The sequence below is a fragment of the Roseateles sp. FW305-36 genome, assembly GCF_058787015.1.
Map to the genome: position 1 here is coordinate 1 of NZ_JBYSZK010000024.1, position 43,836 is coordinate 43,836.

A 43,836-nucleotide genomic window follows, 5' to 3' on the forward strand; every position below is an offset into this window, starting at 1 on the left:
AGCGACCGCGACATCGCAGACTCTCAGCAACACCGGCTGAGCGTCCAATTGGGAAGATACAAGGGGACGGCGATGCTAGCGGCATCGAGCCGCAAGCACATCGCCAGCGCGGGCCGGCTCGGGAACGGCCCAGCGCTCGGCCCGCAGCCGGCAAAGCGCGGTCCAGCAACCGGGATGACGCATCCGGCACGGACAGGGCCGCGTAAAGGCGGTTATCCCAACCCGGAGACCGCCATGACGACCAGCCCCACCGCCGTAGTCCAGTCCATGTACGCCGCCTTCGGCCGCGGCGATGTCGAAGGCCTGCTCGGCCTGTGCAAGGACGATGTCGACTGGTCCATGCTGGGCAGCATAGACCTGCCCTACATCGGTCAGTTCAAGGGCAAGGCCGAGTTGCTGCGCTGGTTCGGCCTCGTCGCCGAGTTCGACGACATCCAGGCCTTCGAGCCGCGCGAGTTCTTCGCCGGCGTCGACCACGTCACCGTGCTGGGCTGGGAACGCACCCGCGCCAAGCCCGGGCAAGGTGTTTTCGAGACGCCCTGGGTGCATCTGTTCACGCTGCGCGACGGCAAGGTCGCGCGCTTCGTCGGCATGTATGACACGGCCGCCGTCGAGGTGGCGCGCCGCCAGGCTTAGGCGGCGCCGCGCACCTGCTGGCTGCTGAAGTAGGCCACCTTGCGGGCCCGCATGACCTCGCCCAGAGGCCGGTGCGCGACCAGCGATTGCCAGGGGTCGAAGACGCCGGACTCGACGCGGGCGATGAAGTCGGCGTCGGTCGACGGCGCCTCCAGCACCAGCTCGGCCACGTCGACAAAGGGCGCGACGGACTCGGGCCATTCGACGGAGGCGTCTTCCAGCGGCGTGCGCGCCTCGTCGACGAAGAACTGCAGTTGCAGCCGGTACTTCAGCGGTCCGGCAGCGGCTTGCGCGGCGAGGTCGCCGGCCCAGTCGCCATCGACGTTGGCGCGCGGCTTCAGGCCGGCCGGCGGCAGCAGGCGAATCTTGACGGCCGCAGGCCCGCAGCTGATGGGCAGGGTGCTGGCGAAGGCCTCGGTCGCGAAGCCCGTGAAAGGCTTGCCGGCCGTCGCAGCCAGCTTCTTGATCTGCTTGACGCCACCGATGAGGCCGAAGGTCTTGAACATCCAGCCGATGACGGCGCCCGGGCTGCGGCCGGCGGCTTCCACCAGGCCGAAGAAGTGCCGGCTGTCCGGGAAGGCAAAGGCCGTCTGGTTGATCAGCGAGAGGTCCTGGTGATCGGTGCGGCCGCCCAGGGCCGCTTCGCCGTCGACCCCGAAGACGCGCATCGCGAAGCCGCGGATGTCGGGGCGGCGGTTGCTCTGCCTGTCCATGGCACCGTTGGACAGGCGCACCCAGACTTCATGCTCGCCGGGTGCGGCAAAGAGACCGTGGCGGGCGTGGTCGGGCAGGCCGTCCAGCACGCGCAGCTTGCCGCGCACAGCGGCCAGGGCCTTGCGGTGCAGGGCACGGCCGCTGCCGAAGCGCTCGTCCTTGCGCTTTTGCATCGCGGCCATCATGCGCGCCGCCTCGGCATGACGAGCCGCCTCGTCGGCGCCGATGATCTCTTCCCAACCGGTGCCGACGCTGCTCATGGCGCTGTCCTCAGTGTTGAAGGATCTTGGCCAGGAAGTCCTTGGCGCGCGGCGAGCGCTCGTCGGGCTTGTTGAAGAAGTCCGAGCTGCTGCAGTCCTCGATGATCTTGCCGGCGTCCATGAAAATGACGCGGTTGCTGACGCGCTTGGCGAAGCCCATCTCGTGGGTCACGCACATCATGGTCATGCCCTCGTTGGCGAGTTGCACCATCACGTCCAGCACTTCGCCGACCATCTCGGGGTCCAGCGCCGAGGTGGGTTCGTCGAACAGCATGACGATGGGGTCCATGGACAGCGCACGGGCGATGGCCACGCGCTGCTGCTGGCCGCCGGACAGCTGGCCGGGGAACTTGTCCTTGTGAGCCGACAGGCCGACACGGTCCAGCATCTTCAGGCCGCGGGTCTTGGCGTCGTCCGCCGAGCGGCCCAGCACCTTGGTCTGGGCGATGGTCAGGTTCTCGGTCACCGACAGATGGGGAAACAGCTCGAAGTGCTGGAACACCATGCCGACGCGCGAGCGCAGCTTGGGCAGGTTGGTCTTGGGGTCGGCGATGGAGGTGCCGTCGACGACGATGTCACCCTTCTGGAAGGGCTCCAGCGCATTGACGGTCTTGATCAGCGTCGACTTGCCCGAGCCCGAGGGCCCGCAGACGACGACGACCTCGCCCTTCTTGATGGACGTCGTGCAGTCGGTCAGCACCTGGAAGCTGCCGTACCACTTGGAGATGTTCTTGATGTCAATCACAACTTGACCCTCAGCGAATGATGGCGATCTTCTTCTGCAGGCGGCGCACGAGCTGCGACAGCGCAAAGCAGATGACGAAATAGACGACGGCGGCGACGAGGTAGGTTTCGACCGGGCGGTTGAAGTTCTTGCCCGCGACCTCGAAGCCCTTCAGCAGGTCATAGGCACCGACGGCATAGACCAGCGAGGTGTCCTGGAACAGGATGATGGTCTGGGTCAGCAGCACCGGCAGCATGTTGCGGAAGGCCTGGGGCAGCACCACGAGCTGCATGGTCTGGCCGTAGGTCATGCCCATGGCATAGCCGGCGTTGACCTGGCCGCGCGACACCGACTGGATGCCGGCCCGCATGATCTCGGAGTAGTAGGTGGCCTCGAACAGCGTGAAGGTGATCAGCGCCGAGGTCTCGCCGCCCAGCGGCCCGAGCAGCTTGGGGATGAGCAGGAAGAACCACAGGATCACCATCACCAGCGGGATGGAGCGCAGCGTGTCGACATACAGGGCCGCCGGCGCCGACAGCCATTTGTGGCTGGACAGGCGCATCATGGCCAGCAGCGTGCCGAGGATGATGCCGCCGATCATGGCGACCAGCGTCAACTGGATGGAGAACCAGAAGCCCTTGGCGACAAAGCTCTGGATGACCGCCCAGTTCAGGAAGGAATAGTCGAGATTCAGCATCACTTGCCTCCCGACTGGCCGGGGATGCGCACCCGCGCCTCGACGAACTTGGCGACACGGTTGATCGCAAAGGCGGAGACGAAGTACAGCAGCGTGACGGGGATGAAGATCTCCTCGAAATGGGAGGTCTCTTCAGAGGCCTGCTGGGCGAACTGCGCCAGCTCGGGAATGCTGACCGCGAAGGCCACGGCCGAGTTCTTGACGATGTTCATGCTCTCGCTGGTCAGCGGCGGGATGACGATGCGAAACGCCATCGGCAGCAGCACGAAGCGATAGGTCTGCGGCAGGGTCATGCCGACGGCCAGGCCCGCATAGCGCTGGCCGCGCGGCAGGGTCTGGATGCCGGCCTTGACCTGCTCGCCGATACGCGCACTGGTGAAGAAGCCCAGGGCAAAGACGATGAGGACCGACGGCGGCAGGGCCTCACGCAGCACCGGGAACAGCGCCGGGATGACGTGGTACCAGAGGAAGACCTGCACCAGCAGCGGGATGTTGCGGAACAGCTCCGTCCATGCCTCGCCGAAGCGCGCCAGCCATTTGTTGGGCGCCGTGCGGATGATGCCGATCAGCGAGCCGACGACCAGCGCCAGCAGCAGGGCCAGCAGCGAAACCGTCAGCGTCCAGCCCCAGGCGCTCAACATCCACTGCAGATAGGTCTGCTCCTTGCCGCCCGGGCCGAAGCAGCCGGCGACGGCCTCCCCGGTGGCGGTGTCATTGCAGTAGAACTGCCAATCCCAACTCATGGGCCTCTCCTCAAGCCTCTTGTCTAAAGCAAAGCGGGTGCCAGGCACCCGCTTTGCGGCCTTTCAGATCACTGCGCGAATCACTTCTTCGCGTAGTCTTCCATCGGCTTGTCGTTCGGGTTGGCCCAGGCGTCCTTGGTCGCGGCGGACAGCGGCAGGCCGATCTTGGTGTTGGTCGGCGGGATGGGCTGCATGAACCACTTGTCGTAGATCTTGGCCATCTCGCCCGACTTCATCAGGCCCTTGATGCTGTCGTCCACGGCCTTCTTGAAGGCCGGGTCGTCCTTGCGCATCATGATGGCGATGGGCTCGACGGACAGCACCTCGCCGACGATCTTGAAATCGGCCGGATTCTTGGAGGTGGCGATGTTCTTGGCCAGGATGGAGCCGTCCATGACGAAGGCGTCGGCGCGGCCGGAGTCCAGCAGCAGGAAGCTGTCGGCGTGGTCCTTGCCGAAGACTTCCTTGAAGTCCACGCCGGTCGAACGCTCGTGCTTGCGCAGGGTCTGCACCGAGGTCGTGCCCGTCGTCGTGGCGACGGTCTTGCCGTTGAGCTGGGCGATGTTGGTGATGCCGGAATTGGCCTTCACGGCGATGCGCACTTCCTCGACATAGGTCGTCACGGCGAAGGCGACGTCCTTCTGGCGCGCCATGTTGTTGGTCGTCGAGCCGCACTCGAGATCGATGGTGCCGTTGACCGTCAGCGGGATGCGGTTGGCCGAGGTGACGGGCTGGTGCTTGACTTCCAGCTTGCCCCCGACCTGCTTGCGCAGGTCCGCGATGACGCGGTCGCAGACGTCGATGTGGTAGCCGACGTATTTGCCGTCACCGATGGTGTAGGCGAGGCCCGAGGACTCACGCACGCCCATGGTGATGACGCCGCTGTCCTTGATCTTCTTCAGCGTGTCTTCGGCATGGACGGCCGAAACGCCGGCGAACAGGGCTGCGACGAGCAGAACTTTCTTCATGGAGGCTCCAACAACAGGAAGTGGATATCGATAACAGGCGTGAGCAGACCACGCCCCAGGTTCAGCCCGAATACGGGTTTACACGATGCATGCCGAACCGGGATGAGCTCATGCCTGGGACGACAGATAGTCCCACAAAGCCAAGGAGGCAGGTTTGCTCCGGCGCGAAAGCTCGGGCTTCTCGCGGTAGATGCGCAGCTCCATGCTGACGCTGAAAGTCCCCGGCGCCGCGGCCGGCACGAGGCGGCCGCTGGCGATCTCCTTCTGCACCGAGCTGGCGGGCAGGAAGGCGAAGCCATGGCCCTCGAGCGCCATCGCCTTCAGGCCTTCGGCCATGTCGGTTTCATAAATGGCGTCGAGGTTGAGCGCGCAGTCGGCCTCCTTGACGATGAGCTCGACGAGGCGCCCCAGATAGGCACCGGAGGCATAGCTGAGGAAGGGGATCTTCTGGCCCGGCCGGCCGGGCAGGCGGAACTGCGGCTCACCCTGGCTGTCTGCCTTGGCATAGGGCGACAAGGTCTCATGACCCAGCGACACCATCTGATAGCGCTCGGGGTCCAGCTGCAGCGGCTGGCTGGCATGGTGATAGACCAGCAGCAGGTCGCAATTGCCTTCGCTGAGCTGCAGCATGGCGTCGTGCACATTGGCCGCATTGAGCCGGCACTTGATGGCGCCGAAGCCGCGGCGCAGGCCCATCAGCCAGTGCGGGAAGAAGGAGAAGGCCAGCGAGTGCGGCACGGCGAACTCGATCATGTCCTGGTCGGCCGCCTGGTGGCTGCGCAGCATGTTCCGCGTCGCCTGCAGATTGCCCAGCAGTTCGACGGCCTGGGCCAGCAGCGTGGCGCCCGCGGCCGTCAAGCGCGTCGGATAGGACGATCGGTCCACGAGGTCGACCCCAGCCCAGGCCTCCAGCGCCTGGATGCGGCGCGAGAACGCCGGCTGGGTCACGTGGCGCAGCTGGGCGGAGCGGGAAAAGCTGCGCGTCTCGGCCAAGCTGACGAAGTCTTCAAGCCATTTGGTTTCCACCGCCGGCAGTGTAGCCAAGGCATTCATTCCGGCCGTGCGTGCAGAACGACTCAGATCTGCGTGCGCGTGAGGCGCCCGATCCCCCCTAAGCGAGGCCCCCAGGTACTTGACTCCCCCCCAACTGAAGGGGAGACAGCCAGCCCGTCATGTGGGGCCTTGTTTACAGTTCGTGCCAGAACCCAACTCGAACAAACCCTGGACGGAGAACGCCATGCGTGCGATGAGCAAACTTCTGGCACTCGCCTTGACGGCCACCATGCAATCGGCGATGGCCGGCGCGGTCACCCTGAACTTCGAGGACGTGACGACCTCGGAGCTGCTGACCAACCAGTACGCATCCAAGGGCGTCACCGTGACCGGCACTGCCTGGACGGGCGTCTCCGAAGCAGGCAATTGCGGCGGCGATTTCAGCTTCCAGCGCGACAACAGCTGTGGCGCCGTGCTGATGGGCAGTTCGATGACGCTGAATGCCGTTGCCGGCCTCGGTTTCTCCGACGCCATCTCCTTCTTCTATTCGGGCAGCACGGAAACCATCAACCTGGCGGTGCATGCCTTCGACGAAAATGGCGTCGAGTTGGGCAAGCCCGGCCTGTCGGGACTGGCCGGCAAATCCTGCGGCGCCTTCTCCTTCTGCAACTGGTCTCAGGCCACCCTGACCTTCAGCGGCGTGGCCCGCACCGTCGTTTTCTCAGGCGTCGATCAATCCATCCTGATCGACGACCTCAGCTTCAAGACTGTCAACGTCGCCCCTCCCGGCCGCCTGCCCGAGCCCGCCAGCGTCGCCCTGACCCTGGCTGCCCTTGGTGGCCTCGGCTGGGTTCGCCGCCGCGCCGCGCGCTGAGCGACCCGCACCGAAAGCAAAGACCGCCCCGGCGGTCTTTTTTCATGGGGCCGCCGGCGCGTGCAGCCATCGCCGACAGGCGCAGGCGGGGCCGGCGCTTTGAAACGGTCGGGCGACGGGCCATTCCCATGATGCAGCTCTTGAATCGCCATCCTCCGTCCCTATAATGCCTCTCTGCTAGCACTCAACGCATTCGAGTGCTAACGAGATCGGGCTGACCGGTGTTGAGCTGGTGGCCCCATTTTTTCAGCGTGCCGCGACGTCACGGCCGCTCCAGTTCCAACTCTCAAGGAGATTCCATGAAGCTGCGCCCCCTGCACGATCGCGTGATCGTTCGCCGTCTGGAGCAAGAAACCAAGACCGCCTCGGGCATCGTCATCCCCGACAACGCCGCCGAGAAGCCCGATCAAGGTGAAGTCCTGGCCGTCGGCCCGGGCAAGCGCAACGACAAGGGTGAGTTCGTGGCCCTGAACATCGCCGTCGGCGACCGCGTCCTGTTCGGCAAGTACTCCGGCCAGACCGTCAAGGTCGACGGCGAAGAGCTGCTGGTCATGCGCGAAGAGGACCTCTTCGCTGTGGTGCAGAAGTAATGGCTTGCGGGACAGACCGAAGCGCGCAGCGCGAGCTCTGTCCCCAACTGATTCAGAGAATTCGACTCTGACCCCAATTTGGATATCCGGAGAATCAAATGGCAGCAAAAGACGTGATCTTTGGCGGCGAGGCTCGTGCCCGCATGGTTGAAGGCGTGAACATCCTGGCCAACGCGGTCAAGGTGACCCTGGGCCCCAAGGGCCGCAACGTGGTGCTCGAGCGCTCCTTCGGCGCCCCGACCGTGACCAAGGACGGCGTGTCCGTGGCCAAGGAAATCGAGCTCAAGGACAAGCTCCAGAACATGGGCGCCCAGATGGTCAAGGAAGTCGCTTCCAAGACCAGCGACAACGCCGGTGACGGCACCACCACCGCCACCGTGCTGGCCCAGGCCATCGTCCGCGAAGGCATGAAGTACGTGGCCGCCGGCATGAACCCGATGGACCTGAAGCGCGGCATCGACAAGGCTGTGCAAGCCCTCGTCGCCCAGCTGAAGGCGGCCTCCAAGGCCACCACGACCTCCAAGGAAATCGCCCAGGTCGGCACCATCTCCGCCAACAGCGATGCCGACGTCGGCCAGATCATCGCCAACGCGATGGACAAGGTTGGCAAGGAAGGCGTCATCACCGTTGAAGACGGCAAGAGCCTGAACAACGAGCTGGACGTCGTCGAAGGCATGCAGTTCGACCGCGGCTACCTGTCGCCCTACTTCATCAACAACCCGGAAAAGCAATCCGCCATCCTGGACAACCCCTTCGTGCTGCTGTACGACAAGAAGGTGTCCAACATCCGCGACCTGCTGCCCACGCTGGAAGCCGTCGCCAAGGCCGGCCGTCCGCTGCTGATCATTGCCGAGGAAGTCGAAGGCGAAGCCCTCGCGACCCTGGTGGTCAACACCATCCGCGGCATCCTGAAGGTTGTCGCCGTCAAGGCTCCTGGCTTCGGCGACCGCCGCAAGGCCATGCTGGAAGACATCGCCATCCTGACGGGCGGCAAGGTCATCGCCGAAGAAGTCGGCCTGTCGCTCGAGAAGGTCACGCTGGCTGACCTGGGCCAGGCCAAGCGCGTCGAAGTGGGCAAGGAAAACACCACCATCATCGATGGCGCCGGTGCTGCTGCCGACATCGAAGCCCGCGTCAAGCAAGTGCGCATCCAGATCGAGGAAGCCACCAGCGACTACGACCGCGAGAAGCTGCAAGAGCGCGTGGCCAAGCTGGCCGGCGGCGTCGCCGTCATCAAGGTCGGTGCTGCCACCGAAGTCGAGATGAAGGAAAAGAAGGCCCGCGTGGAAGACGCGCTGCACGCCACCCGTGCCGCCGTTGAAGAAGGCATCGTCGCCGGTGGCGGCGTGGCCCTGCTGCGTGCCAAGCAATCCGCTGGCGAGATCAAGGGCGACAACGCTGATCAAGACGCCGGCATCAAGCTGGTCCTGAAGGCCATCGAAGCCCCGCTGCGCGAGATCGTCTACAACGCCGGTGGCGAAGCCTCCGTCGTCGTGAACGCCGTGCTGGCCGGCAAGGGCAACTACGGCTTCAACGCCGCCAACGACACCTATGGCGACATGATCGAAATGGGCATCCTGGACCCGACCAAGGTGACGCGCACTGCCCTGCAGAACGCCGCCTCCGTCGCGTCGCTGATGCTGACGACCGAGTGCATGGTTGCCGAGGCCCCCAAGGAAGAAGCCGCCGGCGGCGGCATGCCTGGTGGCATGGGCGGCATGGGTGGCATGGGCGGCATGGACATGTAAGACATTGGGGACAGACCTGACGGGCGTACCCGCCCGGCTGCTCTGTCCCCAACTGATCGAGCATTCAAGAAAAAGGGGCTGCGCGAGCAGCCCCTTTTTTCTTGTCAGTCGCTCGTGGCCCGCGCCGCCGAGCGGGTCAGCGTGTAGGTCAGGCCGATGCCAAGGGTGGCACCGGTGGTCTGACGCACCAGCGGGCTGGCGCGGTTGGCCGCGCCAGCCACGCTGTCGACGCGGCCGATGGCGAACAGGCGCAGATCGGGCGTCAGCTGATGCGACACGCCGCCCTTGAGCCGCCACGCGATCAAGCCCGAGCGGGCCGCATAGGCCGGCCGATCCGGCAGGGCCTCGCCGGGCTCGACGGTGTAGTACATCGACCCGAGGCGGCGATCGCCAAACAGCAGGCCGGCGCTGACGCCATAGCTCCAGCCCGCCAGCTGCCGCCGCTCCAGCGACAGCTCGGGCTCCAGGCTCATGCCGCGATGGTGACGCAGGTCGCTGGCCTCGAACACGCCGCGCACCGGCACCTCGAAGCTCAGGCGGTTGGCCGCGTCGCGGCCATTCAGATACCAGCGCGCCACCGGCCCGAATTCCACCAGCGAGGGCAGGCGCGCCATGCCTTCGCGCGCCCGCAGCGACTTGCCGCCGGCGCTCAGCGAGCCCGCGAACGACACGTCCAGCTCGAAGCTCTCGGTGCGGATCGCACGCAGCCCCGCGCCCTCGTTGTCGGCCCTCAGCACCTTGCCGCGGTAGACCACATAGGGCAGCACCAGCGTGCGGCTGACCTGCTGGTCGGCGCCCGGATAGGCCTGCTGTGACAGCGTGCCCGCAGCCAGGCCGAGCTCCCACAGCGGCAGATCGGGCTTTTTCGGCGTCTGCGCATCCTGCGCATGCACAAGGGTCGCGACGCAGGCCAGGCCGAAACCGAGAACACGCTTCATGACGCGGGGACGAGTGGTGACGGCGCGCATCATGCCTGCACCAGGGTCAGCCAGTCCCGGGCAAAGCGCTCGGCATCGCACAAGGGGCTGGCGGCCATGCGCTCGCGCAGGCCGGCCCGCAGTGCCGCCAGACCGGCACGGTCACCCGCCCCTCGCACGGCGCGACGCACGAAGTCCTCCTCGTCGACCGCCACCCAGTCCTGCGCCAGACCCAGGGTCTGCAGAAAGCTCAGGCCCTGGCGCGAGATCGGCGCGGGACCCGGCAGGGTCAGCACCGGCACGCCCATCCAGAGCCCGTCCAACGTCGTCATGCCGCCGCTGTAGGGATGGGGATCGAGGGCGATGTCGACGCGTCCGAAGGCATCGAGATAGTCGGCCAGCGGCCCCGGCCCCTGCAGCTCCAGGCGGGCCGGATCGCCCGGCCAGCGCCCGAGCAGGGCCGCGCGCGCCGCCTCGTGCTGCAGGCCCGGCGCCTTCAGCAGCAGGCGGCTGCCCGGCGTCGCCGCCAGCACGCGCGCCCACAGCCCCAGCACCGCGTCGTTGAGCTTGTGCACGGCGTTGAAGCTGCCAAAGCAGACCGGCCCATCGCGCACGGTGACACCGGGCGCCTCGGCGGGCGGCGCATAGACCGTGAAGCTGTCCGGCAGGCGCAGCAGGGGCTCGACGAAGCCGGCCTCGCTGCCCGGCGGCAGCAGCCAGCGGTCGCCGATGAAGCCGTCCATCGCTTCCAGGCCGGTACTGCCGGCATAGCCGAGCCAGCTGAACTGGCGCGGTGCGGGCCGGCGCGCGAACGCGCCCAGCCGATGGCCGCCGGTGTGACCATTCAGGTCGACCAGCACGTGGATGCCGTCGGCGGCAATACGCGCGGCCAGTGTCGCGTCGTCCAACCCGCCTACGGCCGCCCAGTTCGGGACCGCGGCCCGCAACCGGGCCGCCAGCACATCGTCGACGCGCGCATTTGAATACACAAACAGTTCGCAGCGGGCCGCCAGGGCCGGCAGCCAAGCCTCGGCCAGCCGCCCGACCGGATGGCTGCGCAGATCGGCGCTGACCAGGCCGACGCGAAAGCCTCGCGACGGCATGGCCTGGCGCTGCACGCGCGACCCTCCTGCAGCACGGCCGAAATCCGCGGCCTCGGCTCGCAAGGCCACGTTCTCGTCGGTCGTGCGCTGGCGGTAGTTGCGCAACAACAGCCGGTCGCTGCGCGCGCTCAGCAGCGCTGGCTCGAGCTCGATGAGTCGTCCCAGCAAGGCATCGGCTTCGTCAAGGCGGCCGGCATGCTTCAAGGCATGGGCCAGGTTGCTCAGGGCAGGCGGTGACGAAGGCGTCGCGTCCAGCGCCTGACGGTAGGCGGTCACGGCCTCCGCCTGCCGCCCCTGCTCGGCCATCAGCCCGCCGAGATTGGCCAGCACGGCGGCGCGGCGCTCGCCGGCGAGACCCGTGGCCAGCGCCGCCACCAGCACCGCCTCGCCCCGCTGAGGCCGCAGCAGGGCGAAATTGCAGGCGGCCTCCGCATGGCCGGCATCCTGCGCCAGCACGTCCTCCCAGGCCGCCGCCGCGCCTGCCGCATCACCGCTGTCGCGCAGCAGCTGGCCCAGGGCGAAGCGCTGGCCGCCATCGGCCGGCGCGCGGGCCACGGCCTCGCGCTGCATCGCCACGGCGGCGCCCATTTCCCCCGCCGCCGTCCAGGCCGTTGCGGCATGGGCACACAAGCCGGCGTCCGTCGGCCGCGCCGCGGCGGCCTGCTCGAAGGCTCGCGCGGCGTCCGCGGCCCGACCCAGGGCCAGCAGCGCCCGGCCACGATTGCCCAAGGCCGCAATCAGGTCCGGCTGCAACCCCAGGGCCGTGTCGAAAGCAGCCAGGGCCTCGGCCGGCTGGCCCAGGGCCAGCAGTGCATTGCCCAGGTTGTTGTGGGCGCCCGACAGACGCGGCTGCAGCTTCAGCGCGCGTTCGCAGGCCGCCCGGGCTTCGGGCCAGCGCGCCCGCGACGCCAGCAGTGTACCGAGGTTGGCCGCCAACTCGGCATCGCCCGGCAGCAGGGCCAGCGCGCGCTCCAGGGCCGGCAACGCGTCCTCGCCCAGCATCTGCTGGGCCACTGACAGCGCTTTCCACAGCTGACCGTCCTGGGGCTGGACCGCCAGCAGGGTGCGAGCCCGGGCCGCCATCTCGGCGTGGCGCCCGGCCTGGAAAAGCGTGAAAAGGTCTTGAAGTGCGGCGTTTGCCATGTGATCGGGGGGTCAGTAAGAAGGGGCAACACGCCGGAACGCACCAGCCTGGCGCCGGATAATCTCATCACGCACCTCGATAGCGTCCATGCCCTTCAGCCCGCACTCCCACAATCTGCTCGACCATGCGTTGACCGAAGCCGGCCCGCTGGCCCGCGAACTGCTCAACACCGTGCAGGACGAGCTCGACGCCCAGCCCCAGCACTTCCCGCTGCGTGAGGCCTGGCGCAAGGTGCGCCCGCATTTCGCGACCGACTTCGAAGGCAAGCTCATCCAGTTGCTGCAGGCGGGCCGCCGCGGCGACGACCCTCTGCATCGCACGCCCTCCCAGCTGGGCGGACTCGAAAGCCTCAGCCTCGTCGACGAACAGCAGGCTTTGCAGGACGTCGCCATCGCCCACGTCGCCCACACGGCCGAGGAATTGAGCCGGGCCGAACTGCACCAGATCGGCAATTTCTTCGCCGCCCTGCGCGGCATTGCCCGGGCCCGCGAGCGCGACAACCCGCTGCGCCCGGCCCTGTTCGCCCATGCGCTGCACCACGCCCTGGCCTGCAGCCCCCTGGGTGCCCAGGCCCAGTACGAGTTGATGCGCGTCGCAGCCACGCCGCTGGCGCGGGCCCTGAACCGCCTCTATGTGCAGTCCTGCGCCATGCTGCACGCCGCCGACATCAGCGCCATGGTGTCGTCCCACGGTCACGCCCAGTCCGACCCGCTGGCCCACCAGCGCCTGGCCGCCGCGCGCGGCGTCAGCACGCGGGCCAGCGCGCATGCCACCTTCGACGGCCTGTCGCGCCGCGTCGACGCCGTGAACTCCCGGCCCCAGGGGCTGAGCACCCAGGGCCCGCTCACGCAGCGCGACCCGCTGGCGCCCCAGCCTTTCGTGCGCTCGACCGGGCCGGACATGCTGAGCCGGCTCTACGACCAGATCCTGGCCGATCCGCGCCTGCTGCCGCCGCTGAAGGCGCTGCTGGCGCGCCTGCAGATCGCCGTCGTGCGCCTGGCACGCAGCGACTCCATGCTGCTGCGCCGCCAGGACCACCCCACCTGGGCCCTGCTGAACCGCGTCGCCGCCCACGGCATGGCCTTCGGGCGCGCCGACGACCCGCGCCTGGTCGACTTCCTGCGCTTCATGGAAGCCGAAGCCCAGCTGCTGGTGGATGCGCCGACACCCACCGCCCTGCTCTTCCAGCAGGTGCTGGCCCGCGTGGATGCCCAGATCGACCAGCAGGCCCGCCAGAGCAGTGAGCGCAATGCCGTCGCGCTGGCCGCCCTGGAGCGCGAGCAGCAGCGCAGCGAATGGCGCGAGCTGATCCGCGAGCAGATCGATCACCAGATCATCGGCGCACCGCTGGGCCCACGCATGCTGCGCTTCCTGCAGACGGCCTGGGTCGAGGTCATCGTCGACGCCATGGTGCGCCACGGCCGCGACTCGCGCGAGGCCCATGGCCAGATGGAGCTGGTCGATGCAGTGCTGGACAGCCTCGTCACGCCGCGCGACCTCGCCGACCGCGAAGCCCTGCGCATGCGCCTGCCCGTGCTCATCGAGAGCCTGGTCGCCGGCTGCGAAAGCATCCAGCTGGCCGAGCCCAAGCGCGAAGCGGCCCTGGCAGAGCTGATGGCCCAGCATGCCCGCCTGCTGCGCGGCCTGCCGGCCCTGGACCCGGCCGAGCGCCGCCCTGCCGTGCCGCCGCCCGCCGCGTCAGCAGCCAGCAGCGCACCGGCCTCGGCCGACGAGATCGTCAAGCGCCTGATGGAGGAGCGGGACTCCCAGATCCCCTCGCTCTGGCTCAGTGCCGACGTCGACCGCGGCGAGCTGCCGACCGTGCCGGTGCAGCTCTACAACGAGAACGACTCGCCCGACGCCCGCGCTGCCCTTCAGCGCTGGATCGACAGCATCCAGATCGGCCGCTGGTTCCACCTCTTCATCCAGGGTGACTGGCATACCGCCCAGATCGCCTGGATCAGCGAAGGCCGCCAGTTCCTGCTCTTCGTCGGCCGCGACGCCGAGGTGCGCCTGCCGCTGACGCGCCGCGCGCTGGAGGCGCTGCTGGCCAACGGCCTCATCACCGCGCTGGAAGACGACAACGTCGTGCAGCGCGCCGTCGACACGCTGATGAGCGATCTGGACGGGGGCTGAAGCTCAGTCTTGCGGCTCGGCCGGCGGCGCGGCGGCCAGCACCGCGTCGGGCACCTCGCCCGGGCTCCGATGCGCCAGCACCCATTCGCGCAGCGCCATGGCGACGTCGCCGACGCCGCTCTTCTTCAGGGCCGAGAACAGCGTCACCGCGACGTCGGAGTCTTCCGTCGTCATGCCGGCCAGGAACTCGGTCGTCGTGCGCAGGGCGGCATCCGCCTCCTTGCGGTTGAGCTTGTCGGACTTGGTCAGCAGCACCAGCAACCGGATCTCGCCGGTGGCGACGCGGGCCGCGACGAATTCCAGCAGTTGCCGGTCCAGGTCGGTCAGGCCCAGGCGCGAATCCACCATCAGCACGACGCCCGACAGGCTGCGCCTGACCTCCAGATAATCGGCCATCACCTTCTGCCAGCGCAGCTTGGCCGACTTGTTGACGGCGGCATAGCCATAGCCCGGCAGGTCGGCGAACAGGGCGTCGGCCGCATCCTTCGGGCCGAGCTCGAACAGGTTGATGTGCTGGGTGCGGCCCGGCGTCTTGGAGGCGAAGGCCAGCCGTTTCTGCTGGGCCAGGGTGTTGATGGCCGTGGATTTGCCGGCGTTGGAGCGGCCCACGAAGGCGATCTCGGGCAGCTCGGTAGCGGGCAGATGCACCAGCTGGCTGGCGGTGGTCAGGAAGCGCGTGGTGTGCGTCCAGGCCAGGGCCTGCTTCTCGGTCAGGGCCTCCGCGGAAGCGGCCTCAGGGATTTCGTTGGTCATGGCAGGGTCGGACGCTGTGATTGAGCATTGTAAAATTCGAAAGTTGCGCCCAACGAAGCCCCATAAATCCATGAAGACTGTCGCTCTCCTCCTGTCGAGTCTGCTGCTGGCCGCCACGGCTCATGCGAACGAGCCCGCCGCTGCAGCGGCCAAGCCCGATTCGGCCAAGGGCGGCGCCATTTCCTCCCAGGTCTGCGCCGCCTGCCACACGGCCGACGGCTCGCGCGGCAGCCCCGCCAACCCCATCCTGCAGGGCCAGCACGCCGAATACCTGGTCAAGCAGCTGACCGAGTTCAAGAGCGGCAAGCGCAAGAACGCCGTCATGAGCGGCATGGCAGCTCCGCTGTCGGAAGAAGACATCCGCAACGTCGCCGCCTTCTACGCCGCCAAGACCGCCAAGCCCGGCTTCGCCAAGAACAAGGACACGGTCGCCATCGGCGAGAAGATCTACCGCGGCGGCATCGCCGAGCGCAATGTGCCGGCCTGCGCCGGCTGCCACGGCCCGACCGGTGCCGGCCTGCCGGCCCAGTACCCGCGTCTGGGTGGTCAGCATGGCGACTATGTCGAAGCCCAGATGACGGCCTTCCGCAGCGGCGCCCGTACCAACAACCCGGTCATGACGACCGTCGCCGCCAAGATGAACGACAAGGAAATCAAGGCGGTGTCCGACTACATTGCCGGCCTGCGCTGAACCTTTCGCAAGCCTCGAGGAACGAAGGCCGGTGCCCTCCACCGGCCTTTTTTGTTTCTGCCCAGCACCAGCACCCGTCTAGCGCCTGATGTCCCAAGCCGCTGCCCCCCGCCCCTCCACCGCCCGCGAACTGCTGGACCTGCTGTCGTCCATGCGCTTCGCCATCACGCTGCTCAGCGTGATCTGCATCGCCTCGGTCATCGGCACCGTGCTGCGCCAGAGCGAGCCCATGGGCAACTACGTCAACCAGTTCGGCCCCTTCTGGGCCGAGGTGTTCGCCAAGCTGGGTCTCTACACGGTCTACAGCGCGTCCTGGTTCCTGGTCATCCTGACCTTCCTGGTCATCTCGACCAGCCTGTGCATCGCCCGCAACACGCCCAAGATCCTGGTCGACCTGAAGAGCTTCAAGGAAGGCGTGCGCGAGCAATCCCTGCAGGCCCACCACCACAAGGCCATCGCCGAGCTGCACAGCAACCCGCAGATGGCGCTGGCCGAGATCGGCAGCACGCTGACCCAGCTGGGCTGGAAGGCCCGCGTCCAGCAGCGCGAGAACGGCACCATGATCGCGGCGCGGCGCGGTGCGGCCAACAAGATCGGCTATCTCTGCGCCCATTCGGCCATCGTGCTCATCCTCATCGGCGGCGTGCTGGACGGCAACGCCATGGTCAAGCTGGCCATGTGGGCCCAGGGCAAGCAGCTCTATACCGGCTCGGGCTTCGTGTCCGACATCAAGCCCGAACACCGCCTGTCCACCGGCAACCCGAGCTTTCGCGGCAACGTGTCGGTGCCCGAGAAGCAGCGCCAGGGCATCGCCGTGCTCAGCCTGCCCAATGGCGTCGTGCTGCAGGACCTGCCCTTCGACATCGAGCTGAAGAAGTTCAAGGTCGACTACTACCCCACGGGCATGCCCAAGAGCTTCGCCAGCGACATCGTCATCCACGACGGCGCGACGACCCGCGAGGCCACCGTCAAGGTCAACGAGCCCGTCATCCACCAGGGCCTGGCCATCTACCAGAGCAGCTTCGAGGACGGCGGCAGCAAGCTGGAGCTCAAGGGCTTCCCGCTGGCCGGCGGCAGCACGCCCATCCCGATCTCCGGCCGCGTCGGCACCAAGATGGCGTTCGGCGACCAGTCGCTGGAACTGGACGGCCTGCGTGTCATCAACGTCGAGAACCTTGGCGGCGGGGATGCCAATGCCAGCGGCGCCGACGTGCGCAAGGTCGACCTCGGCGATCGCCTGAACAAGCACCTGGGCAGCGGCGCCAAGGGCAGCGGCGACAAGACCCTGCACAACGTCGGCCCGAGCTTCAGCTACAAGCTGCGCGACGCCGCCGGCCAGGCCCGCGAATACAACAACTACATGCTGCCGGTCGAGCTGGAGGGCCAGAAGGTCTTCCTCGCCGGCGTGCGCGACACGCCGGCCGAGAACTTCCGCTATCTGCGCATGCCGGCCGACGAGAACGCCAGCCTGGACGGCTGGCTGCGCCTGCGCCAGGCCCTGGCCGCGCCGGCCCTGCGCGATGCCGCTGCGCAGCGCTATGCCGTTTCGGCCACGCCGCCCAACCAGCCCCAGCTGACGCCCCAGCTCAAGCTCACGGCCCAGCGCGCGTTGACCCTGTTCTCCGGCGCCGCCGCCAAGCCCGGCGACGAGGTCAGGGGCGGCCTGCCGGCCCTGTCGCAATTCATCGAGCGCGACGTGCCCGAGTCCGACCGCCAGCGCGTCTCCGAGGTGCTGCTGCGCATCCTCAACGGCAGCCTGTTCGAGTTGCAACAGATTGCACGCGAACGTGCCGGCCTGCAACCGAGCGGCACCGACGCCGCGGCCCAGGCCTTCATGACCCAGGCCGTGCTGTCCCTGTCGGACAGCCTCTACTACCCCTCGCCGGTGCTGCTGCAGCTGGAGAACTTCGAGCAGGTCCAGGCCAGCGTCTTCCAGGTCGCGCGTGCCCCTGGCCAGAAGCTGGTCTATCTGGGGGCCCTCTTGCTCATCGTCGGCGTCTTCGCCATGCTCTACATCAAGGAGAGGCGGCTGTGGGTCTGGATCACGCCCAGCGCCGACATGGGCGGCTCCCAGGTGCGCATGGCCATGTCCAGCACCCGCGAGTCGCCCGACAACGCCACGCTGTTCGCCCAGCTGAAGTCCGCTGTGCTGAAGGACCCGTCATGAACACCACCACCTTCGACCTGCCGCGCCGCCATGCGCTGCAACGCCGCGACCTGCTCGACTGGATCTTCGCGGCCCTCGTGCTGCTCGGCGGCGGCTATGCCTTCAGCCGCTATCACGCCAGCATGGACGTCTACGAGCGGGGCATCCTGCTGTGCGCCATGCCGGCCCTGATCGCCCTGGGCTGGTTCTGGAAGCCGCTGCGCTGGCTCAGCGTCACGGCCGGCGCGGCCACGCTGCTGGCCATCGCCCTCTACGGCCAGCACACCGACAGCTTCGGCGCCGACCTGGCCGCCGGAGAACAGGTCTTCTGGCTCAAGTACCTGCTGTCCAGCCAGAGCGCCATCCTGTGGATGAGCCTGCTCTTCTACATGAGCATGCTCTTCTACTGGGGCGGCTTCTTCACCGGCGCCGGCCGCAACAGCGTGGCCGAGGTCATCGGCTCCAAGCTGGCCTGGGGCGGCGTGCTGATGGCCCTGATCGGCACCCTGGTGCGCTGGTTTGAGAGCCACCAGATCGGCCCCGACATCGGCCACATCCCCGTCAGCAACCTCTACGAAGTCTTCGTGCTGTTCTGCTGGCTGACGACGCTGTTCTACCTCTACTACGAGCAGCGCTTCGCGACGCGCTCGCTGGGCGCCTACGTGATGCTGGTCGTCAGCGGCGCGGTCAGCTTCCTGCTCTGGTACACGCTGGCCCGCGAGGCCCAGGAGATCCAGCCCCTGGTGCCGGCCCTGCAGAGCTGGTGGATGAAGATCCACGTGCCCGCCAACTTCGTCGGTTATGGCAGCTTCGCGCTGGCGGCCATGGTGGCCCTGGCCTATCTGCTGAAGACGGCGACGACCCGCGCCCTCGCCGTCGGCCTCATCGCCATGCCGCTGGGCATCGTCGCCCTGATCCTGGCCGTGCGCTTCGGTGCCAATGTCGATGCCGCCACCGTCACCGGCCTGGACGGCTGGGCCCGCAAGATCGCCGGCGTGGCCCTCTTCCTCGCGCTGACCGTCGCGCTGCGCAGCCGCCTGACGGCGCGCCTGCCCGAACTGCCCCAGCTCGACGACCTCATGTACAAGGCCATCGCCCTGGGCTTTGCCTTCTTCACCATCGCCACCATCCTGGGCGCCTTCTGGGCCGCCGAGGCCTGGGGCGGCTACTGGAGCTGGGACCCCAAGGAGACCTGGGCCCTGATCGTCTGGCTCAACTACGCGGCCTGGCTGCACATGCGGCTGATGAAGGGCCTGCGCGGCATGGCCTCGGCCTGGTGGGCCCTGGTCGGCCTGCTGGTGACGACGTTTGCCTTCCTGGGCGTGAACATGTTCCTTTCGGGCCTGCACAGCTACGGTACGCTGTAGCGCATGCCTTCAGCGCCGGATAGCGAGCCCTGGACCCAGGCCGCGCCGGCCATCGCGGCGGCGTTGCCTGATCTCTGCTTTCTGATCAGCCCCGATCTGCGCTTCGCGGCCTGCAACCTCCCGGATCACGCTGACCTGCACGCGCCCTGGGCCACGCTGCAGGGGCGGCCGCTGCAGAGCGTCGGCCCCCGGCAGCTGTCCCAACGCCTGGCTGCCGCCTGCAATGACCGCCCGCAGCGCCTGGCCTACTCGCTGCGCACCCGCAGCGGTCGGCTGGCACGCTTCGAAGCCAGCATCGCGCCCCTGCCCGACGGCGCCGGCTGGCTCTGCATCGCGCGCGACCTGGGCAGCGTTGACGCCGAACAGGCCCGTTATGCCCGGGCCATGCAGGGTGCCGCCGATGGCCTGTGGGAATGGGACGTCGCCGCCGACAGCGAGTATTTCTCGCCGCGCGCCCGGGCCCTGCTGGGCCATCCCGACCGCTTCGCCGCGCAGCTGCATCCCGACGACCAGGGCCAGTGGCGGGCCGCCCTGCAGTCCCATCTGCAGCACGGCGCGCCGCTGGACATCGATCTGCGCCTGGCCGGCGCGCACGGCCATCCCGCGCGTTGGCTGCGCTGCCGCGGCTGGACCGAGCGCGATGCCCGCGGCCAGCCGGCCCGGGTGCTGGCCACGCTGTCCGACATCAGCATCGCGAAATTCACCGAGCAGGCCCTGACGGACAGCCAGTCCAAGTTCCGCGCCCTCTTCCACACCGTGCCGGTCGGCATCGCGCTGTTCGACATCGCCAGCGAGACTGTCGTCGAGGCCAACGACGAACTCGGCCGCCAGCTCGGCTGGCCGACGCTGTCCGTCGTCGGCCAGACGGCGCAAGCCCTGGGGATGGCGCCGTTGCCGGGCAAGGATGGCCGCACCGAGATCGACGACCGCGAGCTGCGCCCGCATTCGGGTTGCCGGCTGCACGCCAAGCTGGTCGCCGAACCCATCGAACTGGGCGGCCGGCCACTGCTGCTGTGCGTCGTCGTCGACATCTCGGTGCAGATCGATGCCGAGGCGGCCCTGTCGGCTCTCGCCGAACAGCTGATGGACCAGGAGAGGCGCACCACCCAGCGCCTGGCCCAGGCCCTGCACGACCAGCTCGGCCAGACCCTGACAGCCCTGCGCCTGACCCTGGACCTCGGCGCGCCGGATGCCCGCGATCAGGCCCGCGGCCTCATCGACCAGGCCCTGCGCGAGGTGCGCCAGGTCCTCGTCGACCTGCGCCCGCCGCTGCTGGAGGACGAGGGCCTGGCCGCGGCCCTGGACAACGAGATGGCCCAGCGCCGCGCCCTCTACCCCGACGTGCGCCTGTTGCTGGATGTCGAGGATGCGCTGCTGATGCAGCGCTGGCCGGTCCAGCTCGAGTACGCTCTGTTCATGATTGCCCGCGAAGGCCTGGAGAACGCGCTGCGCCACGCCCGGCCCACCGAGGTCAGGGTGACCTTCTACGGCTTCCCGGACGAGATCGAGCTCGGCGTGGCCGACGACGGCGGCGGCCTGGACGCCGACTTCGAGCGCCGCCCCGGCCACCTCGGCCTCATCGGCATGCGCGAACGCGCCCGCGCCATCGGCGCGAGCCTGGAACTCGGCCCACGTGACGGCGGCGGCACCCAGCTCACCTTGAGATGGCAGGCTCCAGAATGACCCAGAGCGCCCGCGTCTACCTCGTCGACGACCACGCCATGGTGCGCCAGGGCCTGCGCGCGCTGCTGACCGAGGCCGGTCACGAGGTCGTCGGCGACAACGGCGACATCACGGCAGCCCTGGCCGAATTGCAGCAGCTGACGCCCGACATCGTCCTCGTCGACCTGTCCATCGGTCCACGCTCGGGCATGGAGCTGCTGACCGAACTGCAGCGCCGCCATCTGCCCATCCGGCCGCTGGTCCTGACCATGTCGGCCCAGCCCCGCCACGTCGGCATGGCGCTGAAGCTCGGCGCCTGCGGCTATGTGCTGAAGGGCTCGCCGTCGGAGGAACTGCTGCAGGCCATCGAAGCCCTGCGCGCCGGCCGCCGCCACCTCGGCCCCGGCGTCGCCGAGTTGGCCGCCCGCGCCCTGGCGGAAGGCGTGGGCGACGACCCCTTTGCCAGCCTGTCGGTGCGCGAGCGCCAGGTCGTCACCATGGTCGTCGACGGCCACTCCAGCACCGAGATCGCCACCGCCCTGCATCTGTCGCCCAAGACCGTGGACAGCTACCGCAGCCGGCTGATGGCCAAGCTGGGCACGCCCGACGTGACCGCGCTCGTGAAGCTGGCAATACGTCACGGCCTGATCAGCAACGACGCCTGAATCGAGGGCTGCTCAGGCGCCCCGACAACCCGGATCAAGAACTCCCCGCATCGCCGGCTTGGGGGGGGGCCTAGATTGGCCCCCCATGAAAGCTGCCGAAATTCCCCTGGATGAAGCCCTGCGCCTGCAGTGCCTGGCCGAACTCGGCCTGAGCGAGCCGCCACGCGAGCCCGAGCACGACGCGGTGCTGGATGGCCTGGTGCGTTGCGCCGCCCATCTGCTGGGCTATCCCATCGCGCTGATCAGCCTCGTCGGCGAGCGCCGCATGTGGTTCAAGGCCCGCTACGGCACCGAGGTCATCGACTGCGAGCGTGAGGCCTCCTTCTGCGCCCACACCATCCTCGGCGAGACCCTGTTCGAAGTGGCCGACGCGCGGGCCGACGCGCGCTTCGCCAGCAGACCCTGGGTCATCGGCGACACCCCGCTGCGCGCCTATGCCGGCCTGCCCATCCGACTGCACGGCGTGACGCTGGGCGCCCTGTGCGTCGGCGACACCGTGCCGCGCCGCCTGGACGCCGTGCAGGCGACGCTGCTGGCCGACATCGCGAATGCCGTCGAGGCCTGGTTCAGCCACCGCCGCGAGCATGTCGACCTGCTGGCCAGCCGCACCCACCTGCAGCAGCAGGCCGAGCTGCTCGGCCGCCTCAGCACCGAGACGCCCGGCATGCTCTTCCAGTACCGCAGCGCCCCCGGCCAGGGCGGCGAGCTCGGCTTCATCGGCGGCCAGGCCGAGCACATCTTCGGCCCGATCTCGCCGCTGCAGCCCGAGGGCCTGCGCGTCTTCGCCGAGCGCGTGCACCCCGAGGACCTGCCCGGCCTGCTGAACGGCATGCGCGAGGCCGAGGCCAGCGGCCAGCCCTGGCAGCGCCTGTTCCGCGTCTGCCTGCCCGGTGCCGACAAGCCGGCCTGGCGCTCCGGCCGCGCCAGCCCCTCGACCCAGGAGGACGGCAGCGTGCTCTGGCACGGCTTCATCGCCGACGTCGACGAGCACATCGAGATCGAGACCCTGCGCCGCGACAAGCTGGCCGCCGAAGAAGCCAGCGCCGCCAAGAGCGCCTTCCTGTCGCGCGCCAGCCATGAGCTGCGCACCCCGTTGAACGCCGTCATCGGCTTCAGCCAGCTGCTGCTGCTCAACCATGACGAACCGCTGACACCGCGCCAGCAGGAGCGCATCGAATGGGTGCTGGACTCCGCCAAGCGCCTGCACCAGCTCGTCGACGGGCTGCTGGACGTCGACCGCGAAAGGCCCGGCCACCCCGGCAGCTTCGATGGTGGCGAGGCCGCCGCCGACGCCTTCACCCTGCTCTACATCGAGGACGAACCACTCAACACCCTGCTGGTGCAGGAGGCCTTGCGCAGCCGCACCGACTGGCGCGTGCTGCACGCCGCCGACGGCCGCGCCGGCCTGGCCCTGGCCAGGACCCGCAAGCCCGACGTCGTGCTGACCGACATCAATCTGCCGGGCCTGTCCGGCCTGGACGTCGTCCAGGAGCTGCGCGCAGACGCGGCCCTGGGCGGCACGCTGTGCATCGCGCTGTCGGCCGATGCGACGCCGGGCCAGATCGAGCGGGCCATGCAGGCCGGCTTCGACGATTACTGGACCAAGCCGCTGGACATCCTCGAGCTCGCCGGCCGCCTGGCCGACGCCCTCGCCCGGCACGGCGGCCGCTGATCCGACACCGATTCTGTTTCTCAGGGAGAGAACATGATGAGCACCACAACGCAGAGCGCCAGACTCGCGCCACCGTCAAGAAACACGCGCAGTCTCTGGCGGCCCGCAGCCGCCACGGCCGGCACGCGCGCCGAACGCAGCTGCCTCATCCATCTGCTCGTCGTCGACGACGACATCGCCGTCATTGAATACCTGGGCCAACTGCTCAAGGGCTTCGCCCAGATCAGCTTCGCGACCAATGGCGAGGACGCGCTGCGCCTGGCCGAGCAGCATCGCCCCGATCTCGTGCTGCTGGACGTCGAACTGCCCGGCATGGGCGGCTTCGAGGTCTGCCGGCGCCTGCGCGCCACGCCCGGCCTGGCCGACCTGCCCATCATCTTCGCGACCTCGCATGCCGACGCCGGCACCGAGGCCCAGGCCCTCCGGCAGGGTGCCAACGACTTCCTGCGCAAGCCCTTCGACGACGTGCAGGTGCTGGCCCGCCTGCGCACCCAGCTTCGAGCCGCCGCCGAGCGCCCCGACGACCCCGAGGCCGCCGCGCGCCGCACGCGCATTCTCATCATCGACGACGACCCCACCAGCATCCAGCTCGTGCGCAGCCTGCTGGCCGACATCGGCGAATGCCATTTCGCCCTCGACGGCGCTCAGGCCCTGACCCTGGTCAGCGAGCTCAGACCCGATCTCATCCTGCTGGACATCGACCTGCCTGACAGCGACGGCTTTCGCGTCTGCAAGAAGCTGCGCGCCGACCCCGAGGTCGGCCAGGTGCCCATCATGTTCCTGACCAACTCCCACACCATCGGCCACGAAGCCCGCGCGCTGGCGCTGGGTGGCGACGACTTCGTGCGCAAGCCCTTCAGCGCGCCGGTGCTGTGCGCCCGCGTGCGCCGCCTTGTCGACCGCAAGCGCTCGCTGGAGCGCTATCTCGACCAGGTCGACCACCGCCATCGCCAGATCGGCAACGACCGCGTCGCCGCCGTCGTCCAGGCCTGCAAGGACGCCATCCTCGTCGTCGACACCGTCGGCCACATCGTCATGGCCAACGCTGCCGCCTGCGGCCTGCTGAATGTCGAGGCCGAGCTGCTCGGCCAGCGGCATCTCGACGAGCTGCTCATCCGTGGCGCCGACGAGCGCCACTGCGTGCAGCTCCCGGGTGGCCAGCGCGTGCCGGTGGAAGTCAGCACCTCGACCGAGGGCGAAGGCGCCGACGCCCTGACCGTGCACGTGCTGCGCGATACCCGCGAGCGCGACCGCGCGCAGGCACTGGCGCGCCGCCAGACCGAGGCCGCCGCCGCGCGCCGCGCCACCACGTCCATGCTGTCCTACATCGCCCACGAGATCGGCAACCCCGTCAACGTCATCAAGGGCTTCGCCCAGCTGATGCAGGCCGAGCGCATGAGCGCCGGCCAGGCCGACAAGCTGGCCCACATCCTCGACGCCGTGGGCCGCCTGTCGGGCCTGCTCGCCGATGTGGCCGACGTGGCGCACATGGAGTCCGGCCAGTTCCATGTCGAGCTGAAGGAGGTCGAGCTCAAGGCCCTGGTCGAGCAGGCCTGCGAGCCCGCGGCCGCCCAGGCCGCAGCCGTCGGCATGCGGCTGAACAGCCCGCCGCGCACGCCGCCGGTGCTGATGCGCGCCGACGCGCGCCGGCTGCGCCAGTGCCTGGACAACCTGCTGTCCAACGCCATCAAGTACGCCCGCGACGGCCTGCGCATCGAGGTCGAGATCGAGGACCGTGGCGCGGAGGTCGCCCTGTCCGTCCAGGACCATGGCTGCGGCCTCAGCGAGGAGCAGCTGGCCCATCTCTTCGAACCCTACAACCGCCTCGGCCGCGCCGGCGGCAGCATCCCCGGCACCGGCCTGGGCCTGACGCTGACGCGCGACCTCGTGCAGGCCATGGGCGGCCGGCTGGAAGTGCAGAGCCAACCTGGGCGGGGTTGTCGCTTCGAGATCCTGCTGGCGGCCGGCCAGCCCGCTGACGACAGGAATTAGCACGCCCGCGCCGAGCGGCCCCACAATGGATCGCGCCATGCCCTTGACCATCCCCAGCGCCATCCGCCCCGCCGCGCCCAGTCCGCTGGCCAGCCGGCTCGACAGCCTGCTGCCGGCCCTGGCGGATGCGCGCGTGCTGCTGGTCGACGACGACCCCGGCATGATCCAGATGCTGGGCCGGCTGCTGTCGGGCTACAGCCAGCTGCGCTTCGCCACGGACGGCGACCAGGCCCTGGCCATCGCCCGCAGCTGGCAGCCCGAGCTGGTGCTGCTGGACGCCGAGATGCCCGGCATCGACGGCTTCGAGGTCTGCCGCCAGCTCAAGGCCGATCCGCTGCTGGCCGAGGTGCCCGTCATCTTCGTCACCCAGCACACCGATGCCCGCGTCGAGTCGGCCGTCTTCGAGCTCGGCGCGGCCGACTTCGTCGCCAAGCCCGTTGCCGGGCCGGCCCTGCGCGCCCGCGTCGCCATGCAGCTGCGCCTGCACCGCACCGCCCAGCGCCTCGTGCGCCTGGCGCGCCGCGACGCCCTCACCGGCCTGGCCGAGCGTGCCCAGTTCGACGAGGAACTGGACCTGGAATGCCGCCGCGCGCGGCGCAGCGGCCAGCCCCTGGCCCTGCTGCTGGCCGGCCTTGAAGGCCTGCCTGGCTATCTCGAGCGCCATGGCCGTGGCGCCGCCGACAACGCGCTGCGCCACGTCGCCGGCCTGGCCCAGCAGGCCCTGCAGCGACCTGCCGACCTCGTCGCCCGCCATGGCGAAGACGTCTTCGCCCTGCTGTTGCCCGATACCACGGCCACCGGCGCCGCCGTGCTGGCCCAGCAGCTGCAGCAGGCATTGGCCGGCGAAAGCGAGCTGACTCTGGCCATCGGCATCGGTCTGCTGGCCGGCGACGGCGACCCCACCACGGCAGCCGCTGCCGCCCTGGCCGCTGCCCGTGCAGCCGGTCCCGGCCGCATCTATGCCAGCGCCGCCACGACCGCTGGCCACGAGCCGCCCGTCGCGACATGAAGCCGATCACGGTGCGCCGGTGGACCGCCGGCCTGCTGCTGGCCGCCGCCAGCTTCGCGCTGCAGGCCGCCCCCCTGGTCATCGCCATCGGCGAGTCGACCTTGTTCGCGCCACTGCAGCTCGCCGCCCAGGAGGGCTTCTTCGCGGCCGAGGGCCTGGACGTGCAGGTCATCAGCTGCATCAACGGCCGGCGCTGCCTCAAGCACCTGACCGACGGCGAGGCCCAGGTTGCCACGGCGGCCGATACGCCCATGGTCTTCGCCCTGCATGCCGGCCATCGCTTCGACATCCTCGCCACCTTCGGCACCTCGTCGCGGGACGCGACCCTGGTGGCCCGCACCGACCGCGGCATCCGCACGCCGGCCGACCTCGCGGGCAAACGCATCGGCGTCGTGCGCGGCACCAGCGCCCACTACTTCACCAATGTCTTCCTGCTCATCAACGGCGTGCCGCGCGACTCGGTGAACCTGGTCTTCATCGACCCCAACCGCGGCGCCGATCCGCTGCTGCGCGGCGAGGTCGACGCCGCCGGCCTCTACCGGCCCGCCGGGCCCCAGGCCCTGCAGCAGCTGGGCGCCAAAGGCCTGCAGCTGCCCACGCTGCGGCCCTACACCGTCATGGTCAACCTGGTGGCCCAGCGCGGCCTGAGCCAGGACGTGCTGCTGCGCCTGCTGAAGGCGGCCCAGCGCGGCGTGGCCCTGCTCAACGGCCAGCCCGGCCGCGCCCATGAGCTGCTCGGTGCGCGCTGGAAGGTCGATGCCCGCAACGCCGCCGCCCAGCTCGACGGTTATGATTTCCGTCTCAGCCTGGACCAGAATCTGCTCTCGACGCTGGAGGCCGAGTCGCGCTGGGCCGTGCGCGAAGGCCTGGTGGACAACAAGGCCGTGCCGGACTACCTCGAGCTGGTGCGCGTCGAGCCGCTGCGCGCGCTGGATCCACGGGCCATGACCATCATCAAATAGGTCTCCATGCGCCTGCGCCCGGCCCTGATGACCTGCGTGATCGCCGCGCTGCTGGTGGTGGGCGCGCGGCTGACGACCATCGCCATCGAGCGCGAGGCCTCGGAGCGCAACGACGCGCAGCGCACCACGGTCGAGGTCATCGCCCGCGACGCCGCCGGCCTGCTGGTGCTGACCCAGGACTACGGCCTGTACCGCAGCGAACGCGCCGCGCGCCAGTGGAATCTCGTGCACCAGCGCCTGAGCCGGGCCCTGGCCGACTACGCCGCCGCCGACGCGGCCAGCGCGGACGAGGTCGATGACCTGCAGGACACCGCCCGCGGCCTGCCGCAGATCTTCGCCACCCTGCGGCAGGCCACGCAGGCACCCGACGTCGACGCCGAGGTCGTGGCCCGCCGCGAGATGCTGACCGACCAGCTCGTCAACGAGACGCGCCGCGTCAGCGACGGTGCCTTCGAGCTGTCGCGCAACCTGGTCGAGTCACGCCGTCGCGACGCCACGCGCCAGCGCTGGCTGGCGGTCGCCACCCAGGCCACGCTGCTGACCCTGACGCTGCTGCTGGCCGGGCTGCTGCTGCGCCGCGTGCTGGCGCCCATCGACCGGCTGCGCCGGGTGACCCAGGCCGTCGAGGGTGGCGACCTGGCGGCCCGCAGCGGCCTGACGGGCAAGGACGAGCTCGGCCAGCTGTCACAGGCCCTGGACGCCATGACCGCTTCGCTGCAGCAGCGCGACAGCGAGTTGCGTGAATCCAACCGCCAGCTCGCACGCAACGAGGCCTTCCTGGAGCGCGCCGGCCAGATGGCGGGCGTCGGTGGCTGGGAGCTGGACCTCGCCACCGGCCGGCTCAGCTGGACGGCCCAGATCCCTGCCATCCATCACCTGCCCCAGGGCGACGGTCTCGACATCGAGGCCGTGCTGCGCGGCTTCATGCCCGAGTCCGCGCAGAAGCTGCGCGAGGCCATGGACAGGGCGGCAGCCACGGGCGAAGGCTGGGACCTGGAGCTGGAGCTGCTGGCTCCCGATGGCCGGCGGCACTGGCTGCATTCCGTCGGTGCGACCGGGAGTGAGGAGGGCCGCGTCGTCAGGCTGCTGGGCGCCGTGCAGGACATCACCGAACGCCGAGCCGCCGCGGATGCCCTGCGCCGCGCCATGCAGGCGGCCGACGCGGCCAGCGCGGCCAAGAGCGACTTCCTGGCCAATATGAGCCATGAGATCCGCACGCCGATGAATGCCGTCATGGGCCTGTCCTACCTGCTCGAGCGCACGCAGCTGGACGCCGGACAGCGCGACCTGATGGCCAAGATCAGCAGCGCCAGCCGTTCCCTGCTGGACGTCATCAATGCGGTGCTGGACCTCTCCAAGATCGAGGCCGGCGAGATGGCGCTGGAGGTCATGCCCTTCGACGCCAAGGCGCTGCTGCGCGATGTCGCCAGCCTGTTCCAGCCGCAGGCCGATGCCAAGCGCATCGCGCTGACGCTGGACCTGGACGCCGACCTGCCGCCGCTGCTGCTCGGCGACGCGGCCCGGCTGCGCCAGATCGTCAGCAATCTCGTGTCCAACGCCATCAAGTTCACGGCCGAGGGCGAGGTGATGCTGAAGCTGGATTGCGCCGATGCGCACGCCCGGCCGCTGCAGCTCGAGATCGCGGTGCAGGACAGCGGCATCGGCATTCCCGCCGACGCCCTGTCGCGCATCTTCACGCCCTTCACCCAGGCGGACAGCTCCACGTCACGCCGCTACGGGGGGACGGGCCTGGGCCTGTCCATCGTCAGACAGCTGTGCGAACTGATGGGCGGCCAGGTCGGCGTCAGCAGCAGCCCCGGCGCGGGCACGCGCTTCGTCGTGCGCCTGCCCTTCGAGCTAGCCCTCGGGCTGGCGACGCCGGCACGCCGCTTGAACCTGCTGCTGGCCAGCGACGACGACGCCCAGCGCGATGCCCTGCTGCGGCTGTGCGCGGATCTGGGCTGGCAGGCCGAGCCTCTGGCTGACGCACGTGCTCTGGCCGCGCGCCTGGACGGCGCCGCGCCCGACCTCGTGCTGCTGGACCATCGTCTGCTGCCACCGCTGCCCGCAGGCGACCAGCAGGCCCTGCAGGCCCGCCTGGCCGCCCTGCCCTGCGTGCTGATGAGCCGCAGCGCCGGCGTGGGCCAGCTGCAGCTGCCGGCCGATGTGTCGGCCCTCTTCGACGCGGTGCAGGCGGCCCTGACCGCGAAGGGCATGCCCCAAGCGCTGCTGGCTGCCGTGCCCGACCCCAACGCGGTGCAACGCCTGCCCGGCGTGCGCGTGCTCGTCGCCGACGACAGTCCCATCAACCTCGAAGTGGTCAGGCGCGTCCTCGAACAGGAAGGCGCCGTCGTCACGCTGGCGCCGGACGGCGCCGTCGCCGTCGCCAGGCTGCGCGCCGGACCGCAGGACTTCGACGCCGTGCTGATGGACGTGCAGATGCCGGTGCTCGACGGCCTGGCCGCGGCGCGCGGCATTCGCACCGACCTCGGCCTGCAGCGCCTGCCCATCCTCGCGCTGACGGCGGGGGCCCTGCTCAGCGAGCGCCAGCGCGCGCTGGACGCCGGCATGAACGGCTTCATCAGCAAGCCCTTCGACCCGGCCGGCCTCGTGCAGTTGCTGCGCGAGCAGGTCGAAGCCGCGCAGGGCCAGCGCCTGCCCGTGGCCGCGCGCGTCGCCGAGGCCCGCGCCCGCGAGGCCTGGCCTGCGCTGGAGGGCATAGACAGCGAAGAAGCCAGCCAGCGTCTGCGGGGCGACCTGGACTTCTTCGCCCGGCTGCTGGAGCGCCTGCTGGACGAGTTTGACGACCTGAGGACCGCGGCGCCGCTGGATGCCGGGCAGGCGGCATCCCGGCTGCACAAGCTGGGCGGCAGCGCCGGCCTGCTGGCGGCGGGGCCCCTGCGCGAAGCGGCGCAGCGCGGCGAGTCCCAGGCCCGTACAGGACATGACTTCCACGCTTCGCTGGCCGAGGTGGCCCAGCAGCTGGCCGCGCTGGCGGCACAGGCCCGTCCCTGGCTGAACGGCCGCCGCGCCATCGCGACACCCGCCCCGGCAGAGCCGCTGGACGCTCAGGCGCTGACCCGTTTCAAGCAGGCCCTGCGGATGCATGAGCTGGCGGCCCTGGATCAGTTCCAGCCGCTTGCACCGGCCCTGCGTGCCGCTTGCGGCGAGGCTGGCTTCGTGCAGTTGAACAGCGCGCTGGACCGCCTGGATTTCGACGCCGCCCTGGGCTTGCTGGCGGACCTCAGCCCTGCTGGCGACGTGCCAGCTTGACGCGATACATCGCTGCGTCCGATTCCCTCAGCACCTGCTCGGCGCCGGCCTGATGAGGATCGAGGCAGGCGACGCCGACACTGGCGCCCGCGTAGTCGATGGGTTGGCCGCCTGCGGCATGCAGGCCAACCGTGGCCAGCGCCAGCCTGTCCCGCAGCAGGCGCGCGGCCGATTCGCCGTCGAGCGCCAGCTTCGGGCCCAGGCCGACGACGACGAATTCGTCGCCCCCCATACGCGCCAGCACGTCGCCGCCGCGCAGCGCGGCCTGCAGGCTGGCGGCCACCGCGCAGAGGAACTCGTCGCCGGCATCGTGGCCGCGGCTGTCGTTGATCTGCTTGAAGCCGTCCAGGTCGATGGCGCCGGCCAGCAGCCAGCTGCCGGTGCGCTGGGCCAGAGCGGTCAGCCGGGCCAGCTCCTGCATCAAGGCACGGCGGTTCATCAGGCCGGTCAACGCGTCCGTCAGGGCCTGGGTCTTGAGCTCGGCATTGGCCTGCTGCAGCTTCTCGACCAGGCGCTCGCGCTCCACATGCTGCTCGATGAGACGGGCAAACAAGCGCAGCGCCTGCTCGGCCGCGGGCGTCAGCGGCTGGCGCTGTGAGCTGGCGGCGCACAAGGTGCCGTAGAGGGCCCCGTCATCGGTGCGCACCGGCGTGCTGACATAGGTCTGGATGCCGAGCAGGCGCGCCGCTTCGGAATCGGGCCAGGCCTCGGCGACGTTGTCCGTGTAGGGCCGCCCTTCGTCCAGCGCCCGCTTGCACAGCGTGTCACCCCAGGGCACGACCAGGCCCTCGGGAATCTGCAGCTCGTGCGAGTTGCGCGCGTAGACGACATGCTGCAGACCTTCGGCGAGGTCGACGGTCGTCAGATAGGTGGACTCCAGGCCCGTGACGGCCTCCAGCATCTCCAGCAGCGGCCGGGTCAGGTCTTCCAGCGTGCGGGCGGAGGAGACGGAATCGGAAAGCTGGGCGAAGAAGGAGTCCATGGGCACGGCGGAGTCGCGACCGGCCTACTGTAGAGCGGCTCAGCCCACCGGAAGCGCGGTTTCGTACTTCACTTCCCGCAACACCACGTTGCTGCGCACGCTGCTGACGCCGGGCAGCTTGAAGATGTGCTGCTGAAGGAAGAGGTCATAGGCCTTCATGTCGGCGGCGACCACCTTGATGACGTAGTCGGCCTCGCCGGTGATGGCGTGGCATTCGATGATCTCGCGCCGCGTGGACACCAGTTGCTCGAACTGCTCCACCGCGCCTTCGCTGTGCCTCACCAGGCTGACGTTGGCCAGCACGAGGATGGACAGGCCGATCCTCTCGCGGTCCACCAGCACGACCTGGCCCCGGATGACGCCGCGGTCCTCCATGTCCTTGACGCGGCGCCACACCGGCGTGGCCGACAGCCCGACCTGCTCGGCCAGGGCCTGGGTCGACAGCCGCGCATCGGCCTGCAGGGCCTCGAGGATCTGCAGGCTGGCGCGGTCGAGTTGATTCGTTTCCATGATCTGCCTCTTTGGAGAAGAATCATCTCATTCGAATGCCGCCACGCCGGCAATAAGGCAAGTTCTTCCGGTGCCGGGAGGGAAGAATTTCCCGCCCCCAAGGAGACAGACAGATGGCTGAAAACCCCGCCCTGCGCCCCTACCAGCTCAGCGACAACCTCGCGGCCGACAGCGGCGCCGTCTTCCTGACCGGCACCCAGGCCCTGGTGCGCCTGCTGCTGGCCCAGAAGAAGCAGGACGAACGCGCCGGCCTGAACACCGCCGGCTTCGTCTCGGGCTACCGCGGTTCGCCGCTGGGCATGGTGGACCAGCAGTTGTGGAAGGCCAAGAAGTTCCTGGACCAGGCCCACATCGAGTTCCTGCCCGCCATCAACGAGGACCTGGCCGCCACCGCCTGCCTGGGCGTGCAGCGCGTGGCCCTGGACCCGCAGCGCAACGTCGATGGCGTGTTCGCCATGTGGTACGGCAAGGGGCCGGGTGTGGACCGCTCGGGCGATGCGCTCAAGCACGGCAATGTCTACGGCACCAGCACGCAAGGTGGCGTCCTCGTCGTCTGCGGCGACGACCATGGCTGCGTCTCCAGCAGCACGCCCCACCAGAGCGACCAGGCCCTGCAGGCCTGGAGCATGCCCCTCGTCCATCCGGCCAACGTCGCCGAGTACCTGGAGTTCGGCCTCTACGGCTGGGCGCTGAGCCGCTTCTCGGGCGCCTGGGTGGGCTTCAAGGCCATCTCCGAGGTCGTCGAGAGCGGCATGACGGTGGACCTGGACGCCGTGCCCCTCGATTTCGAGCATGCCGTCGACTACACGGCGCCGACGAACCTGCACATCCGCTCGGTCGACCTGCCCTCGCTGGAGCTGGAGTCGCGCCTGGCGCACAAGATCGACGCCGTGAAGGCCTTCGCCAAGGTCAACAGCATCGACAAGCACATCGTCACCAGCCCCGCCGCAACGCTGGGCATCGTGACGGTCGGCAAGGCGCACTACGACTTCATGGAGGTGCTGCGCCGCCTGGACCTCGACCCCAACGCCCTGGCCGCGGCCGGCGTGCGGGTCTACAAGGTCGGCCTGGTCTTCCCGCTGGAACCCAGCCGCATCGTCGAGTTCTGTTCCAACCTGACCGACGTGCTGGTCATCGAGGAGAAGGGCCCGGTCGTCGAGCGCCAGATCAAGGAACTGCTCTACCACCTGCCCGACTTCCAGCGCCCGCGCGTCGTCGGCAAGACCGACGAGCATGGCTGTGCGGTGCTGTCGGCCCTGGGCGAGCTGCGCCCCAGCCGCATCATGGGCACGGTGGCCGACTGGCTGGCACGCCTCAACCCGGCCCTGGACCGCCGCCACCTCGTCGTCGATTTCCTGACGCCGCAACTGCTGTCCAACGCCGCCGACGCGGTGCGCCGCCAACCCTATTTCTGCTCGGGCTGCCCGCACAACACCTCCACCAAGCTGCCTGAGGGTTCGCGGGCCCTGGCCGGCATCGGCTGCCACTTCATGGCGAGCTGGATGGAGCGTGGTACCTCCGGCCTCATCCAGATGGGCGCCGAGGGCGTGGACTGGGCGGCGCATTCCCGCTTCACCAAGGAGAAGCACGTCTTCCAGAACCTGGGCGACGGCACCTACTACCACTCGGGCTATCTGGCCATCCGCCAGGCCATCGCGGCCCAGGCCAACATCACCTACAAGATCCTCTACAACGACGCCGTCGCCATGACCGGCGGCCAGCCGGTGGACGGCCAGACCAGCGTGCCGCAGATCGCGCGCCAGGTGGAGGCGGAGGGCGTGAAGCGCCTGGTGGTGGTGTCCGACGAGATTGGCAAGTACGACGGCCACCATGGCCTGTTCCCCGCGGGCACCACTTTCCACGATCGCAGCGAGCTTGATTCGGTCCAACGCGAATTGAGGGAGATCGAAGGCGTGACGGTGCTGATCTACGACCAGACCTGCGCCGCCGAGAAGCGCCGCCGCCGCAAGAAGAAGGAATTCCCGGATCCGCCCAAGCGCATCTTCATCAACGAGGCGGTGTGCGAAGGCTGCGGCGACTGCGGCGTGGCCTCGAACTGCCTGAGCGTGGTGCCGGTCGAGACCGACTGGGGCCGCAAGCGCGCCATCGAGCAGAGCAGCTGCAACAAGGACTTCAGCTGCGTGAACGGCTTCTGCCCCAGCTTCGTCTCGGTGCATGAGCCGGTGCTGAAGAAGAAGGCCGGCGCCAGCTACACGGCGCAAGACCTGGCGCGCGAGATCGCGGCGATCACGCCGCCCGCGGCGTGGAACTGGACGGGGCCGTTCGACCTGCTGGTCACCGGCGTCGGCGGCACCGGCGTCGTCACGGTCGGCGCCCTGGTGTCCATGGCAGCCCACCTGGAAGGCAAGCAGGCTTCGGTGCTGGACTTCATGGGCTTCGCGCAGAAGGGTGGCGCCGTGCTGAGCTTTGTGCGCGTCGCGCCGACGCTGGACCTGCTCAACCAGGTGCGCATCGACACCCAGCAGGCCGATGTGCTGCTGGCCTGCGACATGGTGGTGGGCGCGTCGCCCGACGCCCTGGGCACGGTCAAGGCCGGTCGCACCGTCATCCTGGCCAACACGCATGAGCTGCCCACCGCCGGCTTCGTGCGCAATCCGGACGCCTCGCTGCAGGGCGACTCCCTGATCGCCAAGATGAAGTTCGCCGTCGGCGAGCAAGGCGAGCTCAGCACCATCGATGCGCAGGACATTTCCCAGCGCCTGATGGGCGACACCCTGCCCAGCAACATCATCATGCTGGGCGCCTGCTGGCAGCGTGGACTCATCCCCGTCAGCGAGGCCGCGCTGATGCGCGCCATCGAGCTGAACGGCGTCGCCGCCGAAGCCAACAAGACTGCCTTCGCCCTGGGCCGCCTGGCCATCGCCGCGCCGGATGCCATCCAGCGCCTGGCCGGTGACGTCAACGTCGTCAAGCTCTTCAACTTCGACCAGCTCGACGGGCCTGACGGCCTGATCGAGCGGCGCGCCCAATTCCTGACCGACTACCAGGACGCCGCCTACGCCGCACGTTACCGCGCCCTGGTCGAGCGCGTGCGTGCCGCCGAGTCCGCCCTCGGCAAGGGCCAGCGGCTGACCCAGGCCGTGGCCCGCTATTACGCCAAGCTGCTGGCCATCAAGGACGAATACGAGGTCGCGCGCCTGTACACCGACGGCCGCTTCGAGAAGGCGATGAAGGAGCAGTTCGAGAACTGGGAGCGCCTCTCCTTCCACCTCGCCCCGCCGCTGATTGCCAAGCCCGGCGCCGACGGCCGCGCGAAGAAGATCGAGATGGGTAGTTGGACCTTCACGGCCTTCAAGTGGCTGGCGAAGTTGAAGGGTCTGCGCGGCGGCGCCCTGGACGTCTTCGGCAAGACCGACGAGCGCCGCATGGAGCGCCAGTTGATCAATGACTACGAAAAACTGGTCGACGAGATGCTGGCTTCACTGAGCGCGGACAACCTGAACACCGCCGTCGAGTTGGCCCGCCTGCCCGAGAAGATCCGCGGCTACGGCCATGTCAAGCATGCCAACGTCGTCGCGGTGAAGAAGCAGTGGCAGGCCCTGCTGGACCGTTTCCATGGCCGCGCGGTCGAGGTGGCGGCCCAGCCGGTGGCGATGCCGGTGCGCGTGAAGGGCGTGGCCGAGCTGTAGACCTCAGCCGAGGCCGTCCAGCACCACGACATTGCTGCTGGTGCCGGCCTTGCGGTGCACGGCGATGGCCTGGTACTGGGGGGACTCGGCCCATTGCCGGGCCAGTTCGCGGCTCGGGAACTCCAGCAGCACCGTCCGGTCGTAGGGCCACTGGCCCTCGGTCGGCACCGGCGCGTTCTGCGCCGCCAGCACCTTGCCACCAAAAGGCTCGAGCGTCGGCATGAAGGCCCGGGCATAGGTCTTGTACGCGTCCAGATCGTGGATGGACATGTTGTTGATGATGTAGACCGGCATGTCTACCTCCTGGTTGCTGCGCGCAAGATGCCAATGGTGGGCCTGTTTCGAGGATAGCCCCAAGCCCGGGAGATGCCGTCGCCGGCGGCCTATGCTGGGCGCCATGCCTTCGACCCCGTTGAAGGGCCACAAGGCCCATCTGCCCAGCAAGACCTGCGTGGCCTGCGGGCGGCCCATGAGCTGGCGCAAGGCCTGGGCGCGCAACTGGACACAGGTGAAGTACTGCAGCGAGCGCTGCCGCCGCCAGGGGGCGCCGCGCGATGCGTGACCTGGTGCTGGTGCCGGGCGACCAGCTCGACCTCGACGCCGCCGCCTTCGACGGCTTCGACGCCACGCAGGACGCCGTGTGGATGGCCGAGGTGGCCGAGGAATCCACGCATGTCTGGAGCAGCCAGCCGCGCATCGCCCTCTTCCTCGCCGGCATGCGCCACTTCGCCGAGGCCCTGCGCAAAGCCGGCCGCCCGCTGCACTACCGCCGGCTGGACGACCCAGCCACCCGCGCCAGCCTGGCCGCCCAGCTCGCCGAGGACATCCAAGCGCTGCAGCCGCGCCGCCTGGTGCTGACGCAGCCGGGCGACTGGCGCGTGCTGCAGGCCCTGCAGGGCGTGGCCCGGGAGGCCGGCCTGCCGCTGGACCTGCGCGAGGACCGCCACTTCTTCACCACGCCGGCCGACTTCGCCGTCCATGCCGCGGCACGCGGCGAGCGCGGCCTGCGCATGGAGTTCTTCTACCGCGAGCAGCGCCAGCGCCTGGGCATCCTGATGGCGGGCGACGGGCCCCTGGGCGGCCGCTGGAACTTCGACACGGACAACCGCCGGGCCTTCGGACCCCAGGGGCCGGGCTTCGACCTGCCGCAGCCGCCGCGCTTCCCACCCGATGCGGTCACGCAGGAGGTCATCGCACTCGTCCGCCAGCGCTTCGGCAGCCACCCCGGCCGGCTCGACAGCTTTGCCTGGCCGCTGACACGGGCCCAGGCCCTGCAGGCCCTGCGTGCCTTCATCACCGAGCGCCTGCCGCTGTTCGGGCCCTACCAGGACGCGATCTGGCCCGGCGAGCCCTGGCTTTACCACGCCCAGCTGTCGGCAGCGCTGAACCTCAAGCTGCTGACGCCGCATGAAGTGGTGGCGGCCGCCGAGACGGAGGTGCGCGCCGGCCGCGTGCCGCTGGCCAGCGGCGAGGGCTTCATCCGCCAGATCCTCGGCTGGCGCGAGTATGTGCGCGGCATCTACTGGACGCGCATGCCGGGCTACGCTGCCGCGAACGCGCTGGACGCCCACGAACCGCTGCCGGCCTGGTACTGGACAGGCAAGACCGACATGGCCTGCCTGCGCGACGCCATCCGGCAGACGCTGGAGCACGGCTATGCCCACCACATCCAGCGCCTGATGGTGACCGGCTTGTACGCCCTGCTGCGGGGCGTCGAGCCCGCCGAGCTGCACAGCTGGTACCTGAGCGTCTATGTGGATGCCGTCGAATGGGTGGAGTTGCCCAACACCCTCGGCATGAGCCAATACGCCGACGGCGGGCTGATGGCCAGCAAGCCCTATGCCGCCAGCGGCCAGTACATCGCCCGCCAGAGTCCGCTGTGCCAGGGCTGCCGCTACCGACCCGAAGTGCGCTGGGGCGACCAGGCCTGTCCCCTCACGACGCTGTATTGGGACTTCCTGATGCGCCACCATGCCAGGCTGGCCGGCAATCCGCGCATGGCCGGGCCGCTGCAGCAACTGGCGCACATGACCGACGAGGACAGGCTGCAGATTCGTGCGCAGGCCGCGGCGCACCGCGGCGGGTGATCAGACCGGTTCCTGCCAGCCCAGCGCCGCCATGTCCGGCACGCGATGCTTGTCGTCCCCGAGCAGGATGAAGTCGTCCAGCTGCGGTGGCTTGACGGCCGTGCCGGCCAGCATGGCGTGGGCCTGGCCGCGGTGGTGGGTCTGGTGCATGAAGAGATGGGCCATCACCCGGCCCAGCGGCTCGCGCGGGCCGTTCTCGAGGCCGGCGCCACGGTCGAAGGCGACGATGCGCTCCTCGTCGCCGGGCTTCAGGTCCACGCACAGATCGATCAGGCGCTGGTCGCTTTCATCCTGTCGCGCAGCCAGTTCCTGCGCCGTCTTCGCCGGCACATAACTCGCCCAGATGTGGCGCATGGCGACGTCGCCCTGCAGGGCGGCGATGTAGTAGTGGTCGACGTTGAGCACATGGTTCAGCGTCAGCGCCAGGCTGGGGAAGAAGCTGGTGCGCGGCGCGTGGAAGTCGGCCTGGGGCAGTTCGCCCACCGCGGACAGCAGGCGGCGGTTGGCCAGGCGGTTGGCGCGGGCCTGGATCAGCAGGAGATTCATGGCGGGCATTGTGCGTGGACCGCAGCCGCTTGGGGCTGACGGCGAGGCCGGGACATGCTTCAATGGCCGCACCGCAAAGTAAAGAGACAAGCTTGCGCATCGGAGACGGCTACACCGGGCCAGAGATGGTCAGCACGACGGCATGGGTGGCTGCCGCGGCGGTGCTGTCCATCGGCCTGGCGCTGACCGCCGCCGCCGTCATCTGGCAGCAGCGCCAGGCCCGCGCCGAGGTCCACACCGAGCAGGAGCGGCAGATCGAGAGGCTGCAGGCCGACATCGTGAAGCGCCTCGCCACGCCGGTCTATGGCCTGAAGGGCGCGCGCGGCGCCCTGGCGGCGCTGGAGGGCAAGCTCGACCGCGCGGCCTTCGACGCCTATGTCGAGTCGCGCGACCTGCCGCACGAGTTCCCCGGCGCCCGCGGTTTCGGCTTCATCGAAAGGGTGGAGAGGCGCGACCTGGACGCCTTCGTCGCCGCCCACCAGCGCGCCGGCGCCACGGAGTTCCGCGTCCACGGTTCTGGAAACGACCCGACCCTTTACGTGGTCACGCAGATCTCCCCCTTCTCCCGCAACATCGGCGCCTGGGGCATCGACTCCGGCGCCAACCCGGTACGCCGCCAGGCCATCGAGCAGGCCGTCGACACGGGCGAGGCCACGCTCTCCAGCGCCGTGCGCCTGGTGCAGGACCCGCTGAAGGGCCCGGGCTTTCTGCTGCTGGTGCCGGTTTACAGGCAGGGGCACGACCCCGGCAATGCAACCGAGCGCCGCCGCTCCCTGCAGGGCCTGTTCTACGCGCCGCTGGTCGCCAACGAGCTGCTGCACGGCGTCGCCGAGCCGGCCGCGGCGCTGCTGGACCTGAAGTTGTCGGTGCGCACGCTGGAAGGCGATTTCGCACCGCTGCTCGCGACGCGCAACGGCCAGGCGCTGACGCTGGAGGAGGCGGCGGAGTTCGCGCCGATGGACGAAACCACCGCGGACAGCGTGCTGTTCAGCGTCGCCGGACGCGAGTTCCGGCTCGAGGCGGCGCTGACGCACGACGCCGCCGTGCGCCTGCTCGGACTGTCGGGCGTCGGGCTGGAGCTCGGCGGCGCGCTGCTGAGCCTGCTGCTGGCCGTGACGGTCTATCTGCTGGCGGCCGGCCGGGCGCGCGCCGAGCAGATGGCGCGCGGCATGACGGCCGACCTGGCGCGGCTGGCCAACGTCGCCAGCCACACCACCAATGCGGTCATGATCACCGACACGGAGCGCCACATCACCTGGGTCAACGACGGCTTCACGCGGCTGAGCGGCTACACCAGCGCCGAGGCCCAGGGCAAGCGGCCCAGCGATTTGCTGCATTCCGAGCTGACCCACGAGGACACCGTGCACGGCATGCGCGAGGCCATGAACGTCGGCCTGGGCTGCAAGGCCGAGCTGATGCAGCGCGCCAAGGATGGCCGCGACTACTGGGTGGACATCGAGATCCAGCCGCTGCGCGACGACGTCGGCGACCTGAGCGGCTTCATGGTCATCGAGTCCGACATCACCGCGCGCAAGCTGCTCCAGGCCCAGGCCGACGAGGCACGCACCAGCCTGCAGGACCTCTACGACAACGCGCCCTGCGCCTACTACGCGCTCGACAGCCAGGGCCGCTTCCTGCAGATCAACGCCCTCGGCCTGAGCTGGCTGGGCTGCACGGCCGAGGAGCTGATTGGCCTGGCCAGCCCCTTCGACTTCTTCGACGCCGAGGGTCGCAAGCTCTTCAGCGAGGCCTTCCCGCGCTTTATGCGCGAAGGCCGCGTCTCGGAGCTGGAATTCAACCTCACCGGCCGCCAGGGCCAGACCCGCCGCGTCAGCCTGTCGGCCACCGCCATCTACGACGCCGGCGGCAACTATCTGCGCAGCCGCTCCGTGATGTTCGACATCAGCGAGACCCACCGCATCCGCCAGCAGCTGCACCAGCTGACGCTGGACCAGGAAGCCATGCTGGAGAGCGACCTGATCGGCATCGCCAAGCTGCGCGACCGCCGCATCAGCTGGCGCAACCATGCGCTGGAGCGCATGTTCGGCTTCGGCGACGGCGAACTGCTGGGCGTGCCGGTGCGCGACCTCTACCAGGACGCCGCGGCCTACGAGACCCTGGGCGCCATGGCCTACCCGCAGATGCGCGCCGGCGGGCGCTTCCGCACCCAGCTGCAGATGCGCCGCAAGGACGGCTCGCTGATCTGGGTGGACCTGGCCGGCGTCGAGCTGCCCGGCAGCGACGGCGCCTCGCTGTGGATGATGGTGGACATCACGCAGAGCAAGGCCCACGAGGCGCGCATGGAACGCGCTGCCCTGCACGACGCCCTCACCGGCCTGCCCAACCGCCTGCTGCTGGGCGACCGCCTCAAGCAGGCCATCGCCGGCGCCGAGCGCAGCGGCCATGTCTTCGCCCTGGCCTATCTGGACCTGAACGGCTTCAAGCAGATCAACGACAACCATGGCCATGACGCCGGCGACGAGGTGCTGAAGGCCGTCGCCGCGCGGCTGCAGACCGGGCTGCGCGCGAGCGACACGGTGGCACGCCTCGGCGGCGACGAGTTCGTCGTGCTGCTGACGCCCACCGAGGCGCCGGCCGAAGCCGAGCCCGTGCTGAACCGGCTGCTGGACGGGCTGATGCAGCCCATCACGCTGGGCAGCGGCGTGCAGGTGGCCGTGGGCAGCAGCCTGGGACTGGCGCATTTCCCGGTCGATGGCGGCACCCCTGATGCGCTGATGCGCCATGCCGACGAGGCCATGTTCGCCAACAAGCGCGCCGCCCGCGCCCGCGCACGCACAAGTTAGGAATTGTTTCAGCCGGGGCGAATTCACGCCGGATGCGCCCCAGGCGCCGATCGGTTGTAACAACCTTGCGCGGCTTGGGGCATCATGCTCGTCCATGTTCACCCGTCGCCAAGCCCAACTCGCCCTGGCCAGCCTCATGCTGCCGGCCAGCTTCGCACGCGCCCAGGAGCGCCGTGCCATCGTGCTCGGACAGTCCGTGCCGCTGACCGGCCCGGCCGCCCAGCTGGGACTGCAGATGCAGCTGGGTGCCAAGGCCTATTTCGATGCCGTCAACGCGGCCGGCGGCGTCGGCGGCCTGCCCATCGTGCTGAAGACGCTGGACGACGGCTACGACCCCGCGCGCTGCAAGGCCAACACCGAAAAGTTCATCCAGGAGGACGTCTTCGCGCTGTTCGGCTATGTCGGCACGCCGACCTCGCTGGCCGCCCTGCCCCTGGTCAACGCCGCCAAGATCCCCTTCATCGCGCCCTTCACCGGCGCCGAGGCCCTGCGCGATCCCTTCAACCGGCTGCTCTTCCACGTCCGGGCCTCCTACTACGACGAGACCGAGCTGATCGTCAAACAGCTGACCCAGCTGGACCTGAAGAAGATCGCCGTCTTCCACCAGAACGACGCCTACGGCCAGGCCGGCCTCAAGGGCGTGGTGCGCGCGCTGGAAAAGCGCGGCCTGCAGCCGGTGGCCGTGGCGACCGTGGAGCGCAACAGCGTCGACGTGGCGGCGGCCGTGAAGACCCTGGTCCCGGCCCAAGCCGAGGCCATCGTGCAGATCAGCGCCTACAAGAGCTGCGCCGCCTTCATCCGCGAGGCCCGCAAGGCCGGTTATTTCGGCCAGTTCTACAACGTGTCCTTCGTCGGCACCCAGGCCCTGGCCGATGAGCTCGGCAAGGACGCCGCCGGCATCGTCGTGTCCCAGGTCATGCCCTCGCCCTTCGGCACTGCCGTCGGCCTGGTCAACGACTACCAGCTCGCCCTGCACAAGGCCGACGCCAAGGCCGAGCCCAACTACACCAGCATGGAAGGCTATGTCGCCGCCCGCGTCATCGTCGACGGCCTGCGCCGCCTGGGTGGACGCCTGAACCGCGACGCCCTGATCGCCGCGCTGGAAGGCCTGTCGGGCTACGAGGCCCGCGGCTATCACCTGCACTTCTCGCCCACCAAGCATGCGGGCTCGAGCTTTGTCGAACTCTCCATGCTGACGGGCGACGGCAAGGTCAAGCGCTGATCAGCCGGCTACCGGCTCGGGACAAGGTGGCGGACAAGTAGGCGGGAAAGCCAAGCCCGGGCTTGGGTGGGCCACCTGCGGTCGATCCCAAGCGCCCGCTTCAGAGCGCTGCGTTGACCGGCAGCGCATCCAGTGGACTTCGCACGGCACCACCTCCCAGGCGCAGTACGTGGGTGTAGATCATCGTGGTCGCCACGTCGGCATGTCCCAGCAGTTCCTGAACGGTACGGATGTCGCTGCAGGCGCGACGATGGAGCGATAGATGATTAAACGGCAGAACTCAGATGTTGACGGCCTCCCGGTGCGCCCGAACCATTCGTTCAAGCCGACTTACGTCGGCAAGCCGCCGCTCGCGGCTCAGCTTCAACGTTGTGCCTCTTGATGGAGACTGGACCGCTATACGCCTCTGGCGTATAGTCCCGCCATGCTCACGGTCGTTGAAACGTCGCTCTTCCAGCGCCAGTGGCCGCTCTATTGGAGCGAGGAAGAGCGAGGCGTCTTCGCGGCGTACATCGCGGAGCATCCCACCGCCGGAGATGTCGTGCCCGAGTCCGGCGGCATTCGCAAAGTTCGATGGGGTCGCGCAGGTTCGGGCAAGTCGGGTGGCGTGCGGGTGATCTATTTCACTCGCAATGCCGAAGGTGAGGTGGTCCTGCTGACGCTCTACGCAAAAGCAAAGACGGACAACCTCACTGGGCCCAAGTTGAAGGAGATTCGTCGTGCCCTCGAAGAGTAAACCCCTGACCGACGCGGAACTCACCGCTCACGAAGCCAAGCGCGATCTAGCAGCCGAGCTGCTGCAATCAGTGCGGGAAATGAAGGCTGGACAAGTTCGCGTCATTTCCTCTCCCGTCATTGAGGCGCGAAACAAGACCGGGCTGTCTCAGTCGCAGTTCGCGGCGCTGATGGGGGTCTCGGTTCGTACACTGCAAGGGTGGGAGCAGGGGCGCAAGCAGCCAAGCGGTGCGGCGCGCACGTTGTTGGCTATTGCCAGCACGAATCCAAAGGCATTACTTGCGGTGGCGCAGAAGTAAGTGCGCCAGAGGCCCAACCAGTCGCTCGAGCCGACTCGCGTCAGCAGGCCGCCGCACGCGGCTCAGCTTCGTTAGATTTAACGTGCATGCGTCGATTCTTAGTCACCGCTCTCGCACTCGTTGCTGGTCATGTCTTCGCCGGCGAGCCGCCTGTTCCAAAGGAGTCGCAGGGCTACTGGGTCCCAGTGGGTGCTTCTTGCAAGTCGGAACTCGGCGTCTTTGTCGGAGCAGGTTCCGTCGAGTTCCGCAACAAGCAGCAACGCCGGCTGATCAAGACACAGGCTTGCTTCTCCTGTGAGGGCGGTGCCAGGTACTCAGGGATCGTCATTTGGGTCACCGCCGATACACCCGGCAGTGGCGAATTCACGGTCTATCTGAATTCAGAGGAGCGTCAGGGGATGGCGAAGGTAGAAATCGATGACACGGCAATGCGTTCGACGTTTCCCTTCGATGGCATAGCACTCAAGCGCTGTGAAATCTAACCTCTCTACAGGGACTTCCCGGTTAATCAACCGGATTGATGTGGGCGGTATTCGATAGTTGCCGTTGCTGTTTTCCTCAA

At 68.9% G+C, this 43,836-nt stretch carries 36 protein-coding genes and 1 pseudogene; 23 read left to right on the forward strand and 14 right to left on the reverse strand.

The features are described 5' to 3' along the window. Window positions 1–234 precede the first annotated feature (234 nt). Complete coding sequence (locus AC3WOE_RS29100) at window positions 235–636, forward strand: nuclear transport factor 2 family protein (RefSeq protein ID WP_492695750.1); 402 nt, start codon at window positions 235–237, stop codon at window positions 634–636. Here AC3WOE_RS29100 and AC3WOE_RS29105 read toward each other — a convergent pair. From AC3WOE_RS29105 to AC3WOE_RS29130, 6 genes are all read right to left on the reverse strand, one after another. Next, window positions 633–1,610 (reverse strand): catalase family protein, encoded by a 978-nt coding sequence (locus AC3WOE_RS29105; protein ID WP_492695752.1) that lies wholly within the window; start codon window positions 1,608–1,610, stop codon window positions 633–635. The genes AC3WOE_RS29100 and AC3WOE_RS29105 overlap by 4 nt on opposite strands. A gap of 10 nt (window positions 1,611–1,620) precedes the next feature. Then, window positions 1,621–2,355 (reverse strand): amino acid ABC transporter ATP-binding protein, encoded by a 735-nt coding sequence (locus AC3WOE_RS29110; RefSeq protein ID WP_492695754.1) that lies wholly within the window; start codon window positions 2,353–2,355, stop codon window positions 1,621–1,623. 10 nt (window positions 2,356–2,365) lie between these two features. Further along, complete coding sequence (locus AC3WOE_RS29115; RefSeq protein WP_492695756.1) at window positions 2,366–3,031, reverse strand: amino acid ABC transporter permease; 666 nt, start codon at window positions 3,029–3,031, stop codon at window positions 2,366–2,368. After that, window positions 3,031–3,774 carry an amino acid ABC transporter permease gene (locus AC3WOE_RS29120; RefSeq protein WP_492695758.1) on the reverse strand — a complete coding sequence of 248 codons (744 nt, stop codon included), beginning with the start codon at window positions 3,772–3,774 and terminating at the stop codon, window positions 3,031–3,033. Before AC3WOE_RS29120 ends, AC3WOE_RS29115 begins: the two co-directional genes overlap by 1 nt. Window positions 3,775–3,854: 80 nt before the next feature. After that, window positions 3,855–4,742 carry an amino acid ABC transporter substrate-binding protein gene (locus tag AC3WOE_RS29125; RefSeq protein ID WP_492695760.1) on the reverse strand — a complete coding sequence of 296 codons (888 nt, stop codon included), beginning with the start codon at window positions 4,740–4,742 and terminating at the stop codon, window positions 3,855–3,857. A 108-nt stretch (window positions 4,743–4,850) separates the two neighbouring features. Continuing rightward, window positions 4,851–5,768, reverse strand: coding sequence for a LysR substrate-binding domain-containing protein (locus tag AC3WOE_RS29130; protein WP_492695762.1), 918 nt, complete (start codon window positions 5,766–5,768; stop codon window positions 4,851–4,853). Window positions 5,769–5,988: 220 nt separating this feature from the next. On the opposite strand from AC3WOE_RS29130, the gene AC3WOE_RS29135 reads away from it, so the two are divergent. The 3 genes from AC3WOE_RS29135 to groL all read left to right on the forward strand — a co-directional run bounded on the left by AC3WOE_RS29135 (window position 5,989) and on the right by groL (window position 8,947). After that, window positions 5,989–6,609: a PEP-CTERM sorting domain-containing protein gene (locus tag AC3WOE_RS29135; protein ID WP_492695764.1), complete on the forward strand. Its 621-nt coding sequence runs from the start codon at window positions 5,989–5,991 to the stop codon at window positions 6,607–6,609. Between the two features lie 299 nt (window positions 6,610–6,908). Next, window positions 6,909–7,199 carry a co-chaperone GroES gene (gene groES, locus AC3WOE_RS29140; protein WP_492695765.1) on the forward strand — a complete coding sequence of 97 codons (291 nt, stop codon included), beginning with the start codon at window positions 6,909–6,911 and terminating at the stop codon, window positions 7,197–7,199. Window positions 7,200–7,297: 98 nt separating this feature from the next. Continuing rightward, window positions 7,298–8,947 carry a chaperonin GroEL gene (gene groL / locus AC3WOE_RS29145; protein ID WP_492695767.1) on the forward strand — a complete coding sequence of 550 codons (1,650 nt, stop codon included), beginning with the start codon at window positions 7,298–7,300 and terminating at the stop codon, window positions 8,945–8,947. Between the two features lie 104 nt (window positions 8,948–9,051). Here groL and AC3WOE_RS29150 read toward each other — a convergent pair whose 3' ends face one another. Further along, a complete protein-coding gene (locus AC3WOE_RS29150; protein ID WP_492695769.1) occupies window positions 9,052–9,885 on the reverse strand; it encodes a MipA/OmpV family protein in 834 nt (277 codons plus the stop codon). A gap of 29 nt (window positions 9,886–9,914) precedes the next feature. Beyond that, on the reverse strand, window positions 9,915–12,110 hold the full coding sequence (locus AC3WOE_RS29155) for an O-linked N-acetylglucosamine transferase, SPINDLY family protein (protein ID WP_492695771.1): 2,196 nt from the start codon (window positions 12,108–12,110) through the stop codon (window positions 9,915–9,917). Window positions 12,111–12,198: 88 nt separating this feature from the next. On the opposite strand from AC3WOE_RS29155, the gene AC3WOE_RS29160 reads away from it, so the two are divergent. Continuing rightward, window positions 12,199–14,247: a DUF1631 family protein gene (locus AC3WOE_RS29160; protein WP_492695773.1), complete on the forward strand. Its 2,049-nt coding sequence runs from the start codon at window positions 12,199–12,201 to the stop codon at window positions 14,245–14,247. A gap of 3 nt (window positions 14,248–14,250) precedes the next feature. On the opposite strand, the gene yihA is transcribed toward AC3WOE_RS29160, so the two are convergent. After that, window positions 14,251–15,000: a ribosome biogenesis GTP-binding protein YihA/YsxC gene (yihA, locus tag AC3WOE_RS29165; protein WP_492695775.1), complete on the reverse strand. Its 750-nt coding sequence runs from the start codon at window positions 14,998–15,000 to the stop codon at window positions 14,251–14,253. 70 nt (window positions 15,001–15,070) lie between these two features. Between yihA and AC3WOE_RS29170 the strand changes: the two genes are divergently transcribed. The 10 genes from AC3WOE_RS29170 to AC3WOE_RS29215 all read left to right on the forward strand — a co-directional run bounded on the left by AC3WOE_RS29170 (window position 15,071) and on the right by AC3WOE_RS29215 (window position 30,439). Beyond that, the gene (locus tag AC3WOE_RS29170; protein WP_492695777.1) at window positions 15,071–15,691 is read left to right on the forward strand and encodes a c-type cytochrome; all 621 of its coding nucleotides are present in this window, start codon (window positions 15,071–15,073) and stop codon (window positions 15,689–15,691) included. An 88-nt stretch (window positions 15,692–15,779) separates the two neighbouring features. Further along, on the forward strand, window positions 15,780–17,858 hold the full coding sequence (locus tag AC3WOE_RS29175) for a cytochrome c biogenesis protein ResB (RefSeq protein ID WP_492695779.1): 2,079 nt from the start codon (window positions 15,780–15,782) through the stop codon (window positions 17,856–17,858). Beyond that, entirely contained in the window at window positions 17,855–19,204 is a 1,350-nt protein-coding gene (gene ccsB / locus AC3WOE_RS29180) for a c-type cytochrome biogenesis protein CcsB (protein ID WP_492695781.1), read from the forward strand. Before AC3WOE_RS29175 ends, ccsB begins: the two co-directional genes overlap by 4 nt. Before the next feature lie 3 nt (window positions 19,205–19,207). Then, window positions 19,208–20,887, forward strand: a complete 1,680-nt coding sequence (locus AC3WOE_RS29185; protein WP_492695783.1) for a sensor histidine kinase — start codon at window positions 19,208–19,210, stop codon at window positions 20,885–20,887. Then, window positions 20,884–21,531, forward strand: coding sequence for a response regulator (locus AC3WOE_RS29190; protein ID WP_492695785.1), 648 nt, complete (start codon window positions 20,884–20,886; stop codon window positions 21,529–21,531). The genes AC3WOE_RS29185 and AC3WOE_RS29190 overlap by 4 nt, the downstream gene beginning before the upstream one ends. A gap of 85 nt (window positions 21,532–21,616) precedes the next feature. Beyond that, window positions 21,617–23,203, forward strand: coding sequence for a response regulator (locus tag AC3WOE_RS29195; protein ID WP_492695787.1), 1,587 nt, complete (start codon window positions 21,617–21,619; stop codon window positions 23,201–23,203). Between the two features lie 33 nt (window positions 23,204–23,236). After that, the gene (locus AC3WOE_RS29200) at window positions 23,237–25,195 is read left to right on the forward strand and encodes an ATP-binding response regulator (protein ID WP_492695789.1); all 1,959 of its coding nucleotides are present in this window, start codon (window positions 23,237–23,239) and stop codon (window positions 25,193–25,195) included. Window positions 25,196–25,232: 37 nt separating this feature from the next. Further along, window positions 25,233–26,204: a GGDEF domain-containing response regulator gene (locus tag AC3WOE_RS29205; protein ID WP_492695791.1), complete on the forward strand. Its 972-nt coding sequence runs from the start codon at window positions 25,233–25,235 to the stop codon at window positions 26,202–26,204. Beyond that, window positions 26,201–27,166: an ABC transporter substrate-binding protein gene (locus AC3WOE_RS29210; RefSeq protein WP_492695793.1), complete on the forward strand. Its 966-nt coding sequence runs from the start codon at window positions 26,201–26,203 to the stop codon at window positions 27,164–27,166. The genes AC3WOE_RS29205 and AC3WOE_RS29210 overlap by 4 nt, the downstream gene beginning before the upstream one ends. A 6-nt stretch (window positions 27,167–27,172) precedes the next feature. Next, window positions 27,173–30,439 carry a hybrid sensor histidine kinase/response regulator gene (locus AC3WOE_RS29215; RefSeq protein WP_492695795.1) on the forward strand — a complete coding sequence of 1,089 codons (3,267 nt, stop codon included), beginning with the start codon at window positions 27,173–27,175 and terminating at the stop codon, window positions 30,437–30,439. On the opposite strand, the gene AC3WOE_RS29220 is transcribed toward AC3WOE_RS29215, so the two are convergent. Both AC3WOE_RS29220 and AC3WOE_RS29225 read right to left on the reverse strand, forming a co-directional pair. After that, complete coding sequence (locus tag AC3WOE_RS29220; RefSeq protein ID WP_492695797.1) at window positions 30,411–31,421, reverse strand: sensor domain-containing diguanylate cyclase; 1,011 nt, start codon at window positions 31,419–31,421, stop codon at window positions 30,411–30,413. The two genes, AC3WOE_RS29215 and AC3WOE_RS29220, sit on opposite strands and share 29 nt — an antisense overlap. Before the next feature lie 39 nt (window positions 31,422–31,460). Continuing rightward, the gene (locus AC3WOE_RS29225; RefSeq protein WP_492695799.1) at window positions 31,461–31,931 is read right to left on the reverse strand and encodes an Lrp/AsnC family transcriptional regulator; all 471 of its coding nucleotides are present in this window, start codon (window positions 31,929–31,931) and stop codon (window positions 31,461–31,463) included. 113 nt (window positions 31,932–32,044) lie between these two features. Between AC3WOE_RS29225 and AC3WOE_RS29230 the strand changes: the two genes are divergently transcribed. Then, complete coding sequence (locus AC3WOE_RS29230; protein WP_492695801.1) at window positions 32,045–35,581, forward strand: indolepyruvate ferredoxin oxidoreductase family protein; 3,537 nt, start codon at window positions 32,045–32,047, stop codon at window positions 35,579–35,581. A 3-nt stretch (window positions 35,582–35,584) separates the two neighbouring features. Here AC3WOE_RS29230 and AC3WOE_RS29235 read toward each other — a convergent pair whose 3' ends face one another. Then, on the reverse strand, window positions 35,585–35,875 hold the full coding sequence (locus AC3WOE_RS29235; RefSeq protein ID WP_492695803.1) for a DUF1330 domain-containing protein: 291 nt from the start codon (window positions 35,873–35,875) through the stop codon (window positions 35,585–35,587). Between the two features lie 103 nt (window positions 35,876–35,978). On the opposite strand from AC3WOE_RS29235, the gene AC3WOE_RS29240 reads away from it, so the two are divergent. Beyond that, window positions 35,979–36,143, forward strand: coding sequence for a DUF2256 domain-containing protein (locus AC3WOE_RS29240; protein WP_492695805.1), 165 nt, complete (start codon window positions 35,979–35,981; stop codon window positions 36,141–36,143). Then, entirely contained in the window at window positions 36,136–37,668 is a 1,533-nt protein-coding gene (locus AC3WOE_RS29245) for a cryptochrome/photolyase family protein (RefSeq protein WP_492695806.1), read from the forward strand. The genes AC3WOE_RS29240 and AC3WOE_RS29245 overlap by 8 nt, the downstream gene beginning before the upstream one ends. Here AC3WOE_RS29245 and AC3WOE_RS29250 read toward each other — a convergent pair whose 3' ends face one another. Continuing rightward, window positions 37,669–38,214 carry a DinB family protein gene (locus AC3WOE_RS29250; protein ID WP_492695808.1) on the reverse strand — a complete coding sequence of 182 codons (546 nt, stop codon included), beginning with the start codon at window positions 38,212–38,214 and terminating at the stop codon, window positions 37,669–37,671. A gap of 92 nt (window positions 38,215–38,306) precedes the next feature. Between AC3WOE_RS29250 and AC3WOE_RS29255 the strand changes: the two genes are divergently transcribed. Together AC3WOE_RS29255 and AC3WOE_RS29260 are read left to right on the forward strand one after the other, a co-directional pair. Next, on the forward strand, window positions 38,307–41,018 hold the full coding sequence (locus tag AC3WOE_RS29255; protein WP_492695810.1) for a sensor domain-containing diguanylate cyclase: 2,712 nt from the start codon (window positions 38,307–38,309) through the stop codon (window positions 41,016–41,018). A 94-nt stretch (window positions 41,019–41,112) separates the two neighbouring features. Next, on the forward strand, window positions 41,113–42,240 hold the full coding sequence (locus AC3WOE_RS29260; RefSeq protein WP_492695811.1) for an ABC transporter substrate-binding protein: 1,128 nt from the start codon (window positions 41,113–41,115) through the stop codon (window positions 42,238–42,240). A 100-nt stretch (window positions 42,241–42,340) separates the two neighbouring features. Here the strand turns inward: AC3WOE_RS29260 and AC3WOE_RS29265 are convergent. Next, window positions 42,341–42,475, reverse strand: a pseudogene (locus tag AC3WOE_RS29265) (tyrosine-type recombinase/integrase); the annotation flags it as partial. 189 nt (window positions 42,476–42,664) lie between these two features. Between AC3WOE_RS29265 and AC3WOE_RS29270 the strand changes: the two are divergent. From AC3WOE_RS29270 to AC3WOE_RS29280, 3 genes are all read left to right on the forward strand, one after another. Then, a complete protein-coding gene (locus tag AC3WOE_RS29270) occupies window positions 42,665–42,976 on the forward strand; it encodes a type II toxin-antitoxin system RelE/ParE family toxin (RefSeq protein WP_492695813.1) in 312 nt (103 codons plus the stop codon). Beyond that, window positions 42,960–43,274, forward strand: a complete 315-nt coding sequence (locus AC3WOE_RS29275; RefSeq protein WP_492695815.1) for a helix-turn-helix domain-containing protein — start codon at window positions 42,960–42,962, stop codon at window positions 43,272–43,274. The genes AC3WOE_RS29270 and AC3WOE_RS29275 overlap by 17 nt, the downstream gene beginning before the upstream one ends. A gap of 86 nt (window positions 43,275–43,360) precedes the next feature. Then, complete coding sequence (locus AC3WOE_RS29280; protein ID WP_492695817.1) at window positions 43,361–43,756, forward strand: hypothetical protein; 396 nt, start codon at window positions 43,361–43,363, stop codon at window positions 43,754–43,756. Window positions 43,757–43,836 lie beyond the last annotated feature (80 nt).

Excerpts from the sequence above, each read along its gene's own strand:
- AC3WOE_RS29150 (WP_492695769.1), bottom strand. The coding sequence starts at position 9,885 with ATGAAGCGTGTTCTCGGTTTCGGCCTGGCCTGCGTCGCGACCCTTGTG.
- groL (WP_492695767.1), top strand. The coding sequence starts at position 7,298 with ATGGCAGCAAAAGACGTGATCTTTGGCGGCGAGGCTCGTGCCCGCATG.
- AC3WOE_RS29270 (WP_492695813.1), top strand. The coding sequence starts at position 42,665 with ATGCTCACGGTCGTTGAAACGTCGCTCTTCCAGCGCCAGTGGCCGCTC.
- AC3WOE_RS29155 (WP_492695771.1), bottom strand. The coding sequence starts at position 12,110 with ATGGCAAACGCCGCACTTCAAGACCTTTTCACGCTTTTCCAGGCCGGG.
- AC3WOE_RS29125 (WP_492695760.1), bottom strand. The coding sequence starts at position 4,742 with ATGAAGAAAGTTCTGCTCGTCGCAGCCCTGTTCGCCGGCGTTTCGGCC.
- AC3WOE_RS29225 (WP_492695799.1), bottom strand. The coding sequence starts at position 31,931 with ATGGAAACGAATCAACTCGACCGCGCCAGCCTGCAGATCCTCGAGGCC.
- AC3WOE_RS29245 (WP_492695806.1), top strand. The coding sequence starts at position 36,136 with ATGCGTGACCTGGTGCTGGTGCCGGGCGACCAGCTCGACCTCGACGCC.
- AC3WOE_RS29250 (WP_492695808.1), bottom strand. The coding sequence starts at position 38,214 with ATGAATCTCCTGCTGATCCAGGCCCGCGCCAACCGCCTGGCCAACCGC.
- AC3WOE_RS29175 (WP_492695779.1), top strand. The coding sequence starts at position 15,780 with ATGTCCCAAGCCGCTGCCCCCCGCCCCTCCACCGCCCGCGAACTGCTG.
- AC3WOE_RS29115 (WP_492695756.1), bottom strand. The coding sequence starts at position 3,031 with ATGCTGAATCTCGACTATTCCTTCCTGAACTGGGCGGTCATCCAGAGC.
- ccsB (WP_492695781.1), top strand. The coding sequence starts at position 17,855 with ATGAACACCACCACCTTCGACCTGCCGCGCCGCCATGCGCTGCAACGC.
- AC3WOE_RS29185 (WP_492695783.1), top strand. The coding sequence starts at position 19,208 with ATGCCTTCAGCGCCGGATAGCGAGCCCTGGACCCAGGCCGCGCCGGCC.
- AC3WOE_RS29205 (WP_492695791.1), top strand. The coding sequence starts at position 25,233 with ATGCCCTTGACCATCCCCAGCGCCATCCGCCCCGCCGCGCCCAGTCCG.
- AC3WOE_RS29135 (WP_492695764.1), top strand. The coding sequence starts at position 5,989 with ATGAGCAAACTTCTGGCACTCGCCTTGACGGCCACCATGCAATCGGCG.
- AC3WOE_RS29210 (WP_492695793.1), top strand. The coding sequence starts at position 26,201 with ATGAAGCCGATCACGGTGCGCCGGTGGACCGCCGGCCTGCTGCTGGCC.
- AC3WOE_RS29280 (WP_492695817.1), top strand. The coding sequence starts at position 43,361 with ATGCGTCGATTCTTAGTCACCGCTCTCGCACTCGTTGCTGGTCATGTC.
- AC3WOE_RS29120 (WP_492695758.1), bottom strand. The coding sequence starts at position 3,774 with ATGAGTTGGGATTGGCAGTTCTACTGCAATGACACCGCCACCGGGGAG.
- AC3WOE_RS29160 (WP_492695773.1), top strand. The coding sequence starts at position 12,199 with ATGCCCTTCAGCCCGCACTCCCACAATCTGCTCGACCATGCGTTGACC.
- AC3WOE_RS29100 (WP_492695750.1), top strand. The coding sequence starts at position 235 with ATGACGACCAGCCCCACCGCCGTAGTCCAGTCCATGTACGCCGCCTTC.
- AC3WOE_RS29190 (WP_492695785.1), top strand. The coding sequence starts at position 20,884 with ATGACCCAGAGCGCCCGCGTCTACCTCGTCGACGACCACGCCATGGTG.
- AC3WOE_RS29195 (WP_492695787.1), top strand. The coding sequence starts at position 21,617 with ATGAAAGCTGCCGAAATTCCCCTGGATGAAGCCCTGCGCCTGCAGTGC.
- AC3WOE_RS29230 (WP_492695801.1), top strand. The coding sequence starts at position 32,045 with ATGGCTGAAAACCCCGCCCTGCGCCCCTACCAGCTCAGCGACAACCTC.
- AC3WOE_RS29220 (WP_492695797.1), bottom strand. The coding sequence starts at position 31,421 with ATGGACTCCTTCTTCGCCCAGCTTTCCGATTCCGTCTCCTCCGCCCGC.
- AC3WOE_RS29170 (WP_492695777.1), top strand. The coding sequence starts at position 15,071 with ATGAAGACTGTCGCTCTCCTCCTGTCGAGTCTGCTGCTGGCCGCCACG.
- groES (WP_492695765.1), top strand. The coding sequence starts at position 6,909 with ATGAAGCTGCGCCCCCTGCACGATCGCGTGATCGTTCGCCGTCTGGAG.
- yihA (WP_492695775.1), bottom strand. The coding sequence starts at position 15,000 with ATGACCAACGAAATCCCTGAGGCCGCTTCCGCGGAGGCCCTGACCGAG.
- AC3WOE_RS29260 (WP_492695811.1), top strand. The coding sequence starts at position 41,113 with ATGTTCACCCGTCGCCAAGCCCAACTCGCCCTGGCCAGCCTCATGCTG.
- AC3WOE_RS29105 (WP_492695752.1), bottom strand. The coding sequence starts at position 1,610 with ATGAGCAGCGTCGGCACCGGTTGGGAAGAGATCATCGGCGCCGACGAG.
- AC3WOE_RS29235 (WP_492695803.1), bottom strand. The coding sequence starts at position 35,875 with ATGCCGGTCTACATCATCAACAACATGTCCATCCACGATCTGGACGCG.
- AC3WOE_RS29200 (WP_492695789.1), top strand. The coding sequence starts at position 23,237 with ATGATGAGCACCACAACGCAGAGCGCCAGACTCGCGCCACCGTCAAGA.
- AC3WOE_RS29215 (WP_492695795.1), top strand. The coding sequence starts at position 27,173 with ATGCGCCTGCGCCCGGCCCTGATGACCTGCGTGATCGCCGCGCTGCTG.
- AC3WOE_RS29240 (WP_492695805.1), top strand. The coding sequence starts at position 35,979 with ATGCCTTCGACCCCGTTGAAGGGCCACAAGGCCCATCTGCCCAGCAAG.